The sequence below is a fragment of the Deinococcus metallilatus genome, assembly GCF_004758605.1.
GTDB lineage: Bacteria > Deinococcota > Deinococci > Deinococcales > Deinococcaceae > Deinococcus > Deinococcus metallilatus.
In genome coordinates this window covers 27,501-84,688 of record NZ_CP038510.1, presented here as the reverse complement: position 1 = coordinate 84,688, position 57,188 = coordinate 27,501, and the positions used below count along the sequence as shown (strand labels likewise).

45 protein-coding genes (1 of these 45 only partly in view) are annotated in these 57,188 nt (G+C 70.2%); 15 read left to right on the top strand and 30 right to left on the bottom strand.

All coding sequences use genetic code 11. The features are described 5' to 3' along the window. Positions 1-128: 128 nt before the first annotated feature. The 4 genes from E5F05_RS00350 (at position 129) to E5F05_RS00335 (ending at position 4,639) form a co-directional block, all read left to right on the top strand. Positions 129-1,175 carry a DUF3103 family protein gene (locus E5F05_RS00350; RefSeq protein ID WP_129117403.1) on the top strand — a complete coding sequence of 349 codons (1,047 nt, stop codon included), beginning with the start codon at positions 129-131 and terminating at the stop codon, positions 1,173-1,175. Positions 1,176-1,417: 242 nt separating this feature from the next. Then, on the top strand, positions 1,418-1,963 hold the full coding sequence (locus tag E5F05_RS00345; RefSeq protein WP_241687036.1) for a biliverdin-producing heme oxygenase: 546 nt from the start codon (positions 1,418-1,420) through the stop codon (positions 1,961-1,963). Beyond that, positions 1,960-4,212 (top strand): ATP-binding protein, encoded by a 2,253-nt coding sequence (locus E5F05_RS00340; protein ID WP_129117401.1) that lies wholly within the window; start codon positions 1,960-1,962, stop codon positions 4,210-4,212. Before E5F05_RS00345 ends, E5F05_RS00340 begins: the two co-directional genes overlap by 4 nt. After that, on the top strand, positions 4,202-4,639 hold the full coding sequence (locus E5F05_RS00335; protein ID WP_129117400.1) for a response regulator: 438 nt from the start codon (positions 4,202-4,204) through the stop codon (positions 4,637-4,639). The genes E5F05_RS00340 and E5F05_RS00335 overlap by 11 nt, the downstream gene beginning before the upstream one ends. A gap of 239 nt (positions 4,640-4,878) precedes the next feature. Here the strand turns inward: E5F05_RS00335 and E5F05_RS00330 are convergent, their stop codons facing one another. From E5F05_RS00330 to E5F05_RS00320, 3 genes are all read right to left on the bottom strand, one after another. After that, positions 4,879-5,211 (bottom strand): c-type cytochrome, encoded by a 333-nt coding sequence (locus tag E5F05_RS00330; protein ID WP_129117399.1) that lies wholly within the window; start codon positions 5,209-5,211, stop codon positions 4,879-4,881. Then, entirely contained in the window at positions 5,208-6,686 is a 1,479-nt protein-coding gene (locus E5F05_RS00325; protein ID WP_164973304.1) for a PQQ-dependent sugar dehydrogenase, read from the bottom strand. Before E5F05_RS00325 ends, E5F05_RS00330 begins: the two co-directional genes overlap by 4 nt. A 216-nt stretch (positions 6,687-6,902) precedes the next feature. Next, positions 6,903-7,280 (bottom strand): AMP-binding enzyme, encoded by a 378-nt coding sequence (locus E5F05_RS00320; protein ID WP_129117397.1) that lies wholly within the window; start codon positions 7,278-7,280, stop codon positions 6,903-6,905. A 56-nt stretch (positions 7,281-7,336) separates the two neighbouring features. Between E5F05_RS00320 and E5F05_RS00315 the strand changes: the two genes are divergently transcribed. Then, a complete protein-coding gene (locus E5F05_RS00315) occupies positions 7,337-7,621 on the top strand; it encodes a hypothetical protein (protein WP_129117396.1) in 285 nt (94 codons plus the stop codon). Between the two features lie 261 nt (positions 7,622-7,882). On the opposite strand, the gene E5F05_RS00310 is transcribed toward E5F05_RS00315, so the two are convergent. The 10 genes from E5F05_RS00310 to coxB form a co-directional block, all read right to left on the bottom strand. Beyond that, positions 7,883-8,506: a hypothetical protein gene (locus E5F05_RS00310; RefSeq protein WP_129117395.1), complete on the bottom strand. Its 624-nt coding sequence runs from the start codon at positions 8,504-8,506 to the stop codon at positions 7,883-7,885. Next, positions 8,503-10,539 (bottom strand): outer membrane protein assembly factor BamB family protein, encoded by a 2,037-nt coding sequence (locus E5F05_RS00305; protein ID WP_129117394.1) that lies wholly within the window; start codon positions 10,537-10,539, stop codon positions 8,503-8,505. The genes E5F05_RS00310 and E5F05_RS00305 overlap by 4 nt, the downstream gene beginning before the upstream one ends. A gap of 168 nt (positions 10,540-10,707) precedes the next feature. After that, positions 10,708-11,277, bottom strand: coding sequence for a cupredoxin domain-containing protein (locus E5F05_RS00300; RefSeq protein WP_129117393.1), 570 nt, complete (start codon positions 11,275-11,277; stop codon positions 10,708-10,710). After that, complete coding sequence (locus E5F05_RS00295) at positions 11,274-13,193, bottom strand: GMC family oxidoreductase (protein WP_129117392.1); 1,920 nt, start codon at positions 13,191-13,193, stop codon at positions 11,274-11,276. Before E5F05_RS00295 ends, E5F05_RS00300 begins: the two co-directional genes overlap by 4 nt. 17 nt (positions 13,194-13,210) lie before the next feature. Further along, positions 13,211-14,128: a gluconate 2-dehydrogenase subunit 3 family protein gene (locus tag E5F05_RS00290; protein ID WP_129117391.1), complete on the bottom strand. Its 918-nt coding sequence runs from the start codon at positions 14,126-14,128 to the stop codon at positions 13,211-13,213. A gap of 7 nt (positions 14,129-14,135) precedes the next feature. Further along, on the bottom strand, positions 14,136-14,858 hold the full coding sequence (locus tag E5F05_RS21505; protein WP_206732976.1) for a c-type cytochrome: 723 nt from the start codon (positions 14,856-14,858) through the stop codon (positions 14,136-14,138). Continuing rightward, positions 14,855-15,757, bottom strand: a complete 903-nt coding sequence (locus E5F05_RS00280) for a cytochrome c oxidase assembly protein (protein ID WP_164973303.1) — start codon at positions 15,755-15,757, stop codon at positions 14,855-14,857. Before E5F05_RS00280 ends, E5F05_RS21505 begins: the two co-directional genes overlap by 4 nt. A 23-nt stretch (positions 15,758-15,780) precedes the next feature. Further along, positions 15,781-16,146 carry a hypothetical protein gene (locus tag E5F05_RS00275; protein ID WP_129117389.1) on the bottom strand — a complete coding sequence of 122 codons (366 nt, stop codon included), beginning with the start codon at positions 16,144-16,146 and terminating at the stop codon, positions 15,781-15,783. Next, positions 16,146-18,605: a cytochrome c oxidase subunit I gene (gene ctaD, locus E5F05_RS00270; RefSeq protein WP_129117388.1), complete on the bottom strand. Its 2,460-nt coding sequence runs from the start codon at positions 18,603-18,605 to the stop codon at positions 16,146-16,148. Before ctaD ends, E5F05_RS00275 begins: the two co-directional genes overlap by 1 nt. 30 nt (positions 18,606-18,635) lie before the next feature. Continuing rightward, complete coding sequence (gene coxB / locus E5F05_RS00265; protein ID WP_129117387.1) at positions 18,636-19,649, bottom strand: cytochrome c oxidase subunit II; 1,014 nt, start codon at positions 19,647-19,649, stop codon at positions 18,636-18,638. 761 nt (positions 19,650-20,410) lie between these two features. On the opposite strand from coxB, the gene E5F05_RS00260 reads away from it, so the two are divergent. The 5 genes from E5F05_RS00260 (at position 20,411) to E5F05_RS00240 (ending at position 24,272) form a co-directional block, all read left to right on the top strand. Next, complete coding sequence (locus E5F05_RS00260) at positions 20,411-20,806, top strand: DUF4397 domain-containing protein (RefSeq protein WP_129117386.1); 396 nt, start codon at positions 20,411-20,413, stop codon at positions 20,804-20,806. A 330-nt stretch (positions 20,807-21,136) separates the two neighbouring features. Further along, positions 21,137-21,529, top strand: a complete 393-nt coding sequence (locus E5F05_RS00255; RefSeq protein WP_129117385.1) for a hypothetical protein — start codon at positions 21,137-21,139, stop codon at positions 21,527-21,529. A 23-nt stretch (positions 21,530-21,552) separates the two neighbouring features. Then, positions 21,553-22,068: a DUF4405 domain-containing protein gene (locus E5F05_RS00250; RefSeq protein WP_164973302.1), complete on the top strand. Its 516-nt coding sequence runs from the start codon at positions 21,553-21,555 to the stop codon at positions 22,066-22,068. 156 nt (positions 22,069-22,224) lie between these two features. Next, positions 22,225-22,908, top strand: coding sequence for a response regulator transcription factor (locus E5F05_RS00245; RefSeq protein WP_164973301.1), 684 nt, complete (start codon positions 22,225-22,227; stop codon positions 22,906-22,908). Further along, the gene (locus E5F05_RS00240; RefSeq protein ID WP_129117382.1) at positions 22,905-24,272 is read left to right on the top strand and encodes a sensor histidine kinase; all 1,368 of its coding nucleotides are present in this window, start codon (positions 22,905-22,907) and stop codon (positions 24,270-24,272) included. The genes E5F05_RS00245 and E5F05_RS00240 overlap by 4 nt, the downstream gene beginning before the upstream one ends. Positions 24,273-24,400: 128 nt before the next feature. On the opposite strand, the gene E5F05_RS00235 is transcribed toward E5F05_RS00240, so the two are convergent. Then, positions 24,401-26,119, bottom strand: a complete 1,719-nt coding sequence (locus E5F05_RS00235; protein WP_129117381.1) for an AMP-binding protein — start codon at positions 26,117-26,119, stop codon at positions 24,401-24,403. Between the two features lies 1 nt (position 26,120). After that, the gene (locus E5F05_RS00230; RefSeq protein ID WP_129117380.1) at positions 26,121-26,378 is read right to left on the bottom strand and encodes a hypothetical protein; all 258 of its coding nucleotides are present in this window, start codon (positions 26,376-26,378) and stop codon (positions 26,121-26,123) included. Positions 26,379-26,436: 58 nt separating this feature from the next. Between E5F05_RS00230 and E5F05_RS00225 the strand changes: the two genes are divergently transcribed. The 3 genes from E5F05_RS00225 (at position 26,437) to E5F05_RS00215 (ending at position 32,251) form a co-directional block, all read left to right on the top strand. Continuing rightward, positions 26,437-27,159 (top strand): DUF1175 family protein, encoded by a 723-nt coding sequence (locus tag E5F05_RS00225; protein WP_129117379.1) that lies wholly within the window; start codon positions 26,437-26,439, stop codon positions 27,157-27,159. Positions 27,160-27,242: 83 nt separating this feature from the next. Further along, entirely contained in the window at positions 27,243-31,631 is a 4,389-nt protein-coding gene (locus tag E5F05_RS00220) for an alpha-2-macroglobulin family protein (protein WP_129117378.1), read from the top strand. Continuing rightward, positions 31,631-32,251, top strand: a complete 621-nt coding sequence (locus E5F05_RS00215) for a hypothetical protein (RefSeq protein WP_129117377.1) — start codon at positions 31,631-31,633, stop codon at positions 32,249-32,251. Before E5F05_RS00220 ends, E5F05_RS00215 begins: the two co-directional genes overlap by 1 nt. A gap of 69 nt (positions 32,252-32,320) precedes the next feature. On the opposite strand, the gene E5F05_RS00210 is transcribed toward E5F05_RS00215, so the two are convergent. The 12 genes from E5F05_RS00210 to E5F05_RS00160 all read right to left on the bottom strand — a co-directional run bounded on the left by E5F05_RS00210 (position 32,321) and on the right by E5F05_RS00160 (position 46,732). Then, positions 32,321-34,066 carry a bifunctional metallophosphatase/5'-nucleotidase gene (locus E5F05_RS00210; protein WP_129117376.1) on the bottom strand — a complete coding sequence of 582 codons (1,746 nt, stop codon included), beginning with the start codon at positions 34,064-34,066 and terminating at the stop codon, positions 32,321-32,323. Between the two features lie 208 nt (positions 34,067-34,274). Beyond that, positions 34,275-35,375, bottom strand: a complete 1,101-nt coding sequence (locus E5F05_RS00205) for a zinc-binding dehydrogenase (RefSeq protein ID WP_129117375.1) — start codon at positions 35,373-35,375, stop codon at positions 34,275-34,277. Beyond that, positions 35,368-36,372, bottom strand: a complete 1,005-nt coding sequence (locus E5F05_RS00200; protein ID WP_129117374.1) for a Gfo/Idh/MocA family protein — start codon at positions 36,370-36,372, stop codon at positions 35,368-35,370. The genes E5F05_RS00205 and E5F05_RS00200 overlap by 8 nt, the downstream gene beginning before the upstream one ends. A gap of 44 nt (positions 36,373-36,416) precedes the next feature. Then, on the bottom strand, positions 36,417-37,640 hold the full coding sequence (locus E5F05_RS00195; RefSeq protein WP_129117373.1) for a glycosyltransferase: 1,224 nt from the start codon (positions 37,638-37,640) through the stop codon (positions 36,417-36,419). Positions 37,641-37,997: 357 nt separating this feature from the next. Further along, positions 37,998-39,881, bottom strand: a complete 1,884-nt coding sequence (locus E5F05_RS00190; protein ID WP_221274069.1) for a glycoside hydrolase family 2 protein — start codon at positions 39,879-39,881, stop codon at positions 37,998-38,000. 503 nt (positions 39,882-40,384) lie between these two features. Beyond that, positions 40,385-40,990 carry an RNA-guided endonuclease InsQ/TnpB family protein gene (locus E5F05_RS21500; RefSeq protein ID WP_241687039.1) on the bottom strand — a complete coding sequence of 202 codons (606 nt, stop codon included), beginning with the start codon at positions 40,988-40,990 and terminating at the stop codon, positions 40,385-40,387. Further along, positions 40,882-41,529 carry an RNA-guided endonuclease InsQ/TnpB family protein gene (locus tag E5F05_RS21495; RefSeq protein WP_241687035.1) on the bottom strand — a complete coding sequence of 216 codons (648 nt, stop codon included), beginning with the start codon at positions 41,527-41,529 and terminating at the stop codon, positions 40,882-40,884. Before E5F05_RS21495 ends, E5F05_RS21500 begins: the two co-directional genes overlap by 109 nt. After that, positions 41,530-41,937 carry an IS200/IS605 family transposase gene (gene tnpA / locus E5F05_RS00180; RefSeq protein WP_129117372.1) on the bottom strand — a complete coding sequence of 136 codons (408 nt, stop codon included), beginning with the start codon at positions 41,935-41,937 and terminating at the stop codon, positions 41,530-41,532. Between the two features lie 117 nt (positions 41,938-42,054). Beyond that, positions 42,055-43,647, bottom strand: a complete 1,593-nt coding sequence (locus E5F05_RS00175; protein ID WP_129117371.1) for a S53 family peptidase — start codon at positions 43,645-43,647, stop codon at positions 42,055-42,057. A 155-nt stretch (positions 43,648-43,802) separates the two neighbouring features. After that, the gene (locus E5F05_RS00170; RefSeq protein ID WP_129117370.1) at positions 43,803-44,822 is read right to left on the bottom strand and encodes a branched-chain amino acid aminotransferase; all 1,020 of its coding nucleotides are present in this window, start codon (positions 44,820-44,822) and stop codon (positions 43,803-43,805) included. A 69-nt stretch (positions 44,823-44,891) separates the two neighbouring features. Continuing rightward, positions 44,892-45,368, bottom strand: coding sequence for a universal stress protein (locus tag E5F05_RS00165; protein ID WP_129117369.1), 477 nt, complete (start codon positions 45,366-45,368; stop codon positions 44,892-44,894). 587 nt (positions 45,369-45,955) lie between these two features. Beyond that, positions 45,956-46,732 carry an MIP/aquaporin family protein gene (locus tag E5F05_RS00160; protein WP_129117368.1) on the bottom strand — a complete coding sequence of 259 codons (777 nt, stop codon included), beginning with the start codon at positions 46,730-46,732 and terminating at the stop codon, positions 45,956-45,958. 81 nt (positions 46,733-46,813) lie between these two features. Between E5F05_RS00160 and E5F05_RS00155 the strand changes: the two genes are divergently transcribed. Then, on the top strand, positions 46,814-49,978 hold the full coding sequence (locus E5F05_RS00155) for a GAF domain-containing protein (protein ID WP_129117367.1): 3,165 nt from the start codon (positions 46,814-46,816) through the stop codon (positions 49,976-49,978). A gap of 15 nt (positions 49,979-49,993) precedes the next feature. Here E5F05_RS00155 and E5F05_RS00150 read toward each other — a convergent pair whose 3' ends face one another. Next, positions 49,994-52,468: a sensor domain-containing diguanylate cyclase gene (locus tag E5F05_RS00150; RefSeq protein WP_129117366.1), complete on the bottom strand. Its 2,475-nt coding sequence runs from the start codon at positions 52,466-52,468 to the stop codon at positions 49,994-49,996. A gap of 92 nt (positions 52,469-52,560) precedes the next feature. Here E5F05_RS00150 and E5F05_RS00145 point away from each other — a divergent pair, with 92 nt between their 5' ends. Next, positions 52,561-55,206 carry a GAF domain-containing protein gene (locus tag E5F05_RS00145; protein ID WP_129117365.1) on the top strand — a complete coding sequence of 882 codons (2,646 nt, stop codon included), beginning with the start codon at positions 52,561-52,563 and terminating at the stop codon, positions 55,204-55,206. Positions 55,207-55,470: 264 nt separating this feature from the next. On the opposite strand, the gene E5F05_RS00140 is transcribed toward E5F05_RS00145, so the two are convergent. Continuing rightward, a complete protein-coding gene (locus E5F05_RS00140) occupies positions 55,471-56,343 on the bottom strand; it encodes an N-acetylglucosamine kinase (RefSeq protein ID WP_129117364.1) in 873 nt (290 codons plus the stop codon). Then, a protein-coding gene (locus E5F05_RS00135; RefSeq protein WP_241687034.1) for a family 10 glycosylhydrolase crosses the window boundary here: on the bottom strand, positions 56,340-57,188 show its 3' portion. 648 nt of this gene lie beyond the right edge of the window; the window shows 849 of its 1,497 coding nt (coding positions 649-1,497); its start codon lies beyond the right edge, outside the window; its stop codon occupies positions 56,340-56,342. The genes E5F05_RS00140 and E5F05_RS00135 overlap by 4 nt, the downstream gene beginning before the upstream one ends.

Sequence of the window (57,188 nt, the reverse complement as noted above, 5' to 3'; positions counted from 1 at the left end):
ATCCAGTTGCTATTTGCGGGCGAGCGTGGTTCACTACGGATGTCCAACAAGTGGCTTTCTGGAGATCGCGGCTGGTCGTCCCCCCTGCCGGAGCGATAGACATCGCTCACGCTCACCCAGGAGTTCCTATGCGTCCCCACCTCACGCTGGCCTGCCTGTCTTTCGCCCTGCTCGCCTCCGCCTGCATGCAGGCCAATCCCCCCAGTGCCACCACGCCGACCCCGGAGCAGAGCGCCAGCAGCGACGCGGCAGTGAACGCGGCCCTGCATACCTTTGCCCGGCAACTGGCCCGCGCCCTGCCCAACCCGGAGGTCCGCGCGGCCATCCAGCAACAGGCAAATCTCCGCTTCGACGGGGACAGCGAGGCCCTCTACCGGACCCTGGCGGTCCAACCGGCGGGCGGAACGACACTCGAAGCCCTGATCGCGGGTCAGGGGGTAGGCGCCCAGTCCACCGAGGCCCGCCTCCAGGCACTGCGGGCGGTGACCTCACAGGTCAGCGGGTTGCAGGTCGCCGTGCGGGGGGGAAGCTGGGACACCGCGAGCGAGGTGCCCCTGGTGGCGGTGGCGCCCCAGGGCGGGGATGAATTCGCGCCGGTGACCGCATATGACGCGGCGGGCCAGGTCCACACGCTGGACGCCCGGCAAGTGCCCAGCCAGCCCGTCGTGGTGGTGGGGGTGAACGAACGGACGGACGAGCAGGGGAACCTGATCGCGGGCCTGGTTTCCCCCGGCAGTGCCCTGGGGACCCAGTCGTGTGACAACAAGGAACGGCTCAAATCGGTGTACGTGCGCGACAAACACGAACCCTGGGTCCGGGGCGACCCCGAGATCTACGTGAAGCTGGGAAGCAACAAGATCGACAACGTCTACACGGGCAGTCTGATCAATGTGAACGACACGAACCGGTGGTACGACATCGGGCGCGACCTGGTGACCTGGAGCTCCACGTCGGTGGGCAACTGGATGATGTACTTCTGGTACGAGCGGGACGGCGGCTCGAGCATCACAGTCACCCTGAACGGGGAATACAAGGGCGTGGGCGGCAGCGTGAGCTTCCACATCGCGGACGGGGACGACCGGATGGGGAATGCCCTGGTCGGCTTTGGCGAGCGTCAGACCACCTCGACCCTCGACACGGGCGACGTGCGCTGGACGCGAGGCGCCTGTCTGTGAGGTCCAGCCCGCTGTGAACAAGGCCCTCTCTGGCCCGCAGACCACGGCGGGGTGCGCGGGGGCAGAAACAGGAAGGGGCTCCTGGTGTTCCAGGCGCTCCTACGGAATGGGGGGTGGTCCGGGAAGCACCTCCGCCTCCCCTGTGGGAATAGACCCCTGCGAAAAGGGGCGAGGTGAGCCCCGCCGGGCAGGTACAGGACGGCCCGGCGAAGGCGTGGTAGGGTCAAAGCAGACTCATGCTGATGTCACGTCTGAAACAGGCCACGCAGAGACAGCACCAGGAGGTCGAAGCCCTGATGCCGGTCATGCAGCCTTCCCTGTCCCGGGAGGCCTATGCGCGCCTCCTGCGGCAACTCCACGCGGTGGTGGGGCCGCTGGAAGCGCAACTGCTGACCCTGCCGCTGCCCGCCCCTTTCGAGATCGACCTCCGCCTGAAAGAACCCTTGCTGCTCCGTGACCTGGCCGCGCTGCCGGACACGCCGCCGGTGCGCCCCGCCTCCCCGCACCTGGCGGGAGTGCCCGAGGCGCTGGGGGCGCTGTACGTCCTGGAAGGCGCCACGCTGGGGGGCCAGGTGATCACCCGGCACCTGCGGCGGACCCTCGGCCTCACGCCGGAAAGCGGTTCCGCTTATTTTCACGGCTATGGCCCGGCCACCGGGCGGATGTGGCAGGCCTTTGGGGAGGCGCTGGACGGCCAGGTCGCGCTGGACGACGAGGCGCGGGTGATCGGGGGCGCGCAGAAGACCTTCCAGGCGTTCGGGGACGCCCTCTGCGGGGTTCCGGCATGACGGACGGCGGGCCGACGGACCTGCTGCCGCCGACCTACCTGGGCGGGCCGACGATCACCCCCGACAACTGCGACCGCGAGCCGATCCAGATTCCCGGCAGCATCCAGCCGCAGGGGGCGCTGCTGACGGTGGACGCGGGGACGCAGTTGATCCTTCAGGTGAGCGCGAACACCGGACCACACCTCGGGCACCCGCCCGACACGCTGCGGGGCAACCCGCTGACCACCCTGCTGCCGGAGGCCGCCCTCCAGCCCCTGCTGGCCGCCCTGCCCGCCGGGTCGCCCGACCATCTCCAGTACCGCGCGACATTGGACCTGCCCTCCGGCCGCACGGCCCTGACCGCGCACCGGGTGGGGGACCTGCTGATTCTGGAGTTCGAGGCCAGCGAGGGGCATGATCCCACCGGACCCCAGGCCCTGCGCAACGCCGTGTTCGCGCTGGAAAGTGCGCCCTCCCTGGCGGAGCTGACGCGGGAGGCCGCCGCCCTGGTGCGGGAGATCAGCGGCTTCGACCGGGTGATGGTCTACCGCTTCGCCCGGGACGCCAGCGGGGAGGTGATCGCCGAGGCCCGCCGGGAGGGCCTGCCGCCCTTCCTGGGACACCGCTTTCCCGAGTCGGACATTCCGGCGCAGGCGCGGGCGCTCTATGTGCGGCACCTGCTGCGCCTCACGGCGGACACGCACGCCGCGCCCGTCCCGCTGGAACCGGTGCTGAACCCCCAGACCGGCCAGCCCACGCCGCTGGGTGGGGCCGTGCTGCGCGCGACCTCCCCCATGCACCTCCAGTACCTGCGGAACATGGGCGTGGCGTCCAGCCTGTCGGTGTCCATCGTGGTGGAGGGGCGGCTGTGGGGGCTGATCTCCTGCCATCACCTCACCGCCTACGTGGTGCCCCCCGGGACGCGCACGGCGCTCGAATATCTGGGCCGGTTGCTGAGCCTCCAGGTGCAGGTCAAGGCCCGGGCGGACACCGACGCCTTCCGCGCGCGGCTCCAGGCCCGCCATGCCCGGCTGGTGGAGGCCGCCGCCCACTCGCTCGCGCCGCTGGACACCTTCGCCGACGAGGGGCTGGACCTGGAAGGGCTGATGCGGGCCAGCGGCGTGATCGTGTTCTTCGAGGGGCGCTGGCGGGCCAGGGGTCTGACGCCCGAACCCGCCCAGGTGGAGGCGCTGCTCGCCTGGCTCCGCACGCGGGAAGGGACCCTGTTTCACACCGACGCGCTCTCCGAACAGTGGCCCCCGGCGGCGGCCTTCACCGACCGGGCCAGCGGGCTGCTCGCCGTCAGCGTTGGGAACGGCTGGTCGGAGGGTGTGGTGTGGCTGCGCCCGGCGATCACCACGACGGTGGCCTGGGGCGGCGCGACGCCGGAGCAGGCCAAGGGCAAGCTGGGGCCGCGCCGGTCCTTTGAAACGTACGTCGAAACGGTGCGGGGGCGGGCCGAACCCTGGCACGCCGGAGAACTGGAAGAGGCGCAGGACCTTCAGCGTGCCCTGACGGCGGCCCTGGGCGAACGGCTGAGCGTGGTGCGGGAGCTGAACGCCGCCCTGGAGCGTGCCAATGCCGAGTGGCGGCAGTACGCCTTCGTGATCGCCCACGACATGCAGGAACCGGTGCGCCTGATCGCGCAGTTCGCGGAACTGGTCCACCTGCGTTACCGCGATCAGGTGGACCAGGGCGGGGAGCGCATGATCCGCTTCCTGCTGGATGAGACGGCGCGGCTGCGCAGCCTGACCCACGATCTCCACGCCTACACGGCGCTGCTGTCGGCCCCGCCGCCCGTCCGCCGCCCCATCGCCCTTGGACAGGTGCTTCAGGACGTGCTGGAGACGCTGGCGCCTCAGATTGAGGAAACGGGCGCGGAGGTCAGGGTGGAGGAAGCTCTGCCCACCCTCCACGCCGATCCGGCAAGGCTGCGTGACCTGCTGCTGCACCTGGTCAAAAACGCCCTCACCTTCGGCGGCCCCAGGCCCTGCGTGCAGGTCAGCGCCGAACGTGTGCCGGGCGCGTGGAACGTCACGGTGCGCGACCAGGGGCCAGGGATCGCCCCCGAATACCATGAGAAGGTCTTCGGCCTGTTCCAGCGTCTGGGCCGCCGCGAGGAGTCCCCCGGCAACGGCATCGGGCTGGCCCTGTGCCGCAAGATCGCCGAGCGGCACGGGGGAAGCCTCCACCTCACGTCCCTTCCGGGGCAGGGCAGCGCCTTGACCTTTCACCTCCCGGACCCCGGGGAAAGCCCCGATGCCGTCTGATCCCGTGCGTCTGCTCCTGGTGGAGGACAACGCCGCCGATGTCTTCCTGCTGGAAGCCGCCCTGGAGACCGCCACGTTCCCAATCCATCTGAAGGTCGCCTGGGACGGCGTCGAGGCACTGGAGCACCTGGCGGGTGCCAAGGACAGGGGGCAACTCCCCGACCTGATCCTGCTCGACCTCAACATGCCCCGCCTGAACGGCTTCGAGGTGCTCGCCGCGCTGCGGGCGGACCCGGCCCTCGCGCCCCTGGTGGTGGTGGTCTTCACCACGTCGAGCGCGGAGGCCGACGTGCAACAGGCCTACGCCCTTCAGGCCAACGCCTATGTCAGCAAGCCCGCCACCCTGGACGAGTTTCTACACCTGGTGAACCTGCTCGAAGCGTACTGGTTCGGGGCCGCCAGCCTCCCCAGCACCTATTCGCCCTGAGGACCGGCGAAAGGGGGCACCCCTCGGACCGCCGCCACAGAGACAGGTGTTGGCGCGGTGCCTGTCTCGAAAGACGCTCGGGCTGTCGCCTCTGCTGGTCTAGCTCTTTTGCGAGCAGCCTCCTGCGGTTGAGCCAGCGGCCGAGTCCGTCAAACGCGGGCCTAACCCAACCTCCCCCAGACTGCGCCAACGGCACCGCTTCCCTGACGCAGCCCCGCGCACGCCCCCCGCCTGCCGGGTCACCGCACACCCTGGAGGCGCACGACATACTCCACCAGGGCGTCGAGGTCGGCCTCACTGATGTCCTTTGGCCCGAAGGCGGGCATGGCGCCCAGACCGTGCCGGACCTGGAAACGGATCAGGAAGCCGGGAAGCGGCTTGTCGTTGAGGGCAGGCCCCAGGCCCGCGCTGCCCCCCGGATGGCACTGCTGGCAGTTCGCCATGTACACGACCTGTCCGCGCGCCTGGGCCGGGGTGAGGCCCGGGAGGTCGCCCACCAGCGGGGTATCCCGCCGCACGGGCAGGCAGCCAGTGAGGCCCGCCGCGACCAGAACGAGGATGAGGCGTTTCATCGTGCGCCCTCCCGGGTGATGCGCCACAGGACGCCCGTCTGGCGTTGCGGAAGCTGGCCGTCCTCCGTGGTGGTCATCACCCCGAAATCCACCACATACAGGGCGTCGCCCGCCGGGTTGAAGCGCGCGTCCACCGGCCGCTCGAACCCGCCCCCCCCGATCTTGGAGGCGGGGCCATTCTGTGGACCCCGGTTCACCGCGAAGTCCTCCACCCGCCCGGTCGTGACGTTCACCCGCACGACCTTGTAGCCCACCGGCCCCAGCACCTTCCCGACGACGGGGGCGAGGTCCCCGAACTGCGCCACGAACGCCTCACCCACGTCTCCGAAGGCGGGGTTGCGGGCGAAATCCAGACCGTTCGAGGAGGAGTGGACGCCCAGCAGGGCCGCCGGTTTGGGCGGTGTCCCGGGAGGCTGGGCCAGGAGTTGCGCCGGGGCGGGCTGACCGGGGGCCGTGAAGTGGTCCGCCTCACTCAGCGGGCGGCCCGCGTGATAGTCGGGCCAGCCGTACCAGGTGCCGGGCGTGACCTTCCAGAGCGGATCACCGGCGCCGAAGACCGGGCGGCTGCCCCGCACGTCGTAGCTGTTCTCGGTGACGTAGAGCGAGCCGTCAGGGGAGAAGGCGAGGCCGAAGGGATTGCGGAACCCCCAGGCGACCAGTTCGAGCGGCCCCCCCTGCTGGGGCACGCGCAGCACCGCGCCGCCACAGGGAAGCTGCCCACGCACGACCTGGCCGGGCCGCGAGGGCGTGCCGAAGGGCTGATAGGCCCCCGTCACCACGGTGTCCGCAGCGGGGGTCAGGGGATTGGCCGTCCGGTAATTCTGCCCGGTAAGGGTGATGTCCTGGCAGGGAATGTCGTGGAACTGGGGGAAGCGTTTCAGCCAGCCGTACTCGGCGTTGTCCGGCCCGACGACCCCACTGTTGGTCGCCGTGCCCTGCCCGAAGTACACGTACCCGTCACGCCCCACGACCGGTCGGTCAGTGTGGTGGTCCCCCAGGCTGGGCAGGTTCTCCACCAGCGGCGTGACCCGCCCGTCCAGCGTGATCTTGACGATCCGGCCCCCGCCGATCTCGCCGCCCTCCGCGACGTAAAAGGTCCCGTTCGCGTAGTCCAGGCCGTTCCAGGGAGGGTTCTGGCCGCGCGCGATCTCGGTCCGGCGGCCACCTTGCTCCAGCCGCAGGAGTCTCGGCACGGTGAACACCTCGCCGTAGGAGTAGCCCGCCTCCAGCACATACACGCGGCCCCCCTCGTCGAAGGCGACGGCGGTGGGGAAATCGAGGCCGGTGGCGACGGCCTCCACCCGGTAACCGCTCGGGACCGCGATGTCGGCGGCGCGCACGGTGCGGACTGTGGGCGGCCTCGTCTGACCACCGCCGTTCGAGGGGAGCAGGCTGAAACAGCCCGTGAGCAGGACACTGGCGAGAAGGGCCTGGGTGAAGGTCCGTCCGGGTTGCAGGTAATGCGTCCGCTTCATGATCCGCCTCCCCCTGGAGGGCACCGCTGTGGGCCAGGGTCCCATCGTAAGGTGCCGTTGACACGTCCAGCCGGGGCGGCGTTGGCTCTTTCTTTAGAGCATTTGTCCGAAGTACGGTGTTGGAGGAAAGGCACCTCCAACACCTCCATTCTCTGCTTCGCAGCTTTGCAAGTCCGTTCGGCTCAGCAAGGTTCGGCAACCGATCACGGCACCGCTCTAGTCCGCCGGTTGTCCCATCACCTGCTCGCGCGCCTGCTCGCGCAGCACATATTTCAGCACCTTACCGCTGGCGGTCTTGGGCAACTCCGGCGTGAACACGATGCGGGTGGGGAGGGCGTGCGCGGGCAGATGCGGGCGGGCGAAGGCGAGCAGCTCGCGGCCCTGCACCTGCGCGCTGGAGTGCAGCGTCACGAAGGCGACCGGGGCGTCACCGCCTTCCACCGGGGCGGCCACCACCACGGCCTCGCGCACGCTGGGATGGCGGTACAGCACGGCTTCGACCTGCGCGCTGGAGACAGGTTGACCGGCGACATTCAGCAGGTCCCCGGCCCGGTCAAGGATTTCCAGCCGTCCGTCGGGATGGACGCAGGCCACGTCCCCGGTGTGCAGCCACCCACCCTGGACGGCGCGGCGGGTGGCTGCCCGGCGGCGTGTTCGGCAACGTCGGCGGGATGCTGAAGGTCAAGGGCGTGAAACTCTTTCCCCGTGAGGTGGCATTCTGGCTGGCCGGGCACGGGCTGGACCATACGCAGCACACGCTCCGGCTCTGGTCCCAGCTCGGCGCGGACCGGGTCGGCCTGACAGTCCGCAGCGAGAGCCGGGATGATCTGGAGGCCATGCGGGCGGACTTCCAGCGCCGCTTCGCCCTGAAGCTCGACGCCCTGGACCTCGACCCCTCGCACGAGGGCCGGGGTGTGGTGGACGAGCGGGCTTAGGGCACTCGTCGTCAAGATGACGTTGTTTTTGACCCTCTCCCCTGGTGGGACTTGCAAAGTTGAGGAGCAGAGAGGTGGGCGGAAGCCGCCAGACAGCACGGCGTCAAGCGAGGGGGCCACATCGCACCCGCTCCACTGTCCCCCCTGGGCAGTGCGCCACGACCAAAAACAACGTGTAGCAGGCGACCTGAAATTCAGGCGGCCTGCGTTCCCGTGGCCCCTCCGCTTCCTCCAAGCCGACAACTTGCCACAACCGCTCGGTCAGCGGTAGCGGCTGAGGTCGAAGGGCAGGTCGTACTTTTTGCCAGTCGCATCGGTGAAGCGCAGGTGGCCGGTGGTCGCCCCTTCGGGCACGCGGAAGCGGTAGGTGATCGCATCGGTCCAGCGGAACACCACCTGACCGTCGGCGTCACGGTAGTTGTCGAGGGACGCGCCGGACATCTTGACCGCGCTGGTCGGCAACACTTGTTCCCCGATCAGCATCGTCGCCGGGCCGAACGCCTTGAGAAAGTCCTGGTCCTTGGGGCCGTTGCTGTGCGCGTACACGATGAATTCGACGCGGTCCACGGGCATGTCGGCGATGTGCTGCACCGCGTCGGGCGTGACCGGCTTGCCCTGAATGGTCAGGAAGTACCCGGCCCAGCGTGCGCGCTCCAGGGGCGTGGCGAGTTGCACTGCCTCCACCGACCCCTCGCCCGGCGTGAGCGAGAGCGCGTCGGGCACGCTGTAGAGCAGGTAGTCACGCACCGGATAGCCCTGGTGCTGCCCCGCCAGCGCCTCGCCCTGCTGGACCGCCGCCTGGCGTTCGGCGTCCGTCGGGGTGGCGACCAGGGCCAGGGTGCTGCCCAGGAGCAGCGCGAGGGCCAGGCCGCCCCCAAGCCTCATTGCGTCCCCTGCGGCAGGGCATAGATCAGCACCGTCTCGTCACCGGCGGTGTTCCAGATCGTGCGCGAGGTGTTGCCGCTGACCACCGCCACGTACTGACGGTCCCCCAGCTTGTAGGTGATCACGCCGCCCGCGACCGAGCCGCCGGTGCCCGCCTTGTAGAGCACCTGGCCGTCTTTCGCGTTCAGCACCAGGAAGTTCCCGTCCTGGTCACCGGTGAAGAGCACGCCGCCCGCCGTGGGGGTCACGGCGGCCACCAGGGGCGACCCGGCCTCGCGCTTCCACTTGATGTCGCCGGTGCTGGCGTCGATGGCGTGGGTCCAGCCGTTGGCCTTGGCGCGGGGGTCAAACGTGCCGAAGCCGTTGGTGGTGCCGGTGAAGACGCTGCCCGCGTTGTAGCGCACCGGGCCGATCTTGATGGTGGCGCACCAGTCCACCGAGTTCACGTACAGCGTGTTGGTCTGCGGGTCGTAGGCCGGGCCGTTCCACTCCACGCCGCCCAGGGTGCCCGGGCAGAAGCGGGTGCCATCAGTGGTGAGTGGCGCGTCCGAGTTCTGGATGGTCGTCACCGGGATCATGTTGAGGCGGTCGTGCGTGGCGCGGTCATACATGTAGAGGTGCCCGCCCTTGTCGGCGACCGCCATGTACTTCTTGCCATTCGCGTTGTAGACCACCGGCGCGGCGGCGGTGTCCCAGTCGTGGTAGTCGTTGGCGATCTGCTGGGCGTACCAGGCGAGCTTGCCGGTCTGCGCGTTCAGCACGACCACCGAGTCGGTGTAGAGGTTCTTGCCGGGGCGGTAGTCGCCCGCGAAATCGGGGGCCGGGTTGCCGACCGACACGTACAGCATCCCGGAGGCGGGGTCGAGAGTGTAGCTGGTCCACATGCTGCCGCCGCCGTGCGCGGTGGTCGTGGCCTTGTCCCAGGTGTCGGCGCCGGGCTGGTCGCCGGTGGGGATCACGTCGAAGGTCCAGATCAGCTTGCCGGTGTCGGCGTCGAAGGCGTACACGTGCCCCTGGGTGCCCCAGTCGGCCCCCGCCTCGCCGATAAAGACCTTGCCATCCCAGACGATGGGCGCGCTGCTCAGGAAATACCCCTGGTTGCTGTTCGCCACCCAGACATCCCAGAGGGTGCCGCCGGTGTTCTTGTCGAGCGCGATGAGGTGCCCGTCCGTCGTGCCGCGGAAGAGCTTGCCGTCATACAGGGCCACGCCCCGGTCCACTGGCTGCGGTTCGGCGGTCTTGGGCGTGTAGGTCGAAGTCCACTGGCGGTTGCAGTTGGCGGCGTTGATCGCAAAGGTGCTGTGCGCGTTGGTGAAGTACAGCACGCCGTTCATCTCGACCGGGCCGACCTGGAAGGCCCCGTGCTGGCCGGTCTTGAACTGGCACACCCGCTGGAGCTTGCCCGCGTTCGCCGCCGTGATCTGATCGAGCGGCGAGTAACGCTGGCCGAGGTAATCGCGGTTGTACATCAGCCAGTCGTCGCTGTCCGCTGCCTTCAGCAGGGTCGCCTGGGTGGGCAGGGTGCTCACGGCCTGGCGGACACTCCTGGAAGGCGCGGGAAGCTGGCTGGGCACCTGCACCTGCTGGCGGTCGCCGGAGGACGTCAGTTTGGTGCTCAGCCCGTTCTTGTCGAGCGCCTTGTTGCCCGGTGTGAAGCCGTTCTGCGAGAGAATGTAGGCGGTCACGTCCAGGTACTGCTTTTGCGAGAGGCTGCCGGGTGCGTTCAGCGGCATCTGGTGGGCCGTGAAGTTGTAGAGGTCACTCAGCGGTTTGTTGTCCCAGCGGCTCAGGAAGCTCGCCCCCTTCAGCGCCGGTCCCACCCCGCCCTGGAGCTGCTGCCCGTGGCAGTTCTGGCAGCTCGCCGTGTACACCTGTTGCCCACTCTTGGCCTGCGCCGCCGTGAAGGGCGGCCCGCTGCGGCTGCCCGAAGCGGAACTCGCGGGGGTGGCGGCCAGGGCCAGCGTCAGCGCGGTGAGGCCACCCAGCCCCAGGACACCGGCAGCGGCGTAACGTGCCTTGAGGGAAGAAGTCATAGGGTCCTCCGATCTCTGGTCAGCGCGAAGGGGGAAACGGCCGAGCCGTTTCCGAGAATTCCCTTTCCGTACAGCTATTTTCTGACCGATGGAAGAAGAGGAAGTTGCGTGTCCGCTAAAGACTTGCCTGGAAAAGCGCGCCACCGTCCCGAGCGGAAGGACACCCGATCAGTCGTTCCCGCCCGGTGGCGCGGCGGGCGTGGGAAAGGGCGGGTTGTCCTGCGGGTTGCTGGCGTTGTCCCCGGCAGCGCCCGCCCGGACCGTCTCCACCGTGATGATGCCCACCGGCACCTGCCGGACGCTGGGATTCGTGAAGCGCGTCTGCTGCCCCTGCACGTCGCCGTAGGCCGCGCCGGTGGTCGAGGGCGTCCCGGTGAAACCCGCCGCGTAGGGACTCTGGAAGGCATAGGCCCCCGACTGGGTGAAGGTGTGCGCCCACGTTTCGCCGGGGTACAGCGTGCCCGAGCGCCAGGGGGCGGCGTCGGCGGGTGCCGCCGTGTTGGGCGTGAGTTGTGGCGCTCCGGGAGGCCGCGACTGCGCGAGCCGCACGTTGCCGGGCTCGTAGAACACCTCGCGCGGCTGCGTGCCCGCGTTGCGGAAGATCACGGTGGCCCCCAGTGGCACGCGCAGGGTGGCGGGGGCGAACAGCCCGGTATCGGTCAGGTCGATGGAAAAGGCGTTGCGGTCACGCGAACACCCGGCCAACGCGAGTGCGAGAAGGAGCAGGGCGGCCCTCATACCAGCAGCTCCCCGGGGTTCCTGAAGTAGCGGTCACGGATGGCGTCGGCGGCCATGTAGGCGAGGGCCAGCAGCGTCTCGGTGGGGTTGGCGCCGGGATTCTGGGGGTACAGCGCGGCGCCAGTCACGAAGACATTCGGCGTGTCCCAGACCTGCCCGTACTTGTTGGTCACGCTGCTCCCGGGATCGCGGCCCATGATGGCGCCGCCGGTGCAGTGGGTACTCTGGTACTGGTAGATGTTGTAGGGGTCGAGTTCGGGCGTCGTCTTCATCCGGGTGGGGTTCATCGCCCGCCCGATCTGGTCGCACTTCTGCGCCAGGAAGCGGTACATGTTGCGCTCGTTGTCGTAGAAGTCGAAGGTGAGGCGCAGCAATGGATCGCCGAAGCTGTCCTTGTAGGTGGGGTCGAGGTCGAGGAAGTTCTGGCGGTAGGCCTGAATCTCGCCCTGGACGCCAATGCCGACGGTGCTGTCCCAGTTGCGGCGCAGGTTCTCCTTCCAGTCGCGGCCCCATTCCGTGCCGCGCCCGGCGACCGACCCCACGTCCCCGGCGGTGGCGATCTGGCCGTCCTTGGGGGGGCCGCTTTCCTGACCGGCCCCGCCGCCCTGCTGAGTGCCCGCGCCCGCCTGGCTGCCGCTGCCCGCGGCGCCGCTCCCGCTCCTGCGTCCCGTTCCCTGGGGCGGCAGCGTCGTGACCGACGTGAGGGGATCGCGCTGCCCCGACCCGGTGTAGATCGAGGCCCCGCCGATGAAGTCCACGTTCGAGTGGTCGAAGTTGTCGGCGTTGAAGTCGTAGATCAGGCTCTGCACGACGCCGTTTCCGGCGAACTCGTTGAAGCGGTGCCCCTCGAACACCAGGGTCGTGGGCGTCTTGCTGAGCTGGTAGGTGTAGTTCTTGCCGACCATGTTGCGGTCGTTGCCCACGCCGCGTGGGTGCTTGGCGCTCTGCGAGAGCAGCAGCAGCCGCACGTTCGAGAGGGTGTAGCTGCTGACCAACACCACCTCGGCGGGCTGCTCGTGTTCCTGGCCGGTCAGCAGATCCACGTAGGTCACGCCGGTCGCCATCCCGTCCGGGCCGACGTTGATGCGACGGACCTTGCAATACGTCCGCACCTCGTAGTTCCCGGTCTGCAAGGCGGCGGGAATGTGGGTGCTGACCGCGCTCGTCTTGGCGTCCACCTCGCAGCCGTAGCGGGTGCAGTAGCCGCAGTAGATGCACCCGCTGCGCACCCGCCCCGACACGTCCCGGTACGCCTGCGAGAGAATCCCGGCGGGCTGCGGAAAGGGATGGTAACCCAGCCCGTTGCAGGCGTCCGCGAACATCTGCGCGTGGATCATCATGGGGTGCGGCGGCAGCGGGTAGGGGCGCGAGCGCGGCGCCTCGAAGGGATTCCCGCCCGGCACGATCTGCCCGGCCAGATTGCCCGCCGCCCCCGAGGCGCCGATGTCGTACTCCACCCGGTCGTAGTACGGTTCGAGTTCGTCGTAGGTGACCGGCCAGTCCTGCACGGTCATGTCTGCCGGAATCTTGTTCTGGCCGTAGCGCGCGATGTTGTGGCTGCGGTGCTGGAAGTCGGCGGGCAGGAAGCGCCAGAACTGCGCGGTCCAGTGGACGCTGGCCCCGCCCAGCCCGCGCCCCGGATGAAAGGAACCGTACTGCCGGATCGGCAGCGAGGGCAGCCCGGCATTGGGCCGCCACGTCCAGGTTTCCTGGCTGATGTCGTACATCAGCGCCTTACGGATCTCGTGCCGCAGTGGATCGTGGTTGTGCATGAAGTCGGGATTGGCCCACCGCGCCTCCCCGATCTCCAGCGCCACCACCGAATGCCCGGCGGCCCCCAGCTTCCAACCGATCACGCTGGAGGTCCAGCCCGCTCCGATGGTGACGACATCGACTTTTTTGTGAACTTTGGGCATGTGGGTTCCTTTGCTTCCTAATGCTTGTGCTGCATGTCCTCGCCCGTCACCGGCAGCACCACCTCGTCGTTCGCGCGCTGGCCGGGGTTGAAGGTGTGGAGGTCCTCGAAGCTCTGCGGCTTGCGGCGCAGGCCCTCGCCCTCGGTCTGGAACTGGGCGGGGGTGTAGGCGCGCTGGGCGCCGGGATGGCCGACCAGCTTGTAGCCCACCAGATTGCGATTCCCGCCGTAGATCGGATCGCTGAACATGCCCTCGGCGGTGTGGCGGCGCAGGTTGTGAAAGAAGCTCTGGGCGGTGAGGTTGCGGTCGAAGTTCCCGGCCTGGCCGTCCGCCATCAGCCCGATCAGGGTGTCCTGCTGGCCTCCCGCGAGGTCTACGAAATCCTTTCCGAAGCGCGCGTTCGCCAGCCGGTCCAGCCCCGCCAGGCCGATGCGGTAGACCTCGCGCGGCGTCAGGATGTTCTGGTAGCCGTAGCGGTAAATCTGGTCGGCGGGCACCCAGACGACGCGGGGGCGGTCGGCGGGCCGGGTCCCCTGGTACGTCTGCGCGAAGGGCGGCTTGCGGTAGGTCGGCTCGTTGAAGCCCTCGTGGTACGAGAGCATGTGGTCGATGTAGTACACCACGCCCGCCTCACGCGCGCCGGGGTCACTGGGATCGCCCGGCAGGATGCGCGCGGTCGCGGCTTCGACGGTGGCGGCCTCGTGCGGCGTGAAGACCTGGAAGGTATCGGGGGGTTGATCGGGCGGGAAAGGCGTGGGCGTATCGCGGGCGGGAAGCGGGCTGTTGGGGTTCTCGGGGGCGACGCGATTGGGCAATTGCTGGGCGCTGCGGGCGGGATTGGGGCGGCAGGCCGTGACCAGCAGCGCCAGCGATCCGGCCACCTTCAGGAAGGAGCGGCGCTCCATGCCGGGGGGCTGTTCTGGAGGGGTCTTCATGGGCACCTCAGGGGTTGGACTGGAAGGAACGGAGATAGGCGGCCATGTCGCGGGCGTCGGGTTCGGTCACGCCCAGCGTTGGCATCCCGGTGTAGGGGTCGATGGTCTGCGGAATGCGAATCCAGCGCATCAGGTTCTCGGGCGTGTTGGGCAGCACCCCGGCGATCAGCGCGTGGTCGCCCAGGTACTTCAGGTTCGGCCCCACCCGCCCCTGGGCCCCGCTCACGCCGGGAATCACGTGACACGATATGCAGCCGTAGGACCGGAAGAGGGCGGGCGCCCGCGCCGGGTCCGCCCCCGCCAGCACGTTGAGCGCCGAAGGTCCGTCCGCCGCGATCTCGCCACTCTGGTTCCAGGCCGCGGGTGTCACCGGAATGCGGTTGTACGAGGCCGACAGCAGCGCCACCACGATGAAGGCCACCAGGACGCCCGCCCCGAAGCCCATCCAGCGCCGCCGCGGGGCCAGGTGTTCGGCGCCCGGTTCGGCGGCCTCAATGTCCAGGTTGGGGTCTTCCTGGGGTACGGTCTGGAGGGGCTGTTCGTGCAGTGCGGCAGGAGCGGAGAGCGGCACGGCGACGGTACGGGTGACCACTTGCGGCGGCGGAACCTCCGGCAGTGGCGGGACGACATGAACCTCCCGCTCGCGCCTGAGCCTGCGGTCCGCCTGTCGGCGGCGCCACCACAGCAGGCCGAATAGGACACTCAGCAACCACGGGACGACGTTCATCATGCGGCTCCCTCCGGGTGTTCGCGGGTTTCGCGGTTCCGCTGCGCCCGCTCCTCGTCACGCAGCCACTGCACGAAAAAGACGGCGGCCAGCGCGACGTACACCACGCCCGATGGCACCCACATCACCAGGCCCGCGAGCTGCTGGTCGGCCAGGGGGTTACGGCCTTCCGCCAGGGCCTTTTGTGCATAGTCGGGATAGAGCGGCGTGCGGGCAAAGGCCAGCAGCACCCCCAGCAGGCTGCCCTGCAACGCGGCCCCGAAGAGCGACACGACCGCAGCCCCCCGCGCGAGGGCACGCCGCCCCGGCGGTTGCAGCAGCGCCCACCAGAACAGCGCGTTCGTCAGCAGGAAGCTGAGGTGTTCCAGCGCGTGCAGCCCCGGATTCCGCACCGCCGCCTCGTAGAAAGCGGGCACGTGCCACGCCCAGAACACGGCGGTCGCCAGCACCCAGACGACCACCGGATGCGTGAGCCAGCCCACCGCCGAGCGCAGGGCGGGGCGGCGATTCCAGAAGCGGGCGAAGGCGCGGCGCCAGGACAGCGGCGCGGCCCACGCCAGCACGTACAGCGGCGTACCCAGAACCAGCAGGGGCGCGGCCAGCGTGATGAGCAGGAGGTGCTGGACCATGTGCCAGGTGAAGGACTCGTCCGCCAGCCCGTCCAGCCCCAGCAGCGCGACGGCGAGGACGACTATTCCCGCGAAGAACGCGACAGTACGCCACATCGCCACGCCGCGCCCCAACCCCGCCCGTCGCCACAGCACCGCGAGGCCGAGGGCATACAGCAGGGTGAGGACGACCAGCCCCAGCGAGACGGATAACGCGCCGCCTTCGTCATGGCCCGTCCCGTGCGCGGCAGCCCAACTTCCCACCACACAGCCGCTCAGGGCGAGGAGAAGCAAGGGAAAGAACCTCTTCATCCCCCTCACCGGAACGGGCAGGCGGGCAGGAAGAAGGCGATGATACCGGTCATCGCGATCACGAGCAGGAAGATGCCGTTCTGCCACGCCCCGTAGCGCCCCAGGTAATGCGTGACCTGCTCCACCACCCCCTGAGGCTGGCCCGGTAGCGTCCGCAGCCGCAGCGTCACGACCAGCGCCGCGAGGCCGATCAGCAGCACCACGCCATTCAGCAGGTACGTCGGTATCCGGTTGCCACCGCAAGCGATGGGGGTAAAGGCCAGCCCCAGGTCGATCTGCACCACCCACGCCACCGGCGCCGCGAACAGGCCGAACCAGACGGTGGGCCGCGCCACCCGCCCCAGCTTGCTCAGAAGGTCCGACTGCATCATCAGTGGACCCCCAGGTACGGCGAGAGGTAGACGGCGGGCAGGATCAGGATCAGCCACACGGCGTCCACGAAGTGCCAGTACAGGCTGACGGTATGGACGGTGGTATGCCGGTCCTTGTCGAAGTACCCGCGCCGCAGCCAGTACAGCACCGCCAGCAGCAGCAACAGCCCGATCAACACGTGCAGGCCGTGCAGCCCCAGCAGCGTGAACCACAGCGAGCCGTAGGCGTGGGCGGTGGGGGTGAATTCCGCGTGCATGAACTCGTAAATCTGGAGGCCCAGGAAGGCCGCGCCGAGAACGATGGTCGCCACGATCCCCAGCAGCGAGCGCCCCCGGTGCCCCCGGCGCAGGCCCCGCCCCGCGAAAATCACCGTGACCGAACTCGCCAGCAGCAGCACCGTCGCCACCAGCGGCAGCGTGAGTTCCGGCAACCGGACCCCGTTGGGCGGCCACAGCGGCGCGTTCACCTGGAGGAAGTACCACGACGCGACCAGCGCGCCGAAGAGCGCCGCCTCGGTCAGCACCAGCAGGATCAGGCCCCAGCGCGGCAGGGCGTGCGGGTCGCTCCGCTGCCGCTCGGTGGCCTGCTCCGGTTGTTCGAGGACCGGGCGCATCCACAGGAAGATGGCCGTGATGGCCCCCACGCCCCCCACCACCATCAGCCACACCCAGGGGATCAGCGCGCCGACGCAGATCAGCAGGATGGACAGGGCCAGACCCAGCGGCACGTAGGAATAGCGCGGCAGCGGCACCTTGTCCTGCGGCTCGGCGGTCAGCAGGTCGGAGGCGAGGGTCTGGTGTTCCCAGGCGCTGGTGGGGTCGTTCGCGTCCCACAGCCCCACGCCCAGACGCTCGGCGTCCCACAGGGGATAGGCGCCGCGCACCAGCGGCAGCGTGCGGAAGTTGTAGGGCGGCGGCGGGGAGGGGGTGGCCCATTCCAGCGTCCCCGCGCCCCAGGGGTTCGGCCCGGCGCGCTGCCCACTCCGCAGGCTGAGCCAGAAGTTCAGGATGAACATCAGCACGCCCAGCCCCAGGAGGCCCGCCCCGATGGTTTCCAGCAGGTTGAGGTTGTCCCAGCCCAGCCCGTGCTGATAGGTGTAGATGCGCCGGGGCATGCCCAGGAGGCCCTGGATGTGCATCGGGAAGAAGGTGAGGTTGAAGCCGACGAAGATCAGCCAGAAGGTGAAGGTGCCCCACCATTCGTCCAGCAATCTCCCGGTGATCTTGGGCAGCCAGTAGTACAGCCCCGCGAACAGCGGAAAGAGCATCCCGCCGATCAGCACATAATGAAAGTGCGCCACTATGAAGTAGCTGTCGGTCACCTGGCGGTCGAAGGCGATCAGCGGGAACATCACGCCCGAGAGGCCCCCCACCACGAAAATGACCAGCGCCCCGATCACGAAGCGCAGCGGCGTCGTCAGCCAGACCCGCCCGGTCAGCAGCGTGGAAATCCAGGCGAACATCTGCAATCCGGCGGGCACCCCGATCACGAAGGACGCCGCGCTGAAGAAGCTGGTGGCGAGCGGCGACATCCCCACCGCGAACATGTGGTGGACCCAGACGCCGAACCCGATGATCGCGGTCGCCACCGAGGCCATCGCCACCAGCACGAATGCCACGACCGGGCGCCGCGCGAAGGCCGCGATCACCTCCGAGATGATCCCGAAGGCGGGCAGCACGATGATGTACACGTCCGGGTGCCCGAACAGCCAGAAGAGGTGCTGCCACAGCAGCGGATGCCCGCCGTACGCCGGGTCGAAGAAATGCCAGCCGAGCTGCCGCTGAAGTTCGAGCAGCAGGTTCGCGGCGTTCAGGATCGGCATGGCGAAAATCACCGTGAAGGACGTGGCGAGCAGCGTCCAGCAGAACAGCGGGATGCGCGAGATGCTCATGCCCGGCGCCCGCAGCTTCAGGATCGTCACGATGAAATTCGCCGCGCCGATGGTGGTGGCGATCCCCAGGAACAGCAGCCCCAGCGACCAGAAATCCAGCCCCGGCCCCGGCGAATACTGCCGGGTGGTGAGCGGCACGTAGGAGAACCATCCGCCATCCGGCGCCCGCCCGATCAGAAAGCTGCTGTACAGAAAGAGGCCGCCGAACAGGTAGACCCAGTAGCTCAGTGAGTTGGCGCGCGGAAAGGCCATGTCGCGCGCCCCGATCAGCAGCGGCACGAAATAATTCCCCAGGCCGAACAGGATCGGCGTGGAGAAGAGAAAGATCATCGTCGTGCCGTGCATGGTGAAAATCTGGTTGTAGGCCTCCGGGCTGAGCAGCCGCTCTTCGGGAAAGGCGAGTTGCAGCCGTATCAGCAGCGCCAGGATGCCGCCCAGCAGAAAGAACATGAAGGCCGTGAAGATGTAGCGCACGCCGATGACCTTGTGGTCGATGCTGCCCAGCAGGGCGGCCAGCCCGGCGGGCGGCTCCCAGCGTTCCCGTAATTCCCTGGATGCCTGTACCATGTCTCCCCCTTCAATGAACGCTCGAATCGGTTATTGCAGCGACTCCAGGTAGGTCATCAGGGCCTTGAGTTCGCCGCTGGAGAGGTACATCGGCGGCATCTTGTTGCCCGGCTTCACCGCCTGGGCATTCACCACCCACCCCGCCAGGTTGCCGTAGTTGTTCCGCAGCGTCCCGGCCCCGATGGTCAGGCGGGACGCCAGGTGCGTGAGGTCCGGTCCCAGGCGGCTGCTGGCGTCGGTGCCGCGGATGGCGTGGCAGTACACGCAGGCCGACCCCTGGAAAAGCTGCTGCCCCTGAAAGGTGACGCTGCCCGCCGGGGGATTCGCGGCGGGCTGAACCTGGCGGGCGGCCCAGGCGTCGTAGTCCTGGGGCGCGTCGGCCACCACCACCAGGGCCATGTGGGCGTGTTGCAGGCCGCAGTATTCGGCGCACTGGCCCCGGTACGTGCCCGCCCGCTGCGCGGTGAGGGTCAGGGTATTGGTCTGCCCCGGAATCAGGTCGTACTTGGGGCTGAGCTGCGGCACCCAGAAGGAGTGGATCACGTCGGCGGTGGTGAGCTTGAGTTCGACCGGCTGCCCAACCGGCACGTGAATCTCGTTGGCGGTGCTGAAGCCCCCGCGTGGGTAGTACACCTCCCACCACCACTGGTGCCCGATCACCTGGATGGTCAGGCGCGGCTGCGCGGCCTCCTGCGCGGCCCGGCGCTCGCCGTACACGTTGACGCCCATCACGGTGCTGAGCGTGACCGCCGGGACGATCCCGCCCGCGATCACCACGAAGCTGAACCAGCGCCGCTCCTGCTGGGGCGGCAGCGGACGGTGAAAGGCTCCCTGCCCCCGCCGCCGTGCCAGCGCGTAGATCAGCAGCGCGACCACCACCACGAACACCACGCAGGCGATGGCGAACATGATCCACCACCACAGCGCCACGCGCGCGGCATCGGGTCCGGCAGGCGCCAGGGCCGAGGGCGAGGCGAGGGCAGGTGGGGCGAGGGTCCCCACGAGTCCACCGAAGGCGAGGTGAGGACGGATAAACCTTCTCATATTCCTCCTTGGCAACCTTCATGTCCGGTCAGCTTTACGTCATGTTAAAATTGAGTGGAGGCAACCTCTTCTCCGTTCCATGAACTTTTCTTCAGACTGTTTACATGTAGCCAGGATTTTAATTAAGAGCCTTTGGCTCTTGATTGCTGAGGGTGAAAAGGATGCTGCTCCCATTTTTGGGCGCTACGCCAAGTTGGAGCCACGACATGGATTGGCCCTCAGCTCAACACTAAAGTTGCGGAAACGACCGTCTATGCAATGACAAGAGGCGCCTGACGCAGCGTGCTTCCCTGGGTTGCGAAACGGCCTTGCAGCTTCGCCTCGAACGGCGACCCCTTATCGCAACGCCGCCTCAAGGACCTCCTGCTTTGCGCGTTTCTACCTGATTCCCGGCAAGGGCCACGGCGAGGGCATCTTCAACGGCAAGGCCGACCTGCGTGCAGGACCGTCCAGAGGTCGGGGCTGAGGAGAACGGGCTGCTCCTGCGTGCCCGCCCAGCCAGTCAGGCGTTCGGTTTCGTCCGGCGCGGCCTGTCCCTCAGCCTGCCCGGTTCCGCTCCACGCCCTTTCGCGCGCTCACAACTTCTGAACATCGTGTACGCCAGCCCTGAACAGGTGGCCCGCATACTTCGCCCTGTGAACGGAAGAACGCTTCCGCCCACCCAGGAAGGCGAGGTTCGCTCCGAACGTCCCCTTCCCACCACAGGCCGCACGTCCTGACGCCCTCGCCGGTGCCCGCCGCACCAAGAAAGGAAGAAGCTGATGCGTACCCCCAAGACCCTCAAGGCCCTGCTGCTCTCCACCCTCTTCGTCACCGCGACCCTCGCGGCCACCGCCTCCGCCGCGCAGGTGTACTTCGAGAACGGCACGGTGGGCGTCACCCAACCGGTGGACGTTTACGTGGACGGCAACCTCGTGTTCGCTGACATGGCCAGCGATTCCCTCACGCTGTCCCCACAGCAACTGGCCGCCGGTCAGCATCAGGTGGTCGTGACGCCCGCAGGCCTGGCCCCTGGACAGCAGGACCTCGTGAGCCAGACGATCAACCTCGCCTCCGACAGCACTTACACCCTCACCCTCGGTGAAGCCCAGGACGGGACCGGCTTCTCCCAGCCCAGCCTCGGCCTGTCCATCGGCAACCGGACCGCCTGGGAATGAGAAGCCGCCCGCGAGGAAGGCGCCCCGCTTGAACGCTGTCCTGGCAGGCCCGGCGCCGGGGTCCCCCTTGTTCGGGACCCCGGCCCGCTGTTTCAGGAACGGCGCAGCCCCATTCGCGAAGATCACGCCCACGGTGCGCCCGGACGTTCACAACTTCTGAACATTGCCTACCGGCCACCTGAACACCTCCCGCCCATCCTCCCCGCCAGGTGAGCGGCCTGCCCACCGAAGGAGGCAACACATGCGACACAACTTCAGCGCCCGGGCGCCCTCCAACGAGGCGAAGCCGTCCGCTCCGGGAAGAACGTCCGCTCAGCGGCAGGCGGCGGCATGACCTGGCTCTCCCGCGCCCTCTTGTTTCTGGCCGTCGCCCTGCTGTTTGTGGCCGCTTTCCTGGGACTCAACCAACTGGGCGCCTTCCACAGCTTCGAGTTCACGGGGCGGCCTGGAGGTCCTCCGCCCGCGCAGATGCAAACAGCGTCGGCAACGGGAAGCACCCTGGCAGCCACCGCTCCTGACGGCGAGGTGGCCCCAACCGCCGCCGGGAACACTCCACCGGCCGGAGCGCCCCCGGGCGGCCCACGTGGTGAACGCGAGGGAGGCTTCAACTGGCCGGAACTCGGGAAGGACTTCGCCATCATCCTCGGGGCATGGCTGGCCCTGAGCGGGCTGGAACGGCTCGTGAATCACCGCCGCAAAGCCCACATGTCCGCCCGGGGCTGAACCCCCGGCAGAGGAGAGGGAACATGACCACCACGCTGAAGGCGGCGCCGCGCAAGAGGAAATTCAACACCACAGTCGTCAACCTGGTCCTCGACACCTGCACCTTCACCGCGTTCATCCTGGCGATGCAGCCGCACGGCACGGGGATTCCGATTCACGAGTGGGGCAGCGTGGCGCTGGCGTTCGCCCTCATCGCCCACCTGGTGCTGCACTGGGAATGGATCACCGGCGTCACCCGAAAATTGCTGGGGAAACTGCCGGGAGAGACGCGCTTCAATGCCCTCCTGAATCTGCTCTTTTACATCGACATGACGCTGATCATCCTCAGCGGCCTGCTGATCTCCCGGTCGGTGTTGCCCGCGCTGGGCCTGCATGTCGATGAGCACGAGGGTCCCTGGCGGCGGCTGCACACCCTGTCGGCCGACGCCGGGGTCATCATCCTGGCCCTGCATGTCGCCGTGCACCGCAAGTGGATCGTGAACGCCTTCAGACGGTATGTCTGGGGCCGTTTCACGGGGGGAGCGGGGGCCGGTCGATGAGGACCCGTCAGCCTGAGGTGTTCGCCGCCCTCCTGACCTGTTCTCCGGGCGGCCACCGGGGAAGGCAGGACGGGGCCAGAAGGGCGGTGAGGTATGACAGAGTCTTCCTATGACCGTGGGACGCCGTCTTCCCCTCCGTCTGCCCGGGAGCCGGGCATGAAAACCGTCCTGATCGTGGAGGACAACGCGGGCGTGCGCGACATGGTGCGCGAATACCTGGAGGAGCACGGCTACCGCGTCCGGGTTGCCGGAAGCGGCCAGGAGGGCCTGCTCGAAGCGCGGCACGCCCGGCCGGACCTCGTGCTGCTCGACGTGATGATGCCCCGCATGGACGGTCTGGAGTTCCTGCGCCGCTTCCGGGCGACCGAGCTGGCGCCGGTGATCTTCCTGACAGCGAGGGACACCGAACTCGACAAGGTGCTCGGCCTGGAGCTGGGCGCCGACGATTACGTCACCAAGCCCTTCTCGATGGCCGAACTCCTGGCCCGCGTGCGGGCGCATCTGCGCCGGGGCAGCGAGAAATCTCCGGCCACGGTCCTGCGGGCCGGGGCGCTGGAACTCGACCCCGCCGCGCGGACCTTCCTGGTGCGCGGCCGCCGGGTGGACCTGACCCGCTCGGAATTCGAGCTGATGTCGGCCTTCCTGCGGGCACCCGGGCGGGTCTTTACCCGGCTGGAACTGCTGGAGCAGGTTCAGGAGGAGGCGCTGGGATCGGAGCGCACCATCGATGTCCACATGCGGAACCTGCGCGCCAAGATCGAGGAGGCGCCGGGCAAGCCCCGGCTGATCGAGACGGTCTTCGGCGTCGGCTACCGCCTCAATCCGGATCTGGACACATGAAACGCCCCTTCTGGCGGACGCTGGCCTGGCGCCTCACGCTGGCCTTTGTGCTGGTGAGCGCCCTGGCGCTGGGCACCGTGGGATTCATCTCCGCCGCGACCACCCGTTCGGAGTTTCGGGCCTTCCTGGGCGAGCAGGCGCGGGCGACACTGATCGCGGACGTGCAGGGCTACTGGCAGGCGCACGGCACCCTGAGTGGCTACCAGCCCCCACAGCCCGACCGGCATGACGGGGAGGGCGGGCCTCCCCAGGAGGCGGGACGCGGGGGTCCCTTCATCTCGCTCAGCCCGTGGATCGTGCTGGACCCGGGGCAGCGGGCGGTGTACGCCACGCCGGACGTCGCCCGGGGGCAGCGGGTCACGGACCGCCCGGAGACAGCCGTCACGGTAGGCGGGAAAACCGTGGCGTATCTGGTGCCCTCCGGCAGGCAGCTTCATCCCGACCGGCGCAGCCAGGAATTCCTGGCGCGCACGGTCCGCGCCATCGGGTGGGCGATGCTGGGGGCGGCGGGGCTGGCCGTCGGGATGGGCCTGCTGGTGGCGCGCACGCTCCTGCGGCCCCTGGAGGAATTGCGGCGCGGCATCCGGGCGCTGCAACAGGGGGAGGCGCCCGCGCCCTTCCGCCAGAACCGCAGCGACGAGTTCGGGGAGGTCCTCCTGGCGTTCGGAGAGATGCACCAGGACGTGCTGCGGAACCAGCAGGCGCGGCGGCAACTCACCGCCGACATCGCCCACGATCTCAACACGCCGCTCTCGGTGATCTCCGGCACCCTGGAGGGCATTCTGGACGGCACCTTCAGACCCACGCCCGAGCGGCTGGGGCGCCTGCACCGCGAAACCCAGCACGTCTCGCAGCTCGTGAACGACCTGCGCTTTCTCGCGCTGGCGGACGCCGGGGAGCTGCACGTGAACCGCCAGCCCACCGACGTGGCCGCCCTCGTGGGCGAGGCCGTGGCGAATTTCCGCGAGGTGGCCCAGCGGCAGGGGGTGGCCCTGGACACCACGCTGGATACCCCGGAAAGGGCCGTCCCCCTGGACCGGGTGCGGCTCACGCAGGTGCTTCAGAACCTGCTGAGCAATGCCCTGGCGCACACGTCCGCCGGGGACCGCGTCAACGTGGCGGTCAGGTCGGCCCGGGGGTATCTGGCCGTGAGCATTCAGGACACCGGGAGCGGCATCCCGCCGGAACACCTGCCGCACGTGTTCGACCGCCTGTACCGCGCCGACTCCTCCCGCTCCTCGGGCGGCAGTGGCCTGGGCCTCAGCATCTGCCGGTCCATCATCGAGGCGCACGGCGGGCAAATTCAGGTGAGCAGCACCCCCGGCGTGGGCACGACGGTCACCTTCGAGCTTCCCGGCCCCTGACGGCTTCGACCCTGCGGCGGAATGGGAGGAAAGGCACTTCCAACACCTCTATTCGCCCAAACGCTCCCCTTATTTCGCTCGCTCCGCCCAGTCAACCGGTATGGGGGCAGAAACGCCCCGGCGGGCCCTCACTCGGCTGCTGGCGCCGGGAAGTCCTCCTCCCAGAATTCGAGTTCGCCGCGCACGCCGCTTTCTACCCCTTGCTTCGCATGAGCGGCCAGCTCCACCCGGCGAATCTTTCCGCTGATGGTCTTGGGCAACTCCGCGAATTCCAGACGGCGAATCCGCAGGTGCGGCGAGAGCCCTTCGCGCGCGTAGGCCAGCAGGTCCCGGGCCACTTCCGCCGAAGGCGTGACCCCCGTTGCCAGGACCACGTAGGCCTTCGGCACGCACAGCCGTTCCGGGTGAGGGCTGGGCACCACGCCTGCCTCTGCCACCAGCGGGTGCGTGACCAGGAAGGACTCCAGCTCGAAGGGCGACACCCGGTAGTCCGCGCTTTTGAACACGTCGTCGGCCCGGCCCACGTAGAACAGGTACCCGTCCTCGTCGCGCCGCACGATGTCCCCGGTGGGGTAGGTGTCCCCCCCGAGGACCGCGGCGGTGCGCTCCGGGTCGCCGTCGTACCCCGCCATCAGGCCCAGTGGGCGGGCGTCTCCCAGGCGGAGGTTCAGTTCGCCCTCCTCCGCCTCCTGGCCGCGCTCGTCCAGAAGAACGATGTCGTAGCCGGGGAGGGGCCGCCCCATGCTGCCGGGTTTGATCGGCGTCCCCGGGGGGTTGCCGACCTGGGCGGTCGTCTCGGTCTGCCCGTACCCGTCCCGGATGGTCACGCCCCACGCTTGCTGGACCCGCTCGATCACCTCGGGGTTCAGCGGCTCGCCCGCACCCACGGCCTCCCGGAGCTGCACCGGGGAGGCGCTCAGGTCCTGCTGGATCAGCATCCGCCACACGGTAGGCGGAGCGCAGATCGTGCTGATGCGCTGACGGACGAGTTTGTCCAGGGTGGCCCGGGCATCGAAGCGGCTGTTGTCCAGGTACACGGCCGCGCCGCTGGTGAGGGGCACGAAGAAGCTGCTCCAGGCGTGTTTGGCCCAGCCGGGGGAGCTGACGTTCCAGTGGCGGTCCCCCTCACGCAGCCCGATGTAGTACCCGGTGGACAGGTGCCCGGCCGGGTACGAGGCGTGCGTGTGGACGACGAGCTTCGGGCGGCTGGTGGTGCCGGACGTGAAGTACAGCAGCACCGGGTCGCTCGCCTGCGTCGCCCCGTCCGGCGTGAAGTCACTGGGCTGGTGAGTGGCCTCGGCCAGGGAGTGCCAGCCGGACCCCGCCTGCTCGTCCACGCTCAGCCGGAGCACGTCACCCGGCAACCCGCTGAACTTCTCCGCGTTCGCGCTGTCCGTCACCACGGCCCGGACCTGGCCGCGTTCCACCCGGTCCTGCACGTCACCCGCGCTCAGCAGGGTCGCGGCGGGCAGGATGGGCGCGCCGAGCTTGATGCAGGCGATCAGCACCGCCCACAGCTCCGGGACGTTCCCGAGCATCACCAGCACGCGGTCCCCACGCTTCACCCCCAGGTGCCGCAGGTGGTTGGCGATCTGGTTGGCGCGGGCGTCCAGGTCAGCATAGGAGAGTTCACCGCCGTCCCAGAACAGCGCCGGGGCCGACCCGAGGCGGGCCGCCAGTGGTGCGAACACGTCCAGGGCCCAGTTAAAGGTGGTGAATTGCGGCCAGCGGAAGGCGGCGTGCGCGCCTACCGGGTCGTTCGCGCGGTCGAGCAACACCTGCCGGGCAGCCTGAAAGGCGCGGGCCCCCGGACTGTCCGCACCATGTGGCGTATCTGATCCCACCATCTCAGCCTCCTTCGCCGACCCCCGTGCCGAGCGCCCGTTCCGTTCCCCTCGGCTGCTCGTGCTGCCGTCCAGGCCACCTCGGGGCCAGGTCCAGCCGGACCTGCACGGCGGGATTGAGCATACGCCCCCCGTCGTCCGCCGTCGCTTCAGCGGGCGGCAGCCGGTGGACGCCGCTCGCGAAGACGGGCAGTTCGTGTGGCACGCGCTGAACGGTCAGGGTGGTCGCGAGGTTCCGAACGGGCATCAGCCGGGCCAGCATCGGCTCCAGCCCGCGTCATCTCCGCCGGGGTCCCCAGGCCCGGGGGCATACTGGAGCCATGTCCCCCGTCCGCGCCCTCGCGCTCGCCGCGCTGCTTGCCGGGAACGTTGCCGGAAACGCCCTCGCGGCGAGTGCCGCCGATGCGGACCGGGACGGGTACCCGGACGCCGTGGAACTCGTGGGCGCGGACCGCGCGGCCTTCGCGGACTGGTTCGCCGCCGTGGCGGAGAGCCAGTATTACGGCCTCGCGCCCGACTGGAAAGCGGCAGACCGGGACTGCGCGGGACTCCTGCGCTACGCCTTCGTGAACGCGCTGATGAAGCACGACGCGGCGTGGTGGGCCAAGTTCACCTTCCTGCCGCGCCCGCACCTGCCGGAAGTGCGGGGCCTCACGTACCCGGCACCCCTGGTGTCGCGCTCGGTCTTCCGCGTCGCGCCCGGCCCGTACCGGGAAGGGGACGTGGACGCCGGGCGGCTGGTGGGGCGCACCTCGGCGCGGTTTCTCGCCAATTACTCGGCCGCCCTGGTTTCCCGCGACCCGGCGCGGGCGCAGCGGGGGGACCTGTTGTTCTTCCTGCGGCCTGAGCTGGGGGCGTATCACAGCATGGTGTACCTGGGCGGCGGGCGGGTGGTGTACCACACGGGCGCGCGGCCGGAGGACGGCGGCCAGGTGCGCCTGGTCACGCTGGCGACCCTGATGCGCCACCCCGACCCGGCCTTTCACCCCACGCCGAACAATCCGAATTTCCTGGGGGTATATCGCTGGCAGATTCTGCGCTGAGGGGCGCGCCTTGACGCCGCGTCAGGCGCACGCGGGACGGGCGCGCTACGCTGAAGGGGCTCTTCGTCACTTTTGGAGGCTGCATGAAGCGACCGCTGGCCCGCGCCGGACTCCTCGCCGCCCTGCTCACCCTGAGTTTCGCGCCCGCCCAGCCGCCCGTCAGCCTGTACGGCGGCGTCTTCCGCCCCGGCCAGAGCGTGCGCGTCGGCGTGAACGCCCCGCCCCACACGGTCCTGCGCCTGGAACGGGTAGCCGAGCCGCTGGGGGTGTTCGGAGCCACGGGCAACCCGCACCAGCCCAACCTGCCGCCCGGCACGCACACAGCCCTGGTGCGGACCCTCCACACCGGCCGCCAGAGCTACGGCGACGTGAACCTCGGCCCGCTGTCCGCCGGGCTGTACGTGCTGCGGGCGGGCGGGGCGGGCACGCTGATCCTGGTGAGCGACCTGGGCCTGGTGGTGAAGCGCGACCGGGACACGGCGCTGGTCTACGCGGCGGACCGGGGCAGCGGCATGACGCGGGCGGCGCGGGTGTGGCGTCTGGGAAAGGGCAGCGGCGCGAACACGCTCGCCAGCGCGGACGGCCTGGCGGAGTTCACCGCCCCCGCCCGCGACGGCGAATTCTTCCTCGCGCGCTTCGGGAATCAGTGGGCTGTCTCCGGCGCGAACTGGAACAGCTACGCCGTGCCGCATGTGAAGGGCTACGTGTACACCGACCGTCCGGTGTACCGCCCCGGTCAGCATGTGGATTTCAAGGGCGTGTTGCGTGGCAGCGAGAGCCTCAAGCCCCTGGCGAACCGGGCGGTGCGCGTCACGGTCTTCTCCCCCTTTGACGAGAACGTCTTTCAGAAGTCCCTCACCACCAACGGGTACGGCTCGTTCAGCACGGGGTTCGACCTTCCGGCGGGCGCGAAGCTGGGAGAGTACCGCTTCGAGGTCCGCCCATCCGGAACGGGCGAGAACGGCACCGACGTGGGCGGCACCTTCACCGTCGAGGCGTACCAGAAACCCGAGTACGCCGTGACGGTGACGCCGGACCGGGCGCGGGCCGTGCAGGGAGACAAGCTCAGCGTCCGCGTGAGCGCCCGTTACCTCTTCGGCGGGAGCGTGGGGGGCGCCCGCGTCACGTACAACGTCACCCGCGCGCCCTACTACCCGCCCGGCTTCGACGCCGAGCAGGACCTCCCGCCCGGCGCGGACGGCAGCGATTACGGCTCCGACCTGGTGGTGCGCGAGGAGACGCGGCTGAACGCGCAGGGGAACCTCGACCTCACCCTGCCCCTCACGCGGGACGCGCAGGGCCGCGCGCAGAGTTACCGCATCGAGGCGGAAGTCGAGGACGAGGCGGGCCGGTCCGTGAGCGGCTTCGCCCGCGTCCTGGCCTTTCCGGCCAGCGTGAACGTCGAGGCGAGCACCGACGCCTACGTGTACGACGCCGGAAAGCCCATCCGGGTGACACTGGACACCCGTGACCTGAACGGGACGGGGCGGGCCGCTCCGGTCACGCTCGACCTCGTGCGGCAGGAATGGGTGCGGGTGAAGGGGGACTACACCCTGCGCGAAACCCGTGTGGCCCGTATGACCACCAGCACCAACGCGAAGGGCACGGGGACAGCCACCCTCAGCGCGCGGCGGGGCGGCGGGTACGTTCTGCGCGCGACCGTCCGCGACGAGCGGGGGCGGACTTCCACCTTCGAGAACTTCGCCTGGGTGCTGAAACCGGGCGAGGATTGGGACTGGAACTACCGCGAACTCACGCTGCGGCCCGACAAGCGCAGCTACGCGCCGGGCGAGACGGCCACCGTCCTGATCGGCAACCCGCGCCCCGGCTCGCCCGTCCTGGTCACGCTGGAGGGGGACCGCCTGCGCCGCTCGGCAGTGTTGCGGGGACGCGGGGCCGCGCTCACCTACGCCTTCCGCGTGACCCGGGACATGGGCGGGGACGTGTTCGTCGGGGCGGCGGCGCTGGGGGACGGGAACTTCTACAGCAACGCCGCGCGGGTGCGGGTGCCCGTGCGGGACGCGGAACTCAGCGTGCAGGTCACGCCCGGAAAGGCGAAGTACCGGCCCGGCGAGACGGGCAGGCTCGCCGTGCAGGTGCGCGACGCGGCGGGGCGGGGCGTGCCCGCCGAACTCGCCCTCGGTGTGGTGGACCAGGCGATCTACCTGATTCGCCCGGATACCAGCACGCCGATGCTGGACGTGTTCCATGCGCCGCGCGAGAACGCCGTCGGGACCCAGTCCAGCGTGGACTTCTACTTCGAGACGGGCCGCCTGCCCGCCCCCGCCGCCGCGATGAGTGAGGCGGCCTTCGGGCAGGCCAAGACGGCGCCGCCCGCACAGACGGACACGCCCCGCGAGAACTTCCGCGACACGATTCTCTGGGTGCCCCATCTGGTGACGGACAGCCAGGGCCACGCGGAACTCAGCGTGCATTTCCCCGACAACCTCACGACCTGGGTGGCCACGGCACGTGCCCAGACCGTCTCTCCGCGCTTCGGGCAGGCGACCGCCACGACGATGACGACGAAGGATGTGATCGCCCGTCTGAGCGTGCCGCCCTTCCTGGTGCGCGGCGACACTGCGACACTGACGGGGGTGGTGAACAACACGCTGGGGCGGAATGTCGAGGGTGACGTGACCGCGCGGGTACAGGGCCTCACGCCTCTCGGGTCCGGCGTGTTCAGCCCGTCCGGTGCCCCCGTCACTGTCGCCGCGGGGAGCCGGGTGCGGCAGGACTTCGCCGTGCGCGCCGAGACTGTCGGCACAGCCGATGTCACCTTCGGCGTCCGCACCCCGGCCGCCAGTGACAGCCTCCGGCTCCCGCTGCCCGTGAAGGCGCGCGGGTACGACACCACCCTCACGGCGGCGGGCGCGGCGGGCGAGACAGTGACCTTGCCGGTGCCGCCGGAAGCGAACCTGGGCACGGCCCGGCTGCGCGTCTTCGTCACGCCGTCGCTGCTGGACGCGGTGACGCCCGCGCTGGCCTATCTGGTCGGCTACCCCTACGGCTGCACCGAGCAGACCATGAGCCGCTTCCTGCCCGCCCTGCTCGCGCGGGAGGCGCTGGGGGAAGATGCCCTGCCCGCAGACGTGCGCCGCGACCTGCCCGAAATCACCGCGCTCGGCCTCGCGCGCCTGGCGGACTTCCAGCACGAGGACGGCGGCTGGGGCTTCTGGCAGTTCGACGACTCGACGCTGGAGATGACCGCCTACGTCACGCGCGGCCTGCTGTACGCGCGGCAACTGGGCGTGAAGGTGGACAACCGCGTCCTCGACCGGGCGCTGACGTACCTCGCCCGCCACGTGAAGGACGGGCGGGAACCGCAGGGCGCGCGGGCCACCGCCTACCGCGCCCTGGCGGAAGCGGGCCGCGTCGACGCCGCGCAACTGACCGCGTTCGCGCGCCGCACGGACCTCGCCCCGTACACCCTGGCCCACACGGCGCTCGCCTTGGACCACGCCGGACAGGCGCAGGCGGCGCGGGACGTGCTGGACCGCCTCAAAGCGAAGCGCACCGAGGGGCAAAGCGGCGCTCTGGTCCACTGGGACGCTCCCAAGCGCACCGATTGGCTGTGGTACTGGGAGGACAACGACATCCAGACGACCGCCGCCGCCCTGGAGGCGCTGGCCCGCCTGGACCCGCAGAGTCCCCTGATTCCCCGGGTGAGCCAGTGGCTCCTCGCCAACCGCCGGGGGCCGCGCTGGCTCAGCACGCAGGACACGACCAGCGTGGTGATCGCCGCCCTCGCCCTCAAGTCTGCACCGGGAGGCCCAGCCCGCGCACAGGTGAGCCTCAACGGTCAGCCGGTGGGACAGGTCACGGGGGCCGGGGAAGTCAGCCTCCAGGGGGCTGGGCTGGCGAATCTCAAGCCGGGCGCGAATACCCTGCGCGTGAGTGGCGGGCGCGGCGCCTCCTTCGCGGCGGAACTGAACTTCGCCCGCGAACCCCGCGCGCTGCCCGGGGACGCCTCGCGCGGCTTCACCCTGACCCGCACCTACGAGAAACTCGAACCGGTCTGGGATGCGAAGGACAAGCGTTATACCTTCCGGCGCCTGCCGCTCCTGCGCGGCGGGAAGCTCCAGCCGGTCACCGCCGGGGACCTCCTGCTGGTGACGCTGACGGTGCAGCCGCGGCAGAAGGGGGCGCGTTACCTGCTGGTGAGCGACCCCATCCCGGCAGGCACCCGCGCCCTGGATGACCGTTCCCTCGCCATCAGCGGCCTGAAGGGCGCGTCCGGGGACGACTGGAACGAGTGGAATTACTGGTACGCGGGGCGCGACCTGCTCGACGACCGGGTGGACCTCTACGCCGACTTCCTCCAGGGTCCGCAGAAGATGACCTACGTGCTGCGTGCCCAGACGCCGGGCACCTTCACGGCCCTGCCCACCCACGCCTTCCTGATGTACGACCCGGACGTGGAGGGCTACGCGCCCGCCGCGACCCTCACGGTGCGGGCGCGGGGGCAGTGATGCGCCGCCGGGCTGCCCTGCTCGCGCTGCTGCTGGGCGCCGCTTCGGGCCTCACCGCGCGGGACGGACGGCTCAGCGTGACGGTCAGCGACGCGCGTGACCGGACCTATCTCCCCGCCGCATTCGGGGCGTGGCGCGGGGCCGAACGTGATCTTCGCAGCCTGGGCCTCACGGTGCCGGACGTGCGGCTGGAAGCGGCGAGCAGCGCGGCCGACTTCGCCCGCCGCACAGGTGAGCCGTGGTTCGTCGCGGCCACCACCCGGGGAACGGTGATCCACACGCAGCGCCTGGGGGCTCTCGCGGCGCAGGGGAGCCTGGCCGTCACCCTTCGCCATGAAGCCTTTCATGCCGCGCAGCCCCCGGCCCTCCCCCGCTGGCTGGCCGAGGGCCTGGCCCGCGTGTTCAGCGGGGAGGGAGGACATGACCCGCTCTCCCCCACCGGGCTGGAACAGGTGCCGGAGGGGGAGCTGGACCGCCTGCTCGCCAATCGCACCGGGCCAGGCCTGCCCGCCGCCTACCGCGAAGCCACCCGCCGCGCGCGGCAACTCGTGGGGGCGCAGGGCTGGGCCAGGGTGCTCGGGCAGCGTGGCCCAGGCTTCAACACCTCGCCGCGCCGCTGACAGGCTTCCCGGTGACCTTCACAGCAAAACACCCCCCGGTCATGCCAGGGGGTGCCAGCGAGGCCGGGGTTACTTGATGACCGTGATGCGGCCCTGCACGGTGCCGGTCAGGCTGGGGCCGTTCGCCTTCAGATAGCTCACCAGCGCGTCCACATCGACCAGACCGGGGAGCTGGACGACATTCGTGCCCTGCTTGAAGACCGTGAAGTTGTCGCCGCCCGTGGACAGGAACGAGTTCATGGCGACCCGGTAGCTGGCCGTGTCCGCCAGGGCCTGCCCGTTCAGCTTCAGGTTCGACACGCGCGCGCCCTCGGGAGCCGTCAGGTTCAGGGTGTACGAGAAGCCCGCCGACACCTGAAGGAGCTTGGCGTTGGTGCCCGCGTTGTTCCCGGTGGTCTGCTGTTCCAGCAGCGCCTTGATCTGGGCGCCGGTCAGGTCCATCACGACCATCGTGTTGCCAAAGGGCTGCACGGCGAACACGTCCCCGAAGTTCACCACGTTCCCCGGCTTGATCTTGGTGCTGTCGGGCAGGTCCGCGCGAATCCCGCCGGGGTTCATGAAGGCGATCTGCGCGCCCTGCGCCTTGGTGGCGGTGAGCTGGGCATCCGCGATCACGTCGCCCAGCGCGGATTCGCTGCTGCGGTCGGCCGCCCGCTTGATCTGGCTGACACTCAGGTTGGTGACGAACTGGTTTTTCACGTCGTCCGTCTTGGCCTTGGCCGTCGCCAGCAGGGCCGTCATGTTGCTGTCCAGCGTGCCGTTCGCCTTGCGGCTGGCATAGTTGATGACCACGTTCTGGGCCTTGACCTGCATGACGTTGTGGTTGGCCTTGTCCACCACCAGATCGAGGCGTTGCAGCAGGTGACCGTAGACTTCGCCCTCGATCACGATGCGCGGCTTGCCGTTGGGGTCGGGCACCAGGCAGTTGTAGCCCTGGTGGGTGTGGCCGCTGATGATCGCGCTCACGGCCGGGTCGATCTTCTGCGCGATGGGGACGATGTCACCGATCAGGTCCTGGCAGCCCACCGTGTCGAACTTGGCGGCCGAGCCCGCCTTGATCTCCCCGCCCTGGTGGATCAGCACGAGGATCGCGTCCACCTTCTGCGCCTTGAGGATCGGAACATACTTGTTGATCGAGGTCGCCTCGTCCAGGAAGTTCAGATCCGCCACGCCCGTCGGGGAGACGATGGTGGGCGTGTCCTTGAGGACCGCGCCGATAAAGCCGATCTTGGCCCCGCCGATGTTCTCGATGTAGTACGGCTGGAAGGGGTTGGTGCCGCCCGCCTTGTACTCCACGTTGGCCCCCAGCCACCTGAAGCTGGCGCCGGGGTAGTTGGGGTCGAACTTGCAGGCCTTGTCGGGCGCGTTGGAATCGCAGCCGCCGTTCTGCATCCGCATCAGTTCCTTCAGCCCCTGGTCGAACTCGTGGTTGCCGAGGGCGCTGGCCTTCAGGCCCAGCTTGGAGAGCGCGATGACGGTGGGTTCGTCGCGCAGCAGGCTGGACGTGACGGGGCTGGCCCCGATCAGGTCGCCGCCGCCCACGAAGACGGTGTTGGGGTTCTGTTTGCGGACGTCGGCCAGTTCCCCGCCGATGGCCTCGATGCCGCCCGCCGTCAGCCCGGTCGTGCCCGTGCCGTCCGCGTTGGGCACCTGCACGCCCGCGAAGCTGCTGGGCTCCAGACCGCCGTGGAAGTCGTTGACGGCCATCACCGTCACGTTCACCGGCTCCGGCGTCAGGGTCTGATCCGGGGGGGTGGTGTCCACACATGCCGTCAGCCCCAGGGCCAACGTGATAAACATCAGGCTGTTTTTCATGCGTCTCCCATTATAGAGGGTCTGCCTCCGGGGGTTCCACTGGAGGCGGTGCGGTAACCGGCGCTCAGGGCGCACCAGGGGTAAAAGGTCGCGGACGGGTTCGGGGTGGCGTGAGCGAATCCGTCTGACGAGGGAACGTCCTTTCATCTTGGTGGCCGATGCCCCGAATGGCCGGAACCCCTGCGGAGCAGGCGGCGCCGCGCCCGGCCTATCCGCCGACCCGGAACACCGCCTGAATCGCGTGCCGCTGCCGCGCGGCGAGTTCGGCCAGGAAGGCGGGCACGTCCCCGAAGGGCACGATGTCCGTGATCAGCGTCTCGCGGATCAGGTCGCCGCACCCCCGCAGCAGGTCGAGCGTCTCGCGGGCGAGGCGGTGCCGGTCCCAGGTGGCGGCCAGCCCGCGCGGCACCCGGCCGATCTGGGCGCAGCGGATGGTGAGGCCGTTGTGGTGGAATTCCTCGCCCAGCCGCACCTCCGGGGCGCCCCCCTGGTAAAAAGCCAGGTCGATCACGCTGCCCTGGGGCCGCAGCGCCCGCAGCGCGGTCTGGAGGCTGGCCGCCTGCCCCCGGCACTGCAAGACCAGATCGGCGCCCCGGTCGCCTGGTCCGTGAACCCAGTGGGCCTTGCACCACTCGCCCGCCTCGGTCACCCGCTCGTCCAGCGGAGTCAGGCCCAGGGCGCGCGCCGCTTCCAGGCGCTGCGGTGTGCGGTCGGCCAGCGTGACCTCGGCGGCGCCGTGAATCCGGGCCAGGAGGCCGGTCAGCAGGCCCACCACCCCGCCGCCGGTCACCAGCACCCGCCGCCCGCGCACCCCATCGCCCAGTTCCTTGACGTTCTCGCCGCAGAACTCGGCCGCCGCGTGCAGTAGGCCGTTCACGCAGATCGGTCCCATCTGCGCGGCGTAGATGCCCACGAGGGGATCGAGGTCGCCCAGCCGGACGAAAAAATCGTTCCCGGAGGCGGTATGGCCGGTCTTGTGGCCGTAGCTCATCCCCAGCACCTCGCCCACCTGCACGGCGTCCGAGCGGCTCTCGACGACCCGGCCCACCTCCATGTACCCCAGAAAGCGCACCGGGTAGTGCGCGCCCCTCTCACCGGGTCGGAAGACGCCGAATTCGGGGTCCCAGCGCGAGTGCAGGTAGGGATTCGTCCCCTTGAAGAAGGTGAGTTCGGTCCCCGCCGACAGGCCGGTGTAGAGCGTCTCCAGCCGGAATTCGCCCGCGCGGGGCGGGGCCTCCTCGTACGTGAAGAAGGCCGCCTCTCCCGGCGCGGCCACGCCCAGCGAGCGGATGGTCCGGGGCTCAGTCATGCACGGCCTCCGGCTCATTCCGGACCTCCGTGAAGCGGATCAGGCGGCCCCCCTCGCGGGCGGAGCGGGCGGCGGCCAGCGTGAGGCGGTGGGTCTTCAGGGCTTCCGCGTAGGGGGCGCGGATCACGTTCGGCTTGCCCTGCACGGCGTCGATAAAGGCGCGGTCCTCGCGCACGAAGGGGTCACCCTCTGCCCGCTGGACCGGGCGGCCCCGGCCCACGTCCACCATCAGCTCGAACTCGGACAGTTCCAGTGCCAGCCCCTCGGCGTAGAGGTGCAGGCCGATGCGGTGCGGCCAGTTCAGCAGGCAGGTCGAGGCCACCGTGCCGATGGCGCCGGAGGCGAAGTGCAGCGTCGCCGCCGTCACGTCCTGCACGTCCGCACCGGGGAAGCTGGCCCGGTCCAGCCGCGAGCCCGTCGCAGACACCGCCACCACCTCGCCCACCAGAAACCGGGCGAGGTCGAAGATATGGGTCGTCTGCTCCACCATCTGCCCCCCCGATTCGGCCTCCTTCACCCACCAGGCCGGGGGCGGCGTGCTGTCGAGCCAGTAGCCCAGGGCCAGCCGCGCCGGGTTGGCGGCCAGCAACTCCGCCGCCCGCTCCACAGTGTCGAGGGAGCGCCAGTGGTACCCGACCGAGGTGATCAGGCCACGCGCCGCCACCTCCGCCGCGACCCGCTCCGCCGTGGCGAGATCGGTGGCGAGCGGTTTCTCCACGAAGAAGGGCAGCCCGCGCCCGGCGGCGGCCAGCTCCGGCCCTCCGTGCGCGAAGGGCGGCACGCAGATGTAGAGGGCGTCGAGGGCTTCACGCTCCAGCAGCTCGTGGTCATCGGCGTAGACGTGGGCACCGAGGGGGCCAGCCAGTTCCCGGGCGCGCCCGGTGTCCGGGTCGGCCAGGGCCACGACCTGCACGTCGGGAAAGCCGCTCAGGATGCCGATATGCCGCCGGGCGATGAAGCCAGCGCCGAGCAGGCCGATCCGGGTGGAGGGAGTCATGCGGGTTCTCCTGTCTGGTGGGGCAAAGCCGGGCGGGTTCACCCTCACTCTGCTGGTTCGGGCTGGGCGTGCCGTTCGCCCGCCCAGGCTCCTCGCTCGGGCGGGCGTTCCGGCAACGGCAAGGAGGCCGGGAGCGGCTCGCGCCGGGGCCGCTCCGCCAGCACCTCCTCGTAGAGACGGGCCGTCTCGGCGGCCATGCGGCCCGCGCTGAACTCGTGCCCGAAGCGGGCCCGGCCCGCCGCCGCCCGCTGCGCGGCCAGATCGGGCCGTGTGAGCGCCTCCAGCAAGGCCCGCGCCAGCGCCGCCGGGTCGGCCGGGGGCACCAGCCAGCCGCTGAAGCCGTCCTGCACCGCCTCCCCGGTGCCGCACACGTCGGTGCCGATGACCGGGAGGCCCGCGGCCATCGCCTCCAGCACGGCCAGCGGCAGCCCCTCGAACAGCGAGGGCAGCACGAACACGTCGGCGGCGGCCATCAGGTCGGGAATGTCGTCCCGCTGGCCGACCAGGTGAACCCGCCGCGCGAGGCCGAGCCGGGCCACCCGCGCCCGCAGCCTCCCCAGGAGCGGTCCCGTCCCGGCCCAGACGAAGTGGGCCCGGGGACAGCGGCCCAGGACGGCGGGGACGGCTTCCAGCAGAAAGCGGTGCCCTTTTTGCTTGCTGAAGCGGGCGACCGTGAGCACCAGTTGCGCGTCCGGCGGCAGGCCGAGCCGGGCGCGCACGCCGGGGCGGTCGGCCGCTCCCAGATGGGGCGCGATCCCGTTATGCACGACCCGCAGCTTGTCTGCCGGGAAACCGGCCGCGAGGAAACTCTGCCGGGCCGCCTCCGACACGCAGATCAGCCGGTCGACGGCGGCCACGGCCCGGCGGTGGCTCTCGCGCTCCCGGGGAAGGGTGATCACATCGGGGAGGTGTTCGGTTCGCAGGATCGCCGGGACGCCCGCCTCACGGGCGGCCCAGAGGGCGCTGTGGCCTTCCCAGCCCACTCCGGCGTGCCCGTGAAAGACGGCGACCCGGTGGCGCCTCAGCCAGTCGCGGAGCGGCAGCCAGTCGGGCCGCTCACCCCGCGCGTCCAGCGGCAGCACCTCCAGCCCCAGCGCGGCGGCCCGGTCCAGCAGGGCGCGGCCACCCTGCACGGGGGGCGCGACCAGCACGACCCGGTAACGTTCCTCCAGTTCACGGGCGAGGGTGAGCATGTGTTCGCCCATGCCCGACGGTTCGGCGCTGCTGGTCAGCAGGCAGACGGTCAGCCGGTCGCCCGGCAGCTTCACGTTGGCCCCGGCCCGCCCAGGACGGCCCCGCCCCCAAGACCAGCAGGCGGGGCGGGCACCATCCGGAAGCGCCCTCTGGAAGAAAGGTGTGATGACCGGATCGGTGACATGCGGCTCCCTACGGATGGCAGAAGGTCAGGAAGGTGAACAGCGAATGTCCCAGGATAATGAGAAGGCTCCTGCCGGTTATGGGGGCGACATGAAGCCACCCCAGATCAACGGAACCGGCATCAGGGCTGCGGGCGATGATCGCGGCAGCCTACGCGGGAGATCGGGGCGGACACCGCAGGCACACCTGGACGTGAGCATCCGGTGTTCCGTAGCGGCGCGGCCGCTCCCCTGCCCCGGTCCTGACCCTCAGTCCTCGGAGACTTCGGGCACCTCGGTGGGCACTTCCGTGGGCAGCAGCGGGTCGTACTGGCGGGAGCGCCAGGAGGCGGAGTAGCCGTAGGGGTTCATCAGGGGGTCGATGGTCATCTCGCGGGCGGTGCGGTTGCCCTGGGTGCTGCGGGCCAGGGCCAGGATGTTGGCCTTGGGGGAGCGGTCGGCGTACAGCAGGCCGTTTTTCTCCTGAAAGGTGTCGGTAAGCTGGGTGTAGCAGAACCCGGAGAGGCCGTGGCAGTCGTAGATGGCCGCCAGCAGCGCCGCGTAATCGTTCAGGAAGTCCGCCTCGCTCTGCGACTGGCTGTAGCCCCAGCCGCTGGTCTGGTCGGGAATGTAGGCGATGCCGCCGAACTCCGACAGCACCACCGGCTGGTCCTTTTCCTGAAAGCCGCCCAGGGTCAGCATCCGGTCGGCGGGCTGCTGCACCTTGAGGGTCCGGCGGGTGGACTCCAGGGTGCCGTACCGCTGGCGCAGCACCTCGGGGTCGTCGGTGTAGTCGTGGATGGTCAGGATGTCGGTCGCGATGTGTTCCCAGCCGTCGTTGCCGATCACCGGGCGCGACGGGTCCAGGGTCTTGGTGAGGTAATAGAGCGCCCGCACGTAGTCGCGGTGGGCCGGGTTGGTGGGCAGGTCCGGCACGCCCCAGGACTCGTTGAAGGGCACCCAGGCGACGATGCAGGGGTGCGACTTGTCGCGGGCCAGCACCTCCTCCCACTCGTGGGTCAGGCGGCGAACCGCCGCGGGCGTGAAGCGGTAGGGGCTGGGCATCTCCTCCCAGACCAGCAGCCCCAGCACGTCACACCAGTACAGCCAGCGCGGACTCTCGATCTTCTGGTGCTTGCGCGCGCCGTTGAAGCCCAGCTGCCGGGTCAGCTCCACGTCCCGGCGCAGTTCCTCGTCGGTGGCGGTCATCAGGCTGTCGGGCCAGTAGCCCTGGTCCAGCACCATCTTGAGGTAGTAGGGGCGGCCATTGAGCAGGAAGCGGTTTCCCCGGACACAGACCGACCGCAGCGCCGTGTAGCTGGACACCCGGTCGATGACCGTCTCACCCTGCACCAGCTCCAGCCTGGCCCGCAGCAGTTGCGGATGGTTGGGACTCCACAGCAGGTCGTTGCGGAAGTCGTCGATCCCGGGGTCGGCCAGGGCGATCTGCCGGGTCAGCTCGGGGTGGCGCAGGGCGTAGCGGTCGTCGGCCAGCAGTTCCTCGTCGCGGTACAGCCGCACCCGCACGGCCAGGTCGGGGGGCAGGGGGCCAGCCACCTCGACGTTCAGGCCGATCTCCCAGCGTTCCATGTCGCTCGACCAGGCCACCTTCTGGAGGTACGTCTCGGGGACCGGCTCCAACCAGACGGTCTGCCAGATGCCGGTCGTGCGGGGATACCAGATCGAATGCGGGTGAAGCTGCCAGTCCTGCTTGCCGCGCGGTTTGGCCAGGTCGTGCGGGTCGTCCTGCGCGCGCACCACGATCTCGACCGTCTCCCCGGCGCGGGCCTGCTGGGTGATGTCGGCGGTAAAGGGCGTGTACCCGCCCACGTGTTGCGCGACCAGGCGGCCATTCGCCCAGACGGTGGCGCGGTAATCCACCGCCCCGAAGTGCAGCAGCACCCGCCCCGCGCGCTCCTCGGGCGTGAGGGTCACCGTCAGGCTGTACCACAAGACCGGATGAAAGCCCTCGTCGTGGATGCCGCTGCGGCGGCTCTCGGGTGGATAGGGCACCAGGATCTCGCGGTCGAAGGTCACCTCGCTGGGATGCCCCCAGCGGCCCTCGTCGTCGTAGCAGAAGCGCCAGGGGCCATTCAGGTCGCGCCAGTGGTCGCGGGCGAGCAGCGGGGTGGGGTGGGCAGCGTCAGGCACCATAACTCCTGGGGTCACGGGGGACCGCTGATGGTTCGCAGGTCAACGGGAGAGGTCACCCCACCCTGGGCGGGGCAGCAAATCCCGGCCATTCTGGTGTCCGGCCTGCCCGCCTGCCAAGAGTCCTGGCGTTCATCTCCGGCCCAGCCCGTCTCATGTGGGCGCAGGCTCCACCACGTCCCTCACCCCCGGGAGGGCCGGGGAGGGGGTGGCCGCCGCCAGGCTGCCCTCAAAACAGGCCCGTCATTGGGTCATCCATTGGCCTCTCTCCGCCCGGCCCGTTCACCCCCACCCGGCCTCCCCCCTCTCCTGCGGAGCTGTGCCAGTCAAGGGGGAGGGGCTTTTTTATCGCTCCACACGTCATTTCTTCTTTATCAGAAACTGACATGCATCACCCAACCCAGGAGAGGGGTCAAAAAAAGCTCTCTCCCTGGAGAGACTGGCACAGGGGGTTGGGTGAGGGGTCTTTTCGGGTGACAGGCCCCATGCGTCAACGCAGGGGCTTCTCAGACCACGGCATAAGGTTGTCCTCTACCATTATGGCCCGAAGGGGCTGCCCGCCCCAGAATGTTCAAAGCGGCGTTGTGGTCGGCGTTCGCCTCATGACCGCAGGACACGCACACGAACACCGCCTGAGAGCGCCTGTTGGCTTTCTCGGTATGTCCGCACTTTGAGCAGCGTTGCGAGGTGAAACGCGGGTCTACGCCGATAACTCTCCGTCCAGCATCCGCCGCTTTGAGGGAGAGAAGGTTGAGAAACTGGCCCCACCCGACATCGTGAATGGAGCGGGCAAGGTTGCCTTGCCCCATCCCCTTCACGTTCAGGTCTTCATGGGCGATGAGGTCGTGCTGATTGACGAGGCTGCGAGCAGCCTTGTGGTGGAAGTCCAGACGTTGCCGCGCCACCTTGCGGTGAATCCTGGCGACGTGCTGTTTGGCCTTTCTGCGCCGCTTGCTACCCCGCTTCTTGCGGGAGAGAGAACGTTGAGCTACCCGGAGCTTTTTCAGGGTGGACTGAAGGAAACGGGGGTTGTCTTTGACCTCCCCATTTGAGGTGATGAGGAAGTGGGTGGTGCCGAGGTCGAGTCCAACTGCGCTGCCCGTTTCGGGCAGCGGACGGGTGGGGGCCTCACGTAGGTGGCGTACCACTCGTTGCCCTCCTTCTTGATGGTGAGCGTCTTGGGCTTCCCCTCCACCCTGCGGTGCATCTTCATCCGCACGTTGCCGATGTTCGGGAGGTAGATTCGCCCGCTGTCCAGCACCTTTCCGGGGCCAAACCACGTATTCCGGCTGTTGTCCCACACCTGCTTGAACGCGAAGCTATCCCAGCGGTCGGCTCCCTTGAACCGGGGGTAGCCGGGGGTCTGCCCCTGCTTCACGCGCCGGAAGAACCCCTGAAAGGCCCTGTCCAGTTGCGTGACCACGCCTTGCAGAACGTGGGCGTGAATCTTCTTGAACTCTGGGCGCACCGCCTTGACTTCGGGCAGGGCTTTCATCTGTTCATAGACAGACACGCTCTTACCAGCCTTGCGATAGGCATCCCGCCGTTCCTGCAACGCACCGTTGTACAACTCCCGCGTGAGGCGCAGGGTGTCCAGCAGCGCCGTTTCCTGCCTCAAGGTGGGGTAGAGACGGTAGCGGAAGGCGCGCACTCAGACCCCCTTCTGATTTTCTACGTACTGCTTGATAACGCCCTTGGGAGCGCCGCCCACCGTCGAGACGAAGTACGAGTTGGTCCAGAGGGTCGGGAGCCGGGACTTCAGCCACGGGAACTCTTGGCGCAGGAGGCGGCTGGAACGCCCTTTGGCGAGCTTGACGAACGTGTGGAGACCCAACTGGGGGTCCACCTCCACCAACAGGTGAACGTGGTCGGGCATGATTTCCACCGCCAGCAACTCGCATTCCTTCTCGGTGCAAAGCTCGTTCAGGATGACCTTCAGCCGCTCGTCTACGCCTTCCACCAAAACGCTTCTCCGGTACTTGGGCGTCCAGACAACATGGTACTTGCAGGAGTAGACCACGTTGCGATTGGACTTGTACCGGAGCGGCAGTTTCGCCATAAGGGGATTATATGACGCGCACCTATCTAATGGAAGGAAGCCTCAGCCTTGCCGCCCCCTTCGGGGGCGAGCCGCTCACCCCATACCTGAAGGGAGGGGCTTGCGCGGCTCAATCGGTCAGAGGCTCTGGGGCGTCTCGGCCAGCGCCGCCAGCTTCGCGCCGTCCGGGCTGCCCAGGCCGGTGCAGGCGTCCCAGCCCGGCCCGGCGGCATACGCGCCGTTGCTGCCCTCGGTGATGTCGCGCAGCACGCCCAGGGGGTAGAGCCGGGGATTGAGAAAGCCCAGCGGCTGGCCCCGGCGGGCGTTCAGCCGGGCGACCAGGCCTGCCCACAGCGGCGCGACGGCGCTGGTGCCCCCGATCACGGTGTCCTGTCCGTCCACCCGCACCCGGTAGCCGGTCTGGGGGTCGGCCACGGCCGAGATGTCCGGCACGCCCCGGCCGACCTGACCGCCGGGATTGGCCGAGGGGGGCACGCCCGCGTTCCGCTGATAGTCGGGCAGCGGGAAGGTGTCGCTGACGCCGCCCCCTGTCGCGCCGCCCGCGCCCTCGTTCCAGACCACCTCGCGGGTGATCTGACCATCAGCAAGGCTCAGGCGGGTGCCGCCGCAGCCGCTGGCCCAGGGACTCGACGCGGGAAAGTCGGTGTGGGCCAGACCGTCACCCACCCGGTCGTTCGAGCCGTCGTCCCCGGCGGCGCACAGGACCGTCACGCCCAGGAGGGCGGCGGCCTGGAAGGCCTCGTCGAGGGCCTGCATCGCCTGCCGGGTCCAGGCGGGCTCGGCGGCCCCCCAACTGATCGAGAGCACGCTGGGCTTGCGGCGGGTGTCGTGAACCGCCCGGGTCACGGCGTTCAGGAATCCGGCGTCGGTGTTGGGCGCGAAGTACACCGCGATGTGCGCGCCGGGGGCCACCGCGCCCGCCACCTCGATGTCGAGCATCACCTCGGCGTCGGCCCCACTGGGGTCACCGCTGGGGGCGTTGCGCCCGCCGTCCACGCTGACGGCCGTGACGCGGGGGAGGGGCAGCCCCAGGCCCGCGAAGTAGGCGCTCAGATCGGCCTTGCGGTAGCCGCCCCCCAGTTCGATGATGGCGATGGTCTGCCCCTGGCCGTCCCCCTCCGGGAAGCCGTAGGCCCGCGCCAGCTCCGGCGGCGTGAAACTGACCCCGGCCTGCCGGGGAAAGGCGATCCCGGGGACGCCGACCGGGCCAGCCAGGCGGAACCGGGGCCGGGCCTGCGGGCGGTCGTCCAGGCCGAACACGCCCTCCACCACGTCCAGCAGATCGGCGGGCAGGCGCACCGGCCCGCTGCGGCCCCGGAAGGTTCGGCCATCCACCTGATACAGCGCCAGCGTGGCCCCGAAGGCCGCCTCGACCTGCGCCACCGTGCCGCGCAGGATCACGGTGCGGCGCGGGGCGCTGGCGTCCACCACGCTGAGGCTGTGGTCGTGGGCAAAGGCCTCCACCCGCCGGAGGTCATCTTCCGAGGCCCCGTATTCCTGAGCGAAGGCCTCGCGCGTCAGGGGCGCGGCGGCCAGGTGTGGAGCGAGCTGGCGGCGGGCGCGCAGGCGCAGCGTCACCTCCAGCGGCGCGTCCGGATCAGGCAGGCCGACCGGCTGGGCAGCGGCGGGCAGCTCACGGACGCTGCCGGGGAGGGGGGTGAGCGGCGACGCGGCGGGCGGGGCCGGATCAGGACGGGACGGGTCGGACATCGGTGTCTCCCCCGGCGGGCAGTCCACCCGCCAGCCACGCCGGACTCGGCCGGGCGTGAATGTCCGCAGTATAGGGAAGCGGGCAGGCGGGCGCACAGGTCACCCTCGGGACCAACGTTCACCTTGAACACCCCGGCGCCGGGCCAATGTCAGGCTCACTCCACCTTGACGAGCCAGCCTTCCGGTGCCCCCACATCCCCGTACTGGATGCCGACCAGCTCGTCATACAGCCGCCGGGTGACCGGGCCGACCTCCGTCTCGCTGTAAAAGACGTGGAAGTCGTCGCCGTTCTGGATGCCGCCGATGGGCGTGATCACCGCCGCCGTGCCGCAGGCCCCGGCTTCCTGGTACTCGTCCAGCCGGTCGATGTACACGTCCCCTTCCTCGACCTCCAGGCCCAGCCGCTCCTTTGCCAGGTGCAGCAGCGAATACTTGGTGATGCTGGGGAGGATCGAGGGCGACTGCGGCGTGACGAAGCGGCCATCCCGGGTGATGGCGAAGAAATTGGCCGCCCCCACCTCCTCGATCTTGGTATGCGTTTCGGGGTCGAGGTAGATCGCGTCGGCAAAGCCGCGTTCCTTGGCGAGGTGGCCGGGCAGCAGGCTCGCCGCGTAGTTCCCGCCCACCTTGGCCGCCCCGGTGCCGTGGGGCGCGGCGCGGTCGTAGCGCGAGACAATGAAGTTGGCCGGGGTCAGGCCGCCCTTGAAGTAGGCGCCGACCGGCACGCAGAACACCGAGAAGAGAAACTCGGGGGCGGTGCGGACCCCCAGGTTGTCGCCCACGCCGATCACGTAGGGGCGCAGGTAGAGCGCGCCGCCCGAGCCGTAGGGCGGGAGATAGTCGAGGTTGGCCCGCACCACCTGCACGCAGGCGTCGATGAATTTCTCGGTGGGAATGGTCGGCATCAGCAGCCGCTCGCAGCTCGCCTGCATCCGCGCCGCGTTCTGGTCCGGGCGGAAGAGGGCCACCGACCCGTCCCGCTGGCGGTACGCCTTGAGGCCCTCGAAGCACTCCTGGCCGTAGTGCAGCGCGGTCGAGCCCTCGCTGATGTGGACGCAGTTGTCCTCGGTGAGGACGCCGTCATCCCACGCGCCGTCCTTCCAGTGCGAGCGGTAGCGCAGATCGGTTTTGATGTAGCTGAAGCCCAGGTTCTGCCAGTCGATGTTCTTGCCCATGAATCTTCACTCTCCTCGTCCGGCCACCCTACCCGAAGCGGAGCGCCCCGGGCAGGGCGACGCGAACTTTCAGCGTGCGATCAGCACGTCGACCTGCGCGCCGTGGCTCACCGCGTCCCCGGTGCTCCCGGCCATCGCCGCGCTGAAGGCGGTGGTGTGCCGCCGCCCCAGCACGATCAGGTCGGCCCCCGTCTCGGCGGCGACCAGCAGGATCGCCTCGGCGGGCTTGGCGGCCTGGACCAGATACTCGTGGACCTCCAGCCCCTGCTCCCGCGCCGCCTGCCCGACGGCCCGCAGGTGGTCCTGCCGGACGGCCCGCGCGTCCTGCACGGCCTGCGTCTCCAGCGCCTCGCTGCCGGGCAGCCCCGACGCGAAGTTCACGAACGGGTTGGCCGCCAGGGGCACCACGGCCACGATGTCGAGCACCGCGCCGAAGTGCTGCGCCAGGGCCACCGCGCGGGCGACAGCCTTCGCCGAGTGGGGCGCGCCCCCGGTCGCGACGAGAATGCGGTGGTACAGGGGGCCGGTGCTGGTGGGGGCAGACATGGCCCCATGCTACGGCCCGCCCTCCCCTTCATGCGGCCCGTCCTTCTGCACCCGTCACCCCTGTTGGCACGGCAAGGTGGAGTCTATGGGGCGTGGTCCTCTTTGGCGTCTCCCCGATCAGGGAATCGGACTCGCCCCTCCGGGACGGCCCGCACCCAGAGAGGCCACCTTCTTCCAGACATCACTCAGCCTGCCGGGAGGGAGGGGGAATCAATCTCTTGGAGGGCAGCCTGCGTCTGCCACCCCCCTCCCAGCCTCCCCCGCAAGGGGGGAGGAGCAACAAACCCGAGCCGCCTTGATGCCAACCAAAGCCGAAGCTCCCCCTGTCTTTTGTCTTTTCAAAATTCTGGAGGCGACGGCCAGGTTCCACCTTTCGAGTGAGCAGGCCTGGCAGAGGAGCTTTCGGGCCGTAGGCCCGCAGCCGCCCGGCGGAAATCAACAACCGTCACTGTCCAACACAAAGCCGCCGCTTAACGGGACACCCTTTGCCGAGCGCAGCGGAAAGCTCCCCCTGCCCCCAGCGGGGGGAGGGGGCGGGGGGGAACGCCTTCCACCGCCCCACCCGAGCAACCTTTCCAACCTACCCCTCAGCCCTCGCCCCCATTGCCCTCGGCCGCCTCGTGTTCCTGGGCGTTCAGCGGACCACGGGTCGCCCAGGTGAGCAGCAGGGCCGCCAGGCACCCGGCGACCGGCCCCAGCAGGTGTGGCCACGCCTCCGCCAGCCTGCCGGACACCAGCGCGGGACCGAAGACCCGGGCCGGATTCATCGCGACCGCCGAAACGCTGCTCGACAGGAAATGGTCGAGGCTCACCGCCGCGCCCACCGCCAGCCCCGCTGCGGGCCGCAGCTTGGCGTTGCGGTGCGCCGTCGCCAGAATCACCACCAGCAGCAGGGCGGTGCAGCCCGCGTCCAGCAGGGCCGCCCCGGACGCCGGAACGCGCTCCCGGGGGGGCGGCACGTGGGCGAAGGCCAGCATCAGCAGGCCCGCCGCGACCGAGGCGCCGAACTGCACCACCCAGTACGGCAGGACCAGCCGCCACGGAAACGCGCCGCGCAGGGCGAATGCCAGCGTCACCACCGGGTTGATGTGGGCGCCGGACACGTCGCTCAGCGCGTACACCATCGTGAGCACCACCAAACCGGGCGTGAGGGCCGCCGCCGCCACCTCGGGCAGCAGGCCCAGATGCGCCAGCAGCAGCGCGGCGACGCTCGCGAAGGTCAGCACGAACGTCCCCAGCGCCTCCGCGACGAGCGCGCGGCCGATGCGGTGGCCGGTCCCGCCTGACTGCGCTTCCTTCCTGTGGTGCGGGTCCGGGTCCGGGGGAGTGTCCCCGCCTTCGCGGCTCTCTTCAGGGCTGCTCATCTGGCGCATGATGCCACTGCACGGCGACAAGGTGAGGGAGATGCCGGAGAGGTGGCGCGCGACTCACGCTATCTTCATGCCATGCCCGAACAGCCCACGGCGGCCCCCCCGTCGTTCCCTTCACTGGGCGAACGCTTGCAGAACCTCACCGAAGCCCTCGCCGCCGCGCGCACGCCGCAGGAGGTGTTCGGCATCGTGCTGCGGCCTGCGCTGGGCGCCCTGGGCGCGGTCGCGGGCGCCGTGCTCCTCGTCTCCGGGGCGGGGGACCGGCTGGAGGTCGCCGCGACCCAGGGCCACGAGGCGGCCACGCCGAACTTCTGGCAGGACGGGCCGCTCGATCCCGCGCTGCCCGCCGGGGACGCCCTGGCGCGGCACGAGGCCCTCTTCTTCGAGCACGAGGGGGCGATGCTCGCGGCCTATCCGGCCCTCGCCGTCCGTGCGGGCACCCACACGCCGGTCGCGAGCGCGGTGCTGCCGATGTTCCTCGACGGCGCGCCGCTGGGCGTGCTGGTGCTGGACTTCCGGGAACCGCACGACTTCACGCCCGAGGAGGGGCGGTTCCTGCGGATTCTCGCGGGGCAGTGCGCGGTCGCGCTGGGGCGGGTGCGGCTGCTGGAGGCGCTCTCGGCCGAACTCCGCCAGCGCCGCGAAACCGAGGCGGAACTGCGCGTCAGCGAGGCGCGGTTTCGCCGCCTGGTGGAAGCGAGTCCGGTCGGGATCGCCGCCGGGGCGCTGGACGGCCGCCTGATCCTGGTCAACGACGCCTACCTGAGCCTGCTGGGCCGCACCCGCGCCGAGTACGAGGCGGGCGAGATCGACTGGGCGGCCCTCACGCCCCCGGAGTACCGCGCCGCCGACGAGCGGGCCTTCGCCCAGGCGCTCGGGCGGGGCGCGTCCGATCCCTACGAGAAGGAGATGCTCACCCGGGCGGGCGAGCGCATCCCCCTGAACCTGATCCTGATCCGCTACCAGGAAGGCGACCAGCCGTACGTGGTGGGCTACCTGCAAGACCTGCGCCCGTTCAAGGCCGCCGAGCGCGTGCTGCGGGAACACGGGGCCGAACTGGAGCGCCAGGTGGCGGCGCGCACCGAGGAACTGAATGCCCGCACGAAGGTGCTGGAGGCCTTCGAGGCGCTGACCCACGAGCTGACGCTCGAAACCGACCCCGCCGTGCTGGTGAAGCGCGCCCAGGACATCGTGCTGTCCCTGCTGCCCCCGGGCGTCGCCACCTACTACGAACCGGAGGGCGAGGTCTGGCGGCTCAAAGCCCAGACGGGCGACCTGCGCGACGGGGCGCTGCAACGGGTGCTGGACGCGGGCCTGCCCTACGCGGCGGCCGGGAACCTGCGGGTGCCTTTCGAGACGCGCGAGGCCTACTACCAGGAGGTCTACGACGTTCACACCGACAGCCAGCCGGACGTGACCGCGCACATCGGCTCCAGCGCCACCCTGCCCGTCGTGGTCGGCGGGGCGGTGCGGGGCGTCTTCGGCCTGGGGCTGTTCGGCGCGCCGCGCCACTGGTCGGCGGTGGACCGCGCCCTGCTCGAAACGGTGGCGCGCAGTCTGGGCCTCGCGCTGGAAGGGGCCGAGGCCGCGCGGCGCCTCAAGGAGCAGAACGCGGAACTCGCCGCGCGCACCCGGGCGCTGGAGGGCTTCGCGGACCTCACGCGGGGCCTCAGCGCGCAGGCGGAGCCGCACACGCTGGTGCGCCGCGCGCAGGAAGTCGTGCTGTCCCTGCTGCCGGGGGGGTACGCGGCGTACTACGAACCCGCGGGCGGGCAGTGGCACCTGCGGAGCCAGGTGGGCGACCGGCAGGACCCGGCCTTCCAGACCCACGTGGAGGCGGGCCTGCCGCTGGAGACTGCCAGCCTGTGGATACCCTGGCAGACGCGGGAGGCGTACTACCTCGAAGAGTACGACCAGCGCACCGACCACTTCGAGATGTACCGGGCCCGGCGGGGGGCGCTGGCGGCGCTCCCGGTGGTCGTGAACAGCGAGCCTTACGGCATCTTCGGCGTGGCGCTCTTTCACGACCGGCACTGGCACGAGGCGGACAAGGCCGTGATCGAGACGACCGTGCGCAGCCTGGGCCTCGCGCTGGAGCGCGCCGAGAGCGTGGCGCGGCTGGCGCAGAGCACCCGCACCCTCGAACGCGAACGGACCTTCCTGCGCGCGGTGCTCGCCAGTCTCGCGGAGGGCATCGTCGCCTGCGACGCGCAGGGCCAGCTCACGCTCTTCAGCGGCGCCACCCGCCGCTTTCACGGCCTGGACGCCGCGCCGCTGCCGCCGGAGGCCTGGGCCGAGCACTACGACCTGTTCGAGGCCGACGGGGTCACGCCGCTCGCCACCGAGCGTATCCCGCTGTACCGCGCCTGGCGCGGCGAGCAGGTGCGGGACGCCGAGATGGTCATCCGCCCCAAAGACGGACCGGCGCGCAGCATCGTCGCCAACGGCCAGGCGATGTTCACCGAGGACGGCGAGCCGCTGGGCGCGGTGGTCGCCATGCACGACCTCACCGCGCGCAAGCAGGCCGAACAGACCCTGCGGCAGCGCACGGCCGAGCTGGAGCGCAGCAACGCGGAGCTGGAACAGTTCGCGTACATCGCGTCCCATGACCTCCAGGCGCCGATCCGGGCGGTCACCAGCTTCGCGGAACTGACCCTGCGCCGGTACGGCGAGCAGCTCGACGAGCGCGGGCGGGCCTATCTGCACCAGATCGTGGAGGGCGGGCAGCACATGAAGCAACTGGTGGACGACCTGCTGACCTTCTCGCGGGTGCATACCCAGCAGCGGGAGCCGCAGCCGACCGACAGCAACCCGGTGTTCGACCGGGTCGTGCGGCGGCTGGACGGTGAGATCGCCAGCCTGGGCGCCCGCGTCACGCGCGCCGACCTTCCCCCGGTCCTGGCGGACGCGCAGCAGCTCGACCAGCTCTTCCAGAACCTGCTCTCGAACGGGCTGAAGTACCGGCGCGAGCAGGTCCCGCCGCAGGTGCAGGTCTGGGCCGAGCGTGACGGGCCGATGCAGCGCTTCGCGGTGCGCGACAACGGTATCGGGATCGAACCCCAGTATTTCGAGCGCATCTTCGTGATCTTCCAGCGCCTGTACGGCCGGGAGCAGTTCGACGGGACCGGCATCGGGCTGGCGGTGTGCAAGAAGATCGTCGAACGGCACGGCGGCAGGCTGTGGCTCGAAAGCACGCCGGGTGAGGGCAGCACCTTCTTCTTCACCCTGCCCGCAGTATGAGGCGGGCCGGGGCGGCTAGGCGGGTAAGGCCCGGTTTCCCTGCCCCGGCCTGCGGCGCTGCTTTTCCTGATACATCCGCTGGTCCGCGACGCTGACGACCTCGGCGGGGCGCTCACCGTCCTGCGGCCAGAAGGCGGCGCCCGCACTGGCCCCCGGGCCCACCTGCCCCGGGAGCGGCCGCATGCGGGCGGCGGCCTGCTGGACCCGGGCGAGCAACGTGGGGGCGTGCTCGGCGCTGGCCCCGGGAAGCAGCACGGCGTACTCGTCGCCGCCCAGCCGGTACACCCGGTCCTGGTCCCGGAAGACCTCACCGAGGGCCTGGCCGAACTCGCGCAGCACCCGGTCGCCCCAACTGTGCCCCCAGGTGTCGTTGATCTGCTTGAGGCCGTCCATGTCGACGTAGATGACGCCGAACGGCGGCCCCTCGCCCGGGTCCTGCTCTGCCAGTTCCTCCAGGTGCCGCTCGAAGGCCCGGCGGTTCCCCAGCCCGGTGAGGTTGTCCGTGACCGCCGCCCGCTCCACGCGGCGCAGGTGCCGCTGCCGCTCCAGCGCGAGCCGCAGGGTCCGGGCCGCCGCCTCGAAGAGGTCGCGGTGGGGTCCCGACCAGGGCTGGACCTGCCCGAGCCGCGTGACCACCACCACGAAGCGCCCCTCGTCCAGCTCGGCCAGCGGGCCCCAGGCCAGCGCCCGCACGCCCGCGCGGACCAGGGGCGCCGCCGCCCCCGGCTGGGCGGAGTAATCGTCGATATAGCAGGTCTGCCCGGTCTGCCGCCAGGGGAGGCCGCCGAGCAGCTCCCCGGTCAGCCGGTCCTCCGCGCGGGCGGCTTCGGGAGGCCAGGTGGTGATCACCCGCGCCTGATCCCCCCGCACCAGGATCAGGCCGCCCCAGTCCACCTCCAGGATGGGGGCCAGAATCCTGAACACCTGCTGGGCCACCTCCAGCGGGTCGAACCGGCTCTCGACCAGCGCCGAAACCGCCACCAGCGCCTGCGCGTAGGCGGCGGCCTGCCGGGCCTCCTCGTAGAGCTCCGCGCGTTCCAGCGCGGCGGCGAGCGACTGGACGGCCGCCGCCAGCAGCAGGCGCTCACGCGGCGTCCAGGCCCGGCCGCTGCCCGCCCGGTAGACCCCCAGCACGCGGGTCACGCCCCGGCTGCCCCCCGGCAGGGGCACGAGCGCCACGGCCTGCACCCCATGCGCCAGGTAGGCGGGCACCCTCGTCTGCTCCAGATAGACCGGCTCCCCGCTCAGCGTCTCCCAGATCGCCCCTTCCCCCCGGCCCAGCCCGGCGTCCATCTGCTCCCGCAGGCCGGGCGGCAGCGGGCCGGAATACATCTCCGGGACGAACCGCTCGCCCCGCAGGACGAACAGCACCAGCCAGGCGACCTCGACCGCGCCCGAAAGGATGGCCAGGGCGCGCCGGGCGACCTCGGCGGGGGTGTGCTCCGCTTCCAGGCCGCGGGACAGCGCCGCCAGCGTGGCGACCGTCTGTTCGGCCTGTTTGCGCTCGGTCAGATCGGTGATCGCCGTGATGGTGCCGGGCGCCCCCCCCTCCGCCGCGCGGGGAGCGTCCGTGACCAGCACCGGCACGAGCGTCCCGTCGGCCCGCTTCAGGCGCGCCTCGTAGGCGCGGGTCTGCCCCTCGGCGTGGGCCAACGGGGCGACCAGGACCGGGTGGTCCTCCTCGAAGGTCACGTCGCGGGGGGTGCGGCCCAGCAGGGCTTCCGGCGCGGTTCCCAGCAGGCGGGCGTAGGCGGGATTGACGTACACGAAGCGCCCCGCCGCGTCGGTCACCGTCAGGCCCTGCGCGACAGTGCCCATCACCTGGCGGCCAAAATCCCGTTCGCGGGCGAGGTCGGCCAGGATGCGGCGGTGCCGACGTTCCAGCGGCCGGAAGACCAGCAGGGCCAGTGCTAGCAGCAGGGCCAGCCCCACCCCCAGACAGGTCCAGACCAGCCCGCTCAGGTGCCGGATTCGCGCGTCACCGCGGCGCTCCATCTGCACCGTGGCCTGATCCAGCGCCGTCAGCAGCGGCCCCGTCGCCTGCTCTTCGAGCCAGCGAATGTCCGCGTTCCTGCGGCTGAGCCGGTCATCCGGCGTCAGGAGGATGCTGCTTGCGGCGGCCAGGTACCCCTGCACCTGCACGTCGAGCCAGTCCGGAGCGGCCTCGGGGGCGGGCGGCTGGGCCGCTGCCCCGTGCCTGAGCAGTTGCGCGTGGGCTTCCCGCATCCCGGCCACGCTCCTGCGGAGCCGGAGGCGGGCCTGGCTCCGGCCCTGCGGAGTGGTGCTGCCGACGAGCTGCCAGGCGTCGTGGGCCACCCGCTCCGCGAGCAGTTGCTGGCGGCCCGCGACGCTCAGCCGGTGGGCGTCCACACGCAGGGCGTGGGTTTCGCGGGCCAGCAGCACATTGGACACGGTGCCCAGCAGCGCCACCGCCGCCAGCACCGTATAGACGGTGGCGCGCAGGGAGAACACCGGGCGGGCCTCTGGCATAGCCCCAGCGTAGAGGCTGCACTTCGACAAAATGCTTACGCGGGCAGCCCACACTTCCCGGCGGCCCGGGCCGCACCCGTTATCCTGGCCCCATGTCCGAACAGCCTGCCACGACTGCGGGCGTGCGCCCTTCCCTGGGTGAGCGCCTTCAGGAGGTGACCGAGGCCCTCGCCGCCGCCCAGACGCCGGAAGCGGTCTTCGGCGCGGCGCTGACACCCGCCCTGGAGGCGACCGGGGCGCTGGCCGGGGCGGTGCTGCTGGTCGGCCCCGGGGGCGGCCTGGAGCGGGCGGCGGTCCAGGGCCAGACCGGGGAGGCCGGGTGGGCAGGCGGCCCGCTGGAGGAGGGCACGCCCGCCGGGGACGCCCTGCGGCGGGGAGAAGCCCTCTTCTTCGAGCAGCCGGGCGACCTGGGAGGCGCAGCCCCGGGCCTCGGGACCGCTGCGGCGCAGGCCACGGCGCTCCTGCCGATGGTGCTCGATCAGCAACCGCTCGGAGTTCTGGTGCTGGAGTGGCCCGCGCCGCACCCCTTCACGCCCGAGGAGCGGCGCTTCCTGGGGACGCTGAGCGGCCAGTGTGCCCTCGCCCTGGGGCGCGCGAGGCTGCTCAAGCAACTGCGCCGGGCCGAGCGGCGACAGACCGACATCCTGGAGAGCATCGACGACGCCTTTTACGCCCTGGACCACCAGGGGCGCTTTACCTATGTCAACCGCAGGGCGGAGCAGCTCTGGGGGCGCCGCCGGGAGGACCTGCTCGGGCGGGTGTGCTGGGAGGCGTTCCCCCAGGTCACCGGCGGCGAAGCCTACCGCGCGCACCTCACGGCGGCGACCGAGCGGCGCGTGGTGCGGCTGGAGGTGCCCTCGGCCATCCTGGGCACCTGGCTGGACCTCTGCATCTGCCCCAGCGAGGCGGGCCTCTCGGTGTACTTCAAGGACATCACCGGGCGCAAACAGGTCGAGGCGCAGGTGCAGGACCTGAACCGCACCCTGGAACAGTGCGTGCGGGAACGTACCCGGGAGTCGGAGGACGCGCGCCGCACGGCGGAGGTGCTCGCGGCCCTCGGGGACGCCCTGCAACGCGCCACGTCCCCGGAAGAGGTCGCCGCCCTGGCGCTCGCGCCGCTCGGGGAGGCGCTGGGCGCGCACAGCGCGATGGTGGTGGGGCTGGAGCAGGACTTCATCCGGGTGCCGACCGTCTGGGGCGAGGTCAGGCCGTCGATGGCCGCCGTCCAGGCCCGGGGCAAGCCGCTGGAGGACACGGTGCTGCTCGCCCGCGTGGCGCGGACCGGCGAGGCCGGGTACTACGCGGACTACAACGCGGCGAGGGGCGGGCTGGCGGGGCTGCCGCCCCTCGCCTTCGCGGCCGAACCCATCCGCACCCCGGACGGGCAACTCGCCGGATTCCTGGCGGTCTGGCGCGATCCGCGCGAGGTGCCCTGGCCGGAAGGGGACCGCGACCTGCTGCGGCGGGCGGCGGGGACGCTGGGCCTGGCGCTGGAGCGGGCCGCCTCCGCTGCCCGGCTCGAAGCGCACACCCGGCAGATCGAGGAAGCGGCGCGCGCCCAGCAGGCCTTTATCGCGTTCAGCGAGGCCGCGGGCACCGAGACGGACGTGCTGGCCCTGGTGAGGCAGGCCATTGAGGTCCTGCGCGTCCGCTTTCCGGAGGGCAGCATCGGGTACTACGAGCGGGGGGGCGACCGCTGGAAGGTGCGGGTCTACAGCGATGACGTCCGCGAGCAGGCCTCCGCCCGCCTCCTGGTGGGCCTGTCCGCCCGGACCCCGCTGATCGCGGAGGCGCTGAGCGCGCAGCAGGCGGTGTTCAAGGACGCCTGGGACCCGGCGCGCGAGGCGCTGCGGGGCACCGAGCCGTACGGCACCGCCGCCAGCTATCCGCTGCTGGTGGGCGGTGAAGTCCTGGGGCTGCTGCTGGTGGGCCTCAAGGACACGCGGCAGTGGCAGGAAAGCGACCAGGCCCTGATCCGGGCGGTCGGGCGCGGCCTGAACTTGGCCCTGGAACGGGCCGAGGTGCCCCGGCAGCTCCTGGCCCAGCACCAGAGCCTGGAGGCCACCAACGAGGAACTGGAAGCCTTTGCCTACAGCGTCTCCCACGACCTGCGCACGCCCGTGCGGCATGTGATGAGTTTCGGCCAGCTCCTCCGCAAGTCGCTGGGCACGCGCCTGGACGAGAAATCGGCCCGGTACCTGACGGTGGTGGACCAGGCCGCCGTGCGGATGGACAGCCTGATCGACGCCATGCTGAACCTGTCGCGCACCTCCCGCCTGCCGCTGCGCCTCGGCCCGGTGGACTTGGGCATGCTGGTGGACACCGTGCGGGCCGAGCTGGAAGCGGACGTGCTGGAGCGTGCGGTGAGCTGGGACATTCACCCGCTCCCGCTGGTGACGGCCGACCACGACACGCTGCGCCAGGTCATCTCGAACCTGCTGGACAACGCCCTGAAGTACACCCGGACCCGGGACCCGGCCCGGATCGAGGTGTGGGCGGAGGAGCGGCCGCACGAGTGGTGCATCTCGGTGCGGGACAACGGCGTGGGCTTCGATCCGCGCTATCAGAACAAGCTGTTCGGGGTCTTCCAGCGCCTCCACCGCGCCGAGGACTTCGAGGGCACCGGCGTCGGCCTGGCAAACGTGCGCCGCATCATCGCCCGCCACGGCGGCCGGGTTTCCGCCGAAAGCCAGCCGGGCCAGGGCGCCACCTTCACCTTCACCCTCCCCCGGTCGTGACGGCCCCGCCTGCCCCGGCCCAAGCCTGCCGGAGCTCTGCCCGTCTCCCAGCAGGGGCCGGGTGAGGCATGGAAGTCTCCAGAAAACACCGTACAGGACGACCAAACATCTCCTCCCCCTTGAGGGGGGAGGCCGGGTGGGGGTGAACGGGCTTAGCGTCCGGGGCCAATCGGAAGAATCAGGCTCCACTTTTCAGGCGGCGCCGCAAGGGGGAGGAGCAAACCACCCCGGCCTCTCCCCCGCCGAATCACGGCCAGCCTCCGGCTACCGCGTGGCGGCGAACCGGGCGGCCACTTCCGCGTGATCCCGCCAGGTCACGGTGACGCCGGGCAGGTGCCGGGCCAGCGCGGCGGGAAACCGGGGGCTGACCCGGAGCGCACCGCCCGTCGCCGTGATCGGCAGTGGCCCGACCCGCGCCCGCACCCGGCCCGCGAGGTCCGTGAGTGACCGGGCCGCCTCGTCGAGCAGGGCGTCGGCCACCCCATCTCCCCGGTCGGCGGCGCGGCCCACGGCAGGGGCAAGCGAGGCGAGGGCGGCGGCCCCCGGCGTGCCGTAGGCGAAGGCGCGCAGCGTGTCCCAGTCCAGCCCGCCCGTGACCCCGGCGACCTCGTCCGCCAGGGGTGAGGGGGGCACTGCTCCGGCGTCCAGCGCGTCCGTCACCCAGCGCAGCGCCGCGCGCCCCAGGCTGAAGCCGCCGCCCTCGTCCCCCAGGCGGTAGCCGCGCCCGCCTGCCCGAATGACCGAGCCGTCCCGCGCGACGTGGTACGCGATACTGCCCGTCCCGGCATACAGCAGGATGCCCACACCCGGAGCGAGGTGCGCGCGGTAGGCCAGGTCGAGGTCCCCTTCCACGCTCACCCGCGCGGTGGGGAGGCCCAGTGCCCGGGCGAACACCTCACGGGCGCTCTCCGCCGCAGGCGTCCCGGCGCTGAGGCCCGGCAATCCGGCGTGGACCACGTCCGGGCGGGCCGGGAGCGCCCCGGCGAGCGCCGCGAGGGCCGCCGCACCCGCCCCCGTGCCCAGCAGCGCCGCCGTCAGGGGCGGAGTCACGCCCCGCGTGAGCGGCTGGCCGCCTCCGAGCAGGGTCCATTTCGTGCCGCTGCCCCCGGCATCCAGCCCCAGGGCGAGGCCGGTCAAGGCAGCGCCAGCGGGGCGAGGTCGGTCACGCGACCCGCCGGGACCGTCAAGAGGTCGCTGCTCACCCCACCCGCCTCCACCCGCACGGCCCGCTCGGGCACCCGCAGGAAGCCGTAGCCGCCCGCCGCGTTGGTGGTGGTGCGGGCCAGGACGCTGCCCAGCTCATCGAGGAGGCGCACCTCGCGCCCACCCAGGGGTCCGGTAGCAGCGGTCAGCGTGCCGCGCAGTGCCCGGAGCGTCCGGGGATCGGGCCGCGCCCAGCGGGCGGGGGCGGCGAAGGGGCCCCCCGGTCCGGCGAGGCTCAGGATGAGTTCGGGCAGGGCCTCGGCGGTCGTGCGTTTTCCGGCGTTCACGTCCGCCGTGGGCGTGCGGTAGGAGTATCCGGCCCAGCCCAGGCCGCTGGTGCGCGTCTTGCGAATCTGGCTCAGGGTGCTGCGCGGGTCGTTCAGGTAGATGGCCGCCCCGCTGACCTGCGTGACGCCCGGCGAGCGCACCTTCAGGCCCGCCGCGTAGGCCGCCCAGGTGTTGAACCAGGCGGCCTGCTCGGGCACGAAGTCGCGCTTGTAGTTCATCATCACGTTCACGTCGAGGTAGCCCTCCCGCACCCAGGTGCGCCAGTCCTGAAGGACCTCCGCGTAGGGGCGGGTCGTCTCGAAGCCCGCGTCGGTGGTCGGCCCGGCCCCGTAGGTGATGGTCGCGGCGTTCACGCTCACGTCGGGCCGCACGGCCTTCACGGCGAGGGCGGTGTCGCGCACCAGATTGGTGATCTGGGTGCGCCGCCACGCGGTCCAGGTGGGGTCTTCGGGCGCGGGTGTCCCGGTCTGGCCCGTCTCCGCGCGGTAACG

Excerpts from the sequence above, each read along its gene's own strand:
- E5F05_RS21505 (WP_206732976.1), bottom strand. The coding sequence starts at position 14,858 with ATGATGAACGTCGTCCCGTGGTTGCTGAGTGTCCTATTCGGCCTGCTG.
- E5F05_RS00310 (WP_129117395.1), bottom strand. The coding sequence starts at position 8,506 with ATGAGGCTTGGGGGCGGCCTGGCCCTCGCGCTGCTCCTGGGCAGCACC.
- E5F05_RS00325 (WP_164973304.1), bottom strand. The coding sequence starts at position 6,686 with ATGAAGCGGACGCATTACCTGCAACCCGGACGGACCTTCACCCAGGCC.
- E5F05_RS00205 (WP_129117375.1), bottom strand. The coding sequence starts at position 35,375 with ATGACTGAGCCCCGGACCATCCGCTCGCTGGGCGTGGCCGCGCCGGGA.
- E5F05_RS00335 (WP_129117400.1), top strand. The coding sequence starts at position 4,202 with ATGCCGTCTGATCCCGTGCGTCTGCTCCTGGTGGAGGACAACGCCGCC.
- E5F05_RS00210 (WP_129117376.1), bottom strand. The coding sequence starts at position 34,066 with ATGAAAAACAGCCTGATGTTTATCACGTTGGCCCTGGGGCTGACGGCA.
- E5F05_RS00275 (WP_129117389.1), bottom strand. The coding sequence starts at position 16,146 with ATGATGCAGTCGGACCTTCTGAGCAAGCTGGGGCGGGTGGCGCGGCCC.
- E5F05_RS00350 (WP_129117403.1), top strand. The coding sequence starts at position 129 with ATGCGTCCCCACCTCACGCTGGCCTGCCTGTCTTTCGCCCTGCTCGCC.
- E5F05_RS00235 (WP_129117381.1), bottom strand. The coding sequence starts at position 26,119 with ATGGTGGGATCAGATACGCCACATGGTGCGGACAGTCCGGGGGCCCGC.
- E5F05_RS00260 (WP_129117386.1), top strand. The coding sequence starts at position 20,411 with ATGCGTACCCCCAAGACCCTCAAGGCCCTGCTGCTCTCCACCCTCTTC.
- E5F05_RS00160 (WP_129117368.1), bottom strand. The coding sequence starts at position 46,732 with ATGAGCAGCCCTGAAGAGAGCCGCGAAGGCGGGGACACTCCCCCGGAC.
- E5F05_RS00145 (WP_129117365.1), top strand. The coding sequence starts at position 52,561 with ATGTCCGAACAGCCTGCCACGACTGCGGGCGTGCGCCCTTCCCTGGGT.
- E5F05_RS00170 (WP_129117370.1), bottom strand. The coding sequence starts at position 44,822 with ATGGGCAAGAACATCGACTGGCAGAACCTGGGCTTCAGCTACATCAAA.
- ctaD (WP_129117388.1), bottom strand. The coding sequence starts at position 18,605 with ATGGTACAGGCATCCAGGGAATTACGGGAACGCTGGGAGCCGCCCGCC.
- E5F05_RS00240 (WP_129117382.1), top strand. The coding sequence starts at position 22,905 with ATGAAACGCCCCTTCTGGCGGACGCTGGCCTGGCGCCTCACGCTGGCC.
- E5F05_RS00175 (WP_129117371.1), bottom strand. The coding sequence starts at position 43,647 with ATGTCCGACCCGTCCCGTCCTGATCCGGCCCCGCCCGCCGCGTCGCCG.
- E5F05_RS00165 (WP_129117369.1), bottom strand. The coding sequence starts at position 45,368 with ATGTCTGCCCCCACCAGCACCGGCCCCCTGTACCACCGCATTCTCGTC.
- tnpA (WP_129117372.1), bottom strand. The coding sequence starts at position 41,937 with ATGGCGAAACTGCCGCTCCGGTACAAGTCCAATCGCAACGTGGTCTAC.
- coxB (WP_129117387.1), bottom strand. The coding sequence starts at position 19,649 with ATGAGAAGGTTTATCCGTCCTCACCTCGCCTTCGGTGGACTCGTGGGG.
- E5F05_RS00250 (WP_164973302.1), top strand. The coding sequence starts at position 21,553 with ATGACCACCACGCTGAAGGCGGCGCCGCGCAAGAGGAAATTCAACACC.
- E5F05_RS00300 (WP_129117393.1), bottom strand. The coding sequence starts at position 11,277 with ATGAGGGCCGCCCTGCTCCTTCTCGCACTCGCGTTGGCCGGGTGTTCG.
- E5F05_RS00200 (WP_129117374.1), bottom strand. The coding sequence starts at position 36,372 with ATGACTCCCTCCACCCGGATCGGCCTGCTCGGCGCTGGCTTCATCGCC.
- E5F05_RS00190 (WP_221274069.1), bottom strand. The coding sequence starts at position 39,881 with ATGGTGCCTGACGCTGCCCACCCCACCCCGCTGCTCGCCCGCGACCAC.
- E5F05_RS00230 (WP_129117380.1), bottom strand. The coding sequence starts at position 26,378 with ATGCTGGCCCGGCTGATGCCCGTTCGGAACCTCGCGACCACCCTGACC.
- E5F05_RS00305 (WP_129117394.1), bottom strand. The coding sequence starts at position 10,539 with ATGACTTCTTCCCTCAAGGCACGTTACGCCGCTGCCGGTGTCCTGGGG.
- E5F05_RS00245 (WP_164973301.1), top strand. The coding sequence starts at position 22,225 with ATGAAAACCGTCCTGATCGTGGAGGACAACGCGGGCGTGCGCGACATG.
- E5F05_RS00150 (WP_129117366.1), bottom strand. The coding sequence starts at position 52,468 with ATGCCAGAGGCCCGCCCGGTGTTCTCCCTGCGCGCCACCGTCTATACG.
- E5F05_RS00225 (WP_129117379.1), top strand. The coding sequence starts at position 26,437 with ATGTCCCCCGTCCGCGCCCTCGCGCTCGCCGCGCTGCTTGCCGGGAAC.
- E5F05_RS00330 (WP_129117399.1), bottom strand. The coding sequence starts at position 5,211 with ATGAAACGCCTCATCCTCGTTCTGGTCGCGGCGGGCCTCACTGGCTGC.
- E5F05_RS00255 (WP_129117385.1), top strand. The coding sequence starts at position 21,137 with ATGACCTGGCTCTCCCGCGCCCTCTTGTTTCTGGCCGTCGCCCTGCTG.
- E5F05_RS00155 (WP_129117367.1), top strand. The coding sequence starts at position 46,814 with ATGCCCGAACAGCCCACGGCGGCCCCCCCGTCGTTCCCTTCACTGGGC.
- E5F05_RS00215 (WP_129117377.1), top strand. The coding sequence starts at position 31,631 with ATGCGCCGCCGGGCTGCCCTGCTCGCGCTGCTGCTGGGCGCCGCTTCG.
- E5F05_RS00345 (WP_241687036.1), top strand. The coding sequence starts at position 1,418 with ATGTCACGTCTGAAACAGGCCACGCAGAGACAGCACCAGGAGGTCGAA.
- E5F05_RS00220 (WP_129117378.1), top strand. The coding sequence starts at position 27,243 with ATGAAGCGACCGCTGGCCCGCGCCGGACTCCTCGCCGCCCTGCTCACC.
- E5F05_RS00290 (WP_129117391.1), bottom strand. The coding sequence starts at position 14,128 with ATGAAGACCCCTCCAGAACAGCCCCCCGGCATGGAGCGCCGCTCCTTC.
- E5F05_RS00295 (WP_129117392.1), bottom strand. The coding sequence starts at position 13,193 with ATGCCCAAAGTTCACAAAAAAGTCGATGTCGTCACCATCGGAGCGGGC.
- E5F05_RS00340 (WP_129117401.1), top strand. The coding sequence starts at position 1,960 with ATGACGGACGGCGGGCCGACGGACCTGCTGCCGCCGACCTACCTGGGC.